This is a genomic window from Clostridium sp. ZBS15 (assembly GCF_023845705.1).
In the GTDB taxonomy this organism is placed as follows: Bacteria; Bacillota; Clostridia; order Clostridiales; family Clostridiaceae; genus Clostridium; species Clostridium aquiflavi.
In genome coordinates, this window is the sequence record NZ_JAMQHY010000010.1 from 1 (window position 1) to 49,521 (window position 49,521).

The 49,521-nt window shown below is 27.8% G+C and carries 42 protein-coding genes and 1 pseudogene; 11 read left to right on the forward strand and 32 right to left on the reverse strand.

Features of this window, described 5'->3' with window-relative positions; translation table 11 throughout:
- Positions 1–222: 222 nt before the first annotated feature.
- Positions 223–1,950 carry an N-acetylmuramoyl-L-alanine amidase family protein gene (locus NG904_RS04910; protein WP_252230248.1) on the forward strand — a complete coding sequence of 576 codons (1,728 nt, stop codon included), beginning with the start codon at positions 223–225 and terminating at the stop codon, positions 1,948–1,950.
- A gap of 75 nt (positions 1,951–2,025) precedes the next feature.
- Here NG904_RS04910 and NG904_RS04915 read toward each other — a convergent pair whose 3' ends face one another.
- The 4 genes from NG904_RS04915 to NG904_RS04930 form a co-directional block, all read right to left on the reverse strand.
- Entirely contained in the window at positions 2,026–2,190 is a 165-nt protein-coding gene (locus NG904_RS04915; RefSeq protein ID WP_205449997.1) for a YvrJ family protein, read from the reverse strand.
- 28 nt (positions 2,191–2,218) lie between these two features.
- Positions 2,219–2,782 carry a sigma-70 family RNA polymerase sigma factor gene (locus NG904_RS04920; protein WP_252211753.1) on the reverse strand — a complete coding sequence of 188 codons (564 nt, stop codon included), beginning with the start codon at positions 2,780–2,782 and terminating at the stop codon, positions 2,219–2,221.
- 206 nt (positions 2,783–2,988) lie between these two features.
- A complete protein-coding gene (locus NG904_RS04925; protein WP_252230251.1) occupies positions 2,989–3,207 on the reverse strand; it encodes a DUF2922 domain-containing protein in 219 nt (72 codons plus the stop codon).
- Between the two features lie 130 nt (positions 3,208–3,337).
- Positions 3,338–3,562 carry a DUF1659 domain-containing protein gene (locus NG904_RS04930; RefSeq protein ID WP_205449994.1) on the reverse strand — a complete coding sequence of 75 codons (225 nt, stop codon included), beginning with the start codon at positions 3,560–3,562 and terminating at the stop codon, positions 3,338–3,340.
- A gap of 366 nt (positions 3,563–3,928) precedes the next feature.
- Here NG904_RS04930 and NG904_RS04935 point away from each other — a divergent pair, with 366 nt between their 5' ends.
- From NG904_RS04935 to NG904_RS04955, 5 genes and pseudogenes are all read left to right on the forward strand, one after another.
- Positions 3,929–6,166, forward strand: coding sequence for a cadherin-like beta sandwich domain-containing protein (locus NG904_RS04935; RefSeq protein ID WP_502801453.1), 2,238 nt, complete (start codon positions 3,929–3,931; stop codon positions 6,164–6,166).
- 700 nt (positions 6,167–6,866) lie between these two features.
- Positions 6,867–8,612 (forward strand): N-acetylmuramoyl-L-alanine amidase family protein, encoded by a 1,746-nt coding sequence (locus NG904_RS04940; protein WP_252230255.1) that lies wholly within the window; start codon positions 6,867–6,869, stop codon positions 8,610–8,612.
- Between the two features lie 447 nt (positions 8,613–9,059).
- A complete protein-coding gene (locus NG904_RS04945) occupies positions 9,060–9,377 on the forward strand; it encodes a hypothetical protein (protein ID WP_252230257.1) in 318 nt (105 codons plus the stop codon).
- A 269-nt stretch (positions 9,378–9,646) separates the two neighbouring features.
- Positions 9,647–10,189 (forward strand): annotated as a pseudogene (locus NG904_RS04950) (MCP four helix bundle domain-containing protein); the annotation flags it as partial.
- Complete coding sequence (locus NG904_RS04955; RefSeq protein ID WP_353846049.1) at positions 10,163–11,359, forward strand: methyl-accepting chemotaxis protein; 1,197 nt, start codon at positions 10,163–10,165, stop codon at positions 11,357–11,359. The pseudogene NG904_RS04950 and the gene NG904_RS04955, both read left to right, overlap by 27 nt.
- Positions 11,360–11,510: 151 nt before the next feature.
- On the opposite strand, the gene NG904_RS04960 is transcribed toward NG904_RS04955, so the two are convergent.
- From NG904_RS04960 to NG904_RS04970, 3 genes are all read right to left on the reverse strand, one after another.
- A complete protein-coding gene (locus NG904_RS04960) occupies positions 11,511–11,729 on the reverse strand; it encodes a carbon monoxide dehydrogenase (protein WP_252226522.1) in 219 nt (72 codons plus the stop codon).
- Positions 11,730–11,951: 222 nt separating this feature from the next.
- Positions 11,952–12,986: a M42 family metallopeptidase gene (locus tag NG904_RS04965; RefSeq protein ID WP_252230259.1), complete on the reverse strand. Its 1,035-nt coding sequence runs from the start codon at positions 12,984–12,986 to the stop codon at positions 11,952–11,954.
- Between the two features lie 38 nt (positions 12,987–13,024).
- Positions 13,025–14,500 (reverse strand): leucine-rich repeat domain-containing protein, encoded by a 1,476-nt coding sequence (locus NG904_RS04970; RefSeq protein ID WP_252212793.1) that lies wholly within the window; start codon positions 14,498–14,500, stop codon positions 13,025–13,027.
- A gap of 339 nt (positions 14,501–14,839) precedes the next feature.
- On the opposite strand from NG904_RS04970, the gene NG904_RS04975 reads away from it, so the two are divergent.
- Positions 14,840–15,490 (forward strand): hypothetical protein, encoded by a 651-nt coding sequence (locus NG904_RS04975; protein WP_252230261.1) that lies wholly within the window; start codon positions 14,840–14,842, stop codon positions 15,488–15,490.
- An 89-nt stretch (positions 15,491–15,579) separates the two neighbouring features.
- Here the strand turns inward: NG904_RS04975 and NG904_RS04980 are convergent, their stop codons facing one another.
- From NG904_RS04980 to leuA, 6 genes are all read right to left on the reverse strand, one after another.
- Complete coding sequence (locus tag NG904_RS04980; protein WP_252212795.1) at positions 15,580–16,737, reverse strand: iron-containing alcohol dehydrogenase; 1,158 nt, start codon at positions 16,735–16,737, stop codon at positions 15,580–15,582.
- A gap of 239 nt (positions 16,738–16,976) precedes the next feature.
- Complete coding sequence (dhaB2, locus tag NG904_RS04985; RefSeq protein WP_252230419.1) at positions 16,977–17,891, reverse strand: glycerol dehydratase activator DhaB2; 915 nt, start codon at positions 17,889–17,891, stop codon at positions 16,977–16,979.
- Between the two features lie 30 nt (positions 17,892–17,921).
- Entirely contained in the window at positions 17,922–20,285 is a 2,364-nt protein-coding gene (gene dhaB1, locus NG904_RS04990; RefSeq protein ID WP_252226349.1) for a glycyl radical glycerol dehydratase DhaB1, read from the reverse strand.
- A gap of 372 nt (positions 20,286–20,657) precedes the next feature.
- Positions 20,658–21,713: a response regulator transcription factor gene (locus NG904_RS04995; protein WP_252230263.1), complete on the reverse strand. Its 1,056-nt coding sequence runs from the start codon at positions 21,711–21,713 to the stop codon at positions 20,658–20,660.
- A 10-nt stretch (positions 21,714–21,723) separates the two neighbouring features.
- On the reverse strand, positions 21,724–22,941 hold the full coding sequence (locus NG904_RS05000) for a PocR ligand-binding domain-containing protein (RefSeq protein WP_252212798.1): 1,218 nt from the start codon (positions 22,939–22,941) through the stop codon (positions 21,724–21,726).
- Between the two features lie 271 nt (positions 22,942–23,212).
- Positions 23,213–24,886, reverse strand: a complete 1,674-nt coding sequence (leuA, locus tag NG904_RS05005) for a 2-isopropylmalate synthase (protein ID WP_252226344.1) — start codon at positions 24,884–24,886, stop codon at positions 23,213–23,215.
- Between the two features lie 354 nt (positions 24,887–25,240).
- Here leuA and NG904_RS05010 point away from each other — a divergent pair, with 354 nt between their 5' ends.
- Complete coding sequence (locus NG904_RS05010) at positions 25,241–25,864, forward strand: MntP/YtaF family protein (protein WP_252230265.1); 624 nt, start codon at positions 25,241–25,243, stop codon at positions 25,862–25,864.
- A gap of 126 nt (positions 25,865–25,990) precedes the next feature.
- Here NG904_RS05010 and NG904_RS05015 read toward each other — a convergent pair whose 3' ends face one another.
- The 3 genes from NG904_RS05015 to NG904_RS05025 all read right to left on the reverse strand — a co-directional run bounded on the left by NG904_RS05015 (position 25,991) and on the right by NG904_RS05025 (position 27,853).
- Positions 25,991–26,131, reverse strand: a complete 141-nt coding sequence (locus tag NG904_RS05015) for a hypothetical protein (protein ID WP_252212802.1) — start codon at positions 26,129–26,131, stop codon at positions 25,991–25,993.
- 125 nt (positions 26,132–26,256) lie between these two features.
- Positions 26,257–26,835, reverse strand: coding sequence for a hypothetical protein (locus NG904_RS05020; protein WP_252230267.1), 579 nt, complete (start codon positions 26,833–26,835; stop codon positions 26,257–26,259).
- A gap of 175 nt (positions 26,836–27,010) precedes the next feature.
- Entirely contained in the window at positions 27,011–27,853 is an 843-nt protein-coding gene (locus NG904_RS05025; RefSeq protein ID WP_252230269.1) for a hypothetical protein, read from the reverse strand.
- A gap of 563 nt (positions 27,854–28,416) precedes the next feature.
- Here NG904_RS05025 and NG904_RS05030 point away from each other — a divergent pair.
- Entirely contained in the window at positions 28,417–29,709 is a 1,293-nt protein-coding gene (locus NG904_RS05030; protein WP_252230271.1) for an NCS2 family permease, read from the forward strand.
- A gap of 244 nt (positions 29,710–29,953) precedes the next feature.
- Here the strand turns inward: NG904_RS05030 and NG904_RS05035 are convergent, their stop codons facing one another.
- The 6 genes from NG904_RS05035 to NG904_RS05060 form a co-directional block, all read right to left on the reverse strand.
- Entirely contained in the window at positions 29,954–30,568 is a 615-nt protein-coding gene (locus tag NG904_RS05035) for an NUDIX hydrolase (protein ID WP_252230273.1), read from the reverse strand.
- A gap of 86 nt (positions 30,569–30,654) precedes the next feature.
- Positions 30,655–30,891 carry a hypothetical protein gene (locus NG904_RS05040; RefSeq protein WP_252212817.1) on the reverse strand — a complete coding sequence of 79 codons (237 nt, stop codon included), beginning with the start codon at positions 30,889–30,891 and terminating at the stop codon, positions 30,655–30,657.
- Positions 30,892–31,052: 161 nt separating this feature from the next.
- Positions 31,053–31,952, reverse strand: coding sequence for a phosphogluconate dehydrogenase (NAD(+)-dependent, decarboxylating) (gnd, locus tag NG904_RS05045; protein WP_252212818.1), 900 nt, complete (start codon positions 31,950–31,952; stop codon positions 31,053–31,055).
- A 51-nt stretch (positions 31,953–32,003) separates the two neighbouring features.
- Positions 32,004–33,320 carry a gluconate transporter gene (gene gntT, locus NG904_RS05050; RefSeq protein ID WP_252230275.1) on the reverse strand — a complete coding sequence of 439 codons (1,317 nt, stop codon included), beginning with the start codon at positions 33,318–33,320 and terminating at the stop codon, positions 32,004–32,006.
- Positions 33,321–33,344: 24 nt separating this feature from the next.
- Positions 33,345–34,868 carry a gluconokinase gene (gene gntK / locus NG904_RS05055; RefSeq protein ID WP_252230277.1) on the reverse strand — a complete coding sequence of 508 codons (1,524 nt, stop codon included), beginning with the start codon at positions 34,866–34,868 and terminating at the stop codon, positions 33,345–33,347.
- A 369-nt stretch (positions 34,869–35,237) separates the two neighbouring features.
- The gene (locus NG904_RS05060; RefSeq protein ID WP_252212821.1) at positions 35,238–36,095 is read right to left on the reverse strand and encodes a MurR/RpiR family transcriptional regulator; all 858 of its coding nucleotides are present in this window, start codon (positions 36,093–36,095) and stop codon (positions 35,238–35,240) included.
- A 322-nt stretch (positions 36,096–36,417) separates the two neighbouring features.
- On the opposite strand from NG904_RS05060, the gene NG904_RS05065 reads away from it, so the two are divergent.
- Positions 36,418–36,597: a hypothetical protein gene (locus NG904_RS05065; protein ID WP_252212822.1), complete on the forward strand. Its 180-nt coding sequence runs from the start codon at positions 36,418–36,420 to the stop codon at positions 36,595–36,597.
- 348 nt (positions 36,598–36,945) lie between these two features.
- On the opposite strand, the gene NG904_RS05070 is transcribed toward NG904_RS05065, so the two are convergent.
- The 8 genes from NG904_RS05070 to NG904_RS05105 form a co-directional block, all read right to left on the reverse strand.
- Complete coding sequence (locus NG904_RS05070) at positions 36,946–38,538, reverse strand: solute:sodium symporter family transporter (RefSeq protein ID WP_252212823.1); 1,593 nt, start codon at positions 38,536–38,538, stop codon at positions 36,946–36,948.
- 117 nt (positions 38,539–38,655) lie between these two features.
- The gene (iolE, locus tag NG904_RS05075; RefSeq protein WP_252230278.1) at positions 38,656–39,552 is read right to left on the reverse strand and encodes a myo-inosose-2 dehydratase; all 897 of its coding nucleotides are present in this window, start codon (positions 39,550–39,552) and stop codon (positions 38,656–38,658) included.
- A gap of 95 nt (positions 39,553–39,647) precedes the next feature.
- On the reverse strand, positions 39,648–40,661 hold the full coding sequence (iolG, locus tag NG904_RS05080) for an inositol 2-dehydrogenase (RefSeq protein ID WP_252230280.1): 1,014 nt from the start codon (positions 40,659–40,661) through the stop codon (positions 39,648–39,650).
- 16 nt (positions 40,662–40,677) lie between these two features.
- Entirely contained in the window at positions 40,678–42,609 is a 1,932-nt protein-coding gene (gene iolD, locus NG904_RS05085; protein WP_252230281.1) for a 3D-(3,5/4)-trihydroxycyclohexane-1,2-dione acylhydrolase (decyclizing), read from the reverse strand.
- Positions 42,610–42,627: 18 nt separating this feature from the next.
- The gene (locus tag NG904_RS05090) at positions 42,628–43,416 is read right to left on the reverse strand and encodes a 5-deoxy-glucuronate isomerase (RefSeq protein WP_252230283.1); all 789 of its coding nucleotides are present in this window, start codon (positions 43,414–43,416) and stop codon (positions 42,628–42,630) included.
- A gap of 15 nt (positions 43,417–43,431) precedes the next feature.
- A complete protein-coding gene (gene iolC, locus NG904_RS05095) occupies positions 43,432–44,451 on the reverse strand; it encodes a 5-dehydro-2-deoxygluconokinase (protein WP_252230285.1) in 1,020 nt (339 codons plus the stop codon).
- Positions 44,452–44,528: 77 nt separating this feature from the next.
- Positions 44,529–45,374 (reverse strand): class II fructose-bisphosphate aldolase, encoded by an 846-nt coding sequence (locus NG904_RS05100; protein WP_252230287.1) that lies wholly within the window; start codon positions 45,372–45,374, stop codon positions 44,529–44,531.
- Between the two features lie 5 nt (positions 45,375–45,379).
- Positions 45,380–46,534, reverse strand: coding sequence for an iron-containing alcohol dehydrogenase (locus NG904_RS05105; RefSeq protein WP_252230289.1), 1,155 nt, complete (start codon positions 46,532–46,534; stop codon positions 45,380–45,382).
- 231 nt (positions 46,535–46,765) lie between these two features.
- On the opposite strand from NG904_RS05105, the gene NG904_RS05110 reads away from it, so the two are divergent.
- Positions 46,766–47,527: a DeoR/GlpR family DNA-binding transcription regulator gene (locus NG904_RS05110; protein WP_252212830.1), complete on the forward strand. Its 762-nt coding sequence runs from the start codon at positions 46,766–46,768 to the stop codon at positions 47,525–47,527.
- Between the two features lie 141 nt (positions 47,528–47,668).
- Here NG904_RS05110 and ribH read toward each other — a convergent pair whose 3' ends face one another.
- Together ribH and NG904_RS05120 are read right to left on the reverse strand one after the other, a co-directional pair.
- A complete protein-coding gene (ribH, locus tag NG904_RS05115; RefSeq protein ID WP_252230291.1) occupies positions 47,669–48,130 on the reverse strand; it encodes a 6,7-dimethyl-8-ribityllumazine synthase in 462 nt (153 codons plus the stop codon).
- Between the two features lie 91 nt (positions 48,131–48,221).
- Positions 48,222–49,415, reverse strand: a complete 1,194-nt coding sequence (locus NG904_RS05120; RefSeq protein WP_252212832.1) for a bifunctional 3,4-dihydroxy-2-butanone-4-phosphate synthase/GTP cyclohydrolase II — start codon at positions 49,413–49,415, stop codon at positions 48,222–48,224.
- Positions 49,416–49,521: the final 106 nt, after the last annotated feature.

Sequence of the window (49,521 nt, forward strand, 5' to 3'; positions counted from 1 at the left end):
GAAATGTTACATTTACTGCTTGTCCTAATTTTATATTGGGAAAAAGCTAAAATGGGACTATACTCATTTTTAGTATTCCTTAATTTAATTGCTCAGTTCGCTTCATGTATGCATATATCAACGCATTCTTAAAAAACATAACAAAAAATTAAGGTTATAGGTAATGCATTTTATATCATAAAATGGTAAAATAATAGTATGTATGTAATAGGAGGAAGAATTATGAATAAAAAATTAAAAAGAATTATTGCAATAGCACTTACAATTAGTGCATTTTCAACAATACAACCAACAAAATATACTAATTTATTTATTACAAAAGCATATGCCTCAAGTAGTCATATAAATGATATGAAATTAAATAAAACTGGCACATCAAATATAATTAAATTATATAGAGATGATGAATATGATTCAGTTACAACATTTAGAGGAAGCAGAAGCGAGTATTATGCAAAGACTTCATTAAAAAGTGTTAATGTAAGTTGTGACACAGATTCTAACTATAAAACTTATATTTTTATTGATAATAATAAAAGATCAACTCCATTTAAAAAAGAAGAAGAAATAGAACTTTCAAAGGGTAAAAATATATTATATGTTAGAACTTATAAAGATGGAAAGTTTGATAAGAATAATGTAAAGAATGATGTTGAAGATGAATATGAAATTCATGTAGAAAGAACTTCTTCTGGATCGGAAGATAGCAATATATATTTATCTAGTATTTCTTTAGATTATGGAAAAATATCTTTTTCTAAGAATAAGACAAGCTATGATGTTGATGTAAATTCATCAGTAGATGAATTTGAAATTAAAGCTAAACCTAGAGAAGATGATTATACTGTAAGAATAGATGGAACTAAAGTAAGCGATAGTGATGATTATTCTGAAAAGGTAAAATTAAAAAAAGGTAAGAATGTAATTGAAATTGAAGTTACAGATGAAGATGATAATGAAAAAATATATACATTAAATGTATATAGAGGTGGAAGAGATTCTTCTTCAAGTTCTTCTTCAGGTACATCTGGAAAAGAAGATAATAAGCAAAATGCCATTTATTTAGAAGATTTAGTTTTAAATGATGGAGATATAGATTTAGATTTTAATAAAAAGGTTACTTCATATGATATAAAAGTTAAATCTTCAGTTGATTCAGTAAAATTTGAAGCTACTCCTGAAGAAGAGGGATATACTGTAACTGTAAATGATAAAAAGGTTAATTCTAAGCATCAAAAAACCGTAGATTTAAATTTAAATAAGAAAAATGTAGTGAAAATTAAGGTTGAAAATGATGATGATGAATATAGAACATATACTTTAAATATAACTAGAGGAACAGTTTCTACATCGAATGATAGTACAACTACTCCGGGAAATGGTAATTCTGGAAGTACTACAGTAACACCAGGTAGTGGAAATTCAAATCCTGGGACAGTAACACCAGGAAATGGAAATAACAATAACAATAACAATAGCAATTCTAACTCATCAAATAATGCAGGTAGTGTTGTTAAAGGTAAATGGGTTAAGAAGACAGATGGAAATTGGCAATATCACGATGCTAATGGTGCTGTTTTAAAGAATCAATGGTTTAAAGATGCAAGTAATAAGTGGTATTTCTTAACAGCTGATGGAAATATGAAGACAAGTTGGCTAGAAGATAAGGGAAAATGGTACTACCTAAATTATGATGGTTCAATGGCAACTGGTTGGGTTAAGTTGAATGGATTCTGGTACTATTTAAACGGAGATGGATCTATGACTGTTGGTTGGTATAGAATAGGAGATAACTGGTACTATTCAAATGCTGATGGTTCTATGAGAACAGGTTGGTTACAAGAAGGAGATAAAAAATATTATTTAAATTCAGATGGATCAATGCAAAAAGGGACAAAGACTATAAATGGTGTAAACTATAATTTTAGTGGTAGTGGAGAAGTAGTTTAACTCACCCCTGGGGTGTAAAAAATGGAAAAAGTCATTATTATAAAGAAAAGCATAGGATGCATCCTATGCTTTTCTTTATCCTTGGGGTAATCCAAGTTTTGTTGATACTATGGTATTTAATTTATTTATAGATAGATTAAGTTCATGTATTTGTTTTTCTAGTCTTATTAATAAGTAACTGCTAACTGCCACAGGGAAGCCTACATTGCCAATTAAGTTGACTAATTCATTGATATTCATATCCTTTACATCTCCTTAAATTTTTAAATTAATTTAAATATTCACTTAATTTTTTTAGAGTTTTTTTCTTTTTACGATGTAATGTTGTATATGGTATTTTAGTAATCTTAGAGTATTTTACTAAAGGATTATTCTTTATTATTATAAAGTCTATTAGTTGTCGTTCATCATCATCTAATTTACTTAAAGCTAGTTTTAATCTCTTTTTTTCATCATTTTTATATAAAACTTCATCAGGAGTTGGTTCTTTTGATATCAATACATATTCTAAATTATCATTTAATATTAAAGCATCTGAGCCTTCAGCAGCATCTCTAGTTTTAGTTTTTCTTAATATTTGTTTTATTTCATTTTGTATTGAATTTGTAGCATATGCAACAAATTTATGTTCAGATAGTGAGTAATAATCAATGCAGCTAAAAAGTTTAGCATAACACTCATTTTTTATATCTAAAAAATCATAACCATGTGTAAAAGTTTTTGCAGCAATATTTAATATCATTGGTTTAAATTCTTTTGCAAGTTCTTCTTTAGCTTTTTTGTCACCTAGTTTCGATAAATAAACTAATCTCTCAATAGCGTTAAAGTTCATATTTACCCATCCCCTTTTAAAAATAATTAATATTTATATTGAAAAATGCAATAAAATTGTAATATAAGTAATAAATTGTATGTTCATAAAATATATATGCTTTAACTCATGAAAAAACCAAAAAAATTTTAATTTTTTAATTTACCCCTGGGGTCCAGAAAATGGAAAAAGCCATGTCGCTAGGACATGACTTTTTTAAAATTATTTTATTTAACTGTATACTTTTTAATTTCTTTTTGAGTTAATTGAGCATTTTCAATTTTAACGAAAGATCCTTTACTTGTTAAAAAGAAGTTTTTATCAATTATTAACTGCATTAAAGCTTTTACATTCTCATCAGTTAAATCATTTTTAACACCACTTATATTTATATTTGTTTTAGAACCAGTAGAATTAATAAAAGTCATTGATAATATATATTCCATTGTAATTCCTCCTAAAGATTATTAATTTTAATATTTTCTACAATAAATTACATAAATATTTAAAAAGTATAATATTGCAATTTATTGAATTTTGATGTGTGGTAATAAAGTAAGTTTTTTAGTTTAAATTTTATTCATTCATTAATTTTGATGAATCAGTTATGATATAGTTTCGACAATCAGCATCGAGTACTTTTTCTATTGCACTAGCAACTTCAAAGTAATCGTCAGCACCTATTGATGGATTAACATTTGAAAATGTTTTTTTTGTATAGATTGGATCACCTAATTTATCAACCCCCTTTTGCACCTCGATACCTAATGAACAACCTGTTACTAATTTTGTTATAGCCATAAAAGCATTCCTCCTTGTATTTTTTGTTTTGCCATATTTTAAAGGATAAGCTCACACTGGAAATTTTTGTCCAGAAGCTTTATACAAAAATATAAATTTGATTTTAAAACATAGCATTTGATTCGCTTTACACAAAAGATATATGTTAATAAGAATAAAATAACCGATTATTTGTAAAAAAAAATTAATTATTAAGCGAAAATTGGATTTTTGTGTTTAAAAAAATGGCTATAATTGTTATAATTGCTTATGTAAAGTTTATGTAGGCTTAAACGATAATTAATGTAGGATAAAAGCTTAATTTACTAACAAAAAGGGAGGAGGAAATTGCTAAAGTTAATATTCATTTAGCAATAAAAATAAATGATGAAAATTAATTTTAAAAGAGTTATTTCACAATTTTTAATATTGACGGTTATGATAACAGGAATTCAACTGGGGAATATTAAATCTGCAAGTGCGGTGGAATTGAATTTAGGATTTGTTGTAGAAGCGGGTGGAGCTAATTTAGATATTAATAAAAGTTCTTCAAATGCTTATTATACGGATGAAATTGATATGTCAGTATCGACTATTAATATAAAATCAAGTGATACGTCATATTACAAACTCGAAGGGGTAACATCTAATTCAAGTGGTGTAAAAATTGCAAGTTCAACAAGCAATGGGGTTACAAGTTATAAAATAGCTATGACTAAATATAATGATTTTAATGCTACTATTAAAGTAAAAGATTTAGGAACTCAAGAGGTTAAATCTTATAATGTTACTTTTAAATTTAAAGAAGAAAATGCGGATACATTTAAATTTAACAAGATAATGATAGCTGCATCTGGTAGTGGTGGAGCAATGACTCTTGACTTAGACTATAATTCTGATGGCGATGATTACTATATCTCAGGATTAGGAGATGATATAGATACAGCTAAAGTTAGTATTGTAGATGAAAATGGAAAGGCCATAACCTCAGGTGTTAAAATTACTATGGATGGTAAGACAGGCACCTTTAAATTACTAGGTGGAGAAAATGAAATACTTATTAGTAGAACAGTTAATGGACGTACGAAGATATTTAAACTTGTAATTGCTAAAAAAGGCAGTGCTAAATTAAAGTCTTTAACAGGTGTAACATTATCACCTACATTTAATCCGGAAACTACGGATTATACTGCTACTGTTCCAACAGCAACAGATAAGGTTGTATTAAAACCAACAGCAGCAGATAATTCATCTACTATAAGAATAAATGGTGTTCTTGTAAATAGTGGAACTAATAGTCAACCTATATCATTAAAAGAAGGAAAGAATGATATAACTATTAGAGTAACTACAAAAGATGGCGAAGTTGGAGTTTATAGTTTAGAGGTTACTAGAACTGAAGCGCCAAGAAGTTCTTATTTAAAATCTTTAAAAATAAATTCAGCATCACTTTCACCATCATTTAATAAACAAACTTTTGATTATACAGCTACTGTTGAAAATAAAGTAACTGCTGTAACTGTTACTCCAACAGCTGAATATGCTACATCAACTATTAAGGTTAATGGCAAAACTGTTGTAAGTGGAGGAACTACAGGTTATATTAGTTTAGATGAAGGTTCTAACGAAATAGAAATAAAAGTTACTGATGCTAAAGGTGATACTAGTACTTATAATATAGTTATCACAAGAAGATATGGAAAAGATAATGTAAAACTTTCAAATCTTAAGAGTACTGAAGGAACTTTATCACCTAAATTTGATCCAGAAACTTATCTTTATACTGTTAAAGTAGAGAGGGCAGTATCAAAAACTAAAATTGTATTTAAAGCTCAAAATGATAAAGCAACTATAAAGATAAATGGCAAAGAGTATGCAAGTGCACAAGAATCTGATTACATTGATTTAAAAATAGGGGCAAATCTTATTAATATTGAAGTTGTAGCAGAAGATAAGAAAACTACTACTTTATATAGAGTAAGTGTAATTAGAGATAGAATTGAAGCTATTAATGAATGGGTATTATCAGGTGATGATTGGACATTTTATGATGCTTTAGGTAATCAAGTAAAAAATAAATGGGTAAAATATGATAATCAATGGTACTTTGTAAATATCAATGGATATATGGAAAAGAACGGATGGATTAACGAAAGTGGACAATGGTATTATCTAAATGCGGATGGAACAATGAAAACCAATTGGTTTAAAGATAATGGGTATTGGTACTATCTTCAAGGCGATGGTGCTATGAAGAATTCTGGCTGGGGATATTATGATAAAGAATGGTACATGTTTGGACCTAATGGGATGCTTGAAACTGGTTGGAAACTGTATAAAGGTAATTGGTATTTCTTATTAGACAACGGTACAATGAGAAGAGGCTGGGAGTATTATGATTTAAATTGGTACTATTTAAATGATGATGGAACAATGAAAAAAGGCTGGCTATATGACGGGAAGAATTATTACTATTTAAATAATAGTGGTGTTATGAAGACAGGCTGGCAAAGAATAAATAGTAAGGATTATTATTTTGATTCTTCAGGAAAGATGAAGACTGGATATATATTCTTAGATGGTAAATGGTATAACTTAGGACAAGATGGTTCATTAATTTATTAATTTAGCTATTCTTGGACTAGCTAGTGACAGTCACCAATTGGGGTTGGTGACTGTCACTTTTGTTAATTGGTGACTGTCACCGAAAAAACGCTATGAGTTTTATTCGTAGCGTTTTTTTTATTCTTTAGAAAATTATATCACATGGAAATATGCGGATAACTTATGGGGATATTGTATTTTAGGGGCATGATGAGTATATCTAAAGAATAAAAAATAATCATATAAGCATTGTAAAGAGAAATTTAGCCAAGCTGATGACTGTCACTTTACTCAGAAATAACCAAGCTGGTGACTGTCACCATATTACATTGGTGACAGGCACTTTCAACATTTATGTAATAATATGAAATAAAAGAATAAAATTGAAAAAAGACAAGCTTTTAATCTCATTAAAATGAATATGTACAAAATTTTGAGAATAAAAATGGATTTTGTAATATCCAATAGTTTTAAATTCTTTTATAGGAAATATAATCTAGTAATAAAATTCATAAAAACTATTTCCAATAAAGTCGAAAGGTGTTAAAATAAAACTATGGCATATGAGATATAAAAAACCACTTATTAAGGAATTATATTATATAATGATTACTAATAATATGAATTGTTTTTTTATATGGTAAAGCCATACTTACAAAAGATAAAGCTTTTATTAAAGTTAAGTATTACAAAGGATAAAAGAACAAGGAGAGAAAAAAGTATGATAAAAAGAATGAACAAATTAACAGCTCTTTTAGTTGCTGCAACTGCTGTTGCTTCAATAGTTCCAACAGGGGTTAGCGCTGCTGACTACCAAAGAATAGAATCAAAAGATGGTACAATCTATAATGCAGTAGCATTTAAAGATGGAAAGTTCTTCGTTGATGGTAACGTTAAAGATGGAGATACTGATGCTGCTTACTACTTAAATGATGGAAAGTACTCAGAATTAGAAAACCTTGATACTGGAGTAGATGTTGATGGAGTATACGCTAACAAATATCTTTCAGTTGAAGGTGGAGATTACTACATCGATTTAGAAACTGGTAAAGTTATAGATGAAGATTTAAAAGAAAATACTTTAGATGATTTAGCAGTAAGCTTAAGAAAACAAATTAAAGATAAAGCTGATGATAGATACACAACTGAACATAGTGAATTAAAGAATGCTTCAGATTTCACTTTACTTGAAGGTGCTAAATTTACTGATGCTTGGTATGGCGTTAAATATGATGGAAACAATGTTTATACAGACGTTAAAGGAAACTATATAGATGCTGACTACAACTTAGGAAAAATTAAAGTTGAAGTTACAACTGGATCAAGCGCAAAATCAGTTACTTTAAACAACACTGAAGATACTGAAAAATCAATTACAGATGGACAAAAAGTATCTGCGAAAATTACTGATTCAAAAGTAATTGGACAAGACTCTGATAATATCTACAGAACAGCAACTATAACAGTAGAAGCTGGAACTGATACAATAAAATCAATAAATAATGTTACAGTAACACCAGTAGATGGTAAAGTACAATTTAAAGTTATCCAAAAAATATCAAAAGCACAAGCTTCTGATACTATAGATGGAGCTAAATATGCTAAAACAGTAGCTAACTATGCTATAACAGATAAAGATGGTGTAGATGCAACTGCTCAATTAGCTGATATGTCATTCAACGTTGTTGATGGAAAATTAGTAGCTTACAAAACAACTACAACTGCTAATAAAGTAAAAGTTGAAGCTAAAACAGTTAAATTCTCTACTGAAAGAGGATATACTTATACTGAAATCGAAGATGTAGATGCAGAAGAAGGAACAGCTTTTGATATCGACGTTGACGGTAACATGTGGTTATTAGAAAGTGGATTTGTTTATAAATTTGATAATGAAGAAGATTGGGACAAAGTTTACAAAGTAGACGGATCAATGAGTGAAATGTCAGTTTATAACAAAGACAACATGGTTGTTTGGAATGAAAAAGATGAAGTTTACTCAGTAGTTGGAAACAAAGATTCAGGAGAAGTTGAAAAGCCAGAAGTAACTACTGGATGGGTTAAAAACTCAGATGGAACTTGGACATTTGTTAAAGAAGATGGAACTAAGGCAACTGGTTGGTTAAATAACAACGGAACTTGGTACTTCTTAAATGCAGCTGGAATCATGCAAACTGGTTGGATCAACGATAATGGAACTTGGTACTACACTAATGCTTCAGGAGCTATGTTAACTGGATGGCAAAACGTTAATGGTACTTGGTACTTTATGCAAGGATCAGGAGCAATGAAAACTGGTTGGTTAAATGACAACGGAACTTGGTATTACTTACAAGCTTCAGGAGCAATGAAAACAGGTTGGTTAAATGATAACGGAACTTGGTACTTCTTAAATGCTTCAGGAAAAATGCTTTCTAATACAACTGTAGATGGATACAAATTAGGAGCTAACGGAGCTTGGATAAGATAATTATTAGATGATTATCTTAAATGAAAAAGGATGGGGTTATCTCATCCTTTTTTTATTCTTTAGGAGATTATAAAAATCTTAAGTCTGTGGATAATTTCTAGAATAGCATGTTTTAAAGATATGATAAGTATCTCTAAAGAATAAAAAATAATCATATGCCGCACCATTATTCCTTCACTGCGTTTGGAAAGGGTGCATGGCTAAAAAAATCTAAGGTAAAATGAGATATTTTGAATGGACAATGGACGATTGACAATTTAGGATGAAATCACGTTGTGATTTCTAAAATATATATTTTTAAGAACGCCTGTGGCTTTCAACCATAATTGTCCATTTTCAACTGTCAATTGAAACGTGGCGTAGCCACTTTTGTTCATATAGGAAATTATATATGTTTAAAACATAATTAAATAGATAAGTATTTTAGAGTAACAGGGGGATGTACTGATGGAATTAGACTATAGTGGTTGGAAGAATTTAAAAGGAAAATGGTATTTTTTTAATGAAGGTTTTATGAAAATAGGCTGGGTTCAAGATGGACATGCATGGTATTATCTAAATGATGATGGAGAGATGCAAACTGGTTGGATTAAAGATGGTGAAAGCGAATACTTTACAAATTCAAGAGGTATAATGCAAATTGGATGGATTGATGATTGTGGAATTTTATATTATGCAAATAAAAACGGTTTAATACAAAAAGGAAAAGTTATTATTGAAAAGAAAGTATATACTTTTTCTGAAGATGGAAGACTTATTTCATAAAAATATATTAAAAAAAAAGCCTTAGTGGCTTTTTTTTGTTACTTAATAAATAATAAGGATAATTAAGGGGAATGTTTTGGAATTATATAGACAGTATAGTATAATAAAAAAATAATTTATTAATTTGGTAAAAATAATTACTGAATTAATGTATTAATATTTATATAAAGAATTTAAGGTTCCTTACGAAATAGATAGTGATTAAATAATTAAAGTTTTTTACATAATATAGCAATTGATAAAATACAAAATTAGAGAGGAAGAGTGAAATGGACTTTTATAAAAATTTAAAAGTAAAAACTAAATTAATAGGATCATTTTTGTTTATGGCAATGATTGTAATATTAATTGGTTTAGTTGGAAGAGAAGCATTAATAAATACAAATAATAATGTAAAGGAAATGTATAATGTTGATTTACAAGCAATGCAAAAAATCTTATCGATAAAGGCAAACTTAGAAACAATAAATGGAAAAATATTGCTTGAAATGCATGAAGATCATAAAAATATGTTTGAAAATGCTAAAACAGAAATAAATGAAAAAGTTGAAGAAAATACTATATACATAAAAGAATATGAAGAATGAAATATTTCAGACAAAGAAAGACAAGCATTTAATAAATTTAAACAAGGTTTAGAGAAGTATAGGATAGAAAGAGAAAGTTTAGTTAGTTATATTTATGAGGGTAACTTTGAAGGTGCTGAAAAAAAATATTTAGACATACAACCTATACAACAAGAAATGACTAAAAGTCTTAATGAACTTGTAGAGATAAATCAGAATATCGCTAAAACAGCTAATGAGAATAATAAAGATACTTTTATTAAAGCCAAATTATTCATTGATGTTACAACTATAATATCAATTTTAATTGCAATTACACTTGCATTAAGCTCATCACTTAGTATATCTAAGTTATTAGACAAAATGATAAATTTTGCAGAAAAGTTAGCTCTATATGATTTTTCAACATCACTTGACATTGGAACAACTAATGAATTTGGAAAAGCTGCTAATGCTTTAAATAAAGTGCAAGAAAATATAAGAGAATTAGTGAAAAATATAATGGATGATTCTCAAGATATAAGTTCAGCTAGTGAAGAACTTTCAGCGACAGTCGAAGAGTTATCAGCAAATGCAATGCATATAAATGAAGCTGTAAATGAGATTGCAAATGGAATGCATGAAACCAGTGCAACATCACAAGAAGTGACTTCAGCTGTAGAAGAAGTAGATTTAAGTATTACTCAGCTTTCTTCTAAAGCAGTACAAGGAAGTAATAATGCTAATGAATTTAAGGAAAAAGCTTTAGTAGTTCAAAATAATAGTAAAATAGCTATTGAAAATACTGAAAAGTTATACAGTGAACAAGAAAAGAAAATGATGAAAGCTATTGAAGATGGTAAAGTAGTTGATAATATAAGAGATATGGCAGATACAATATCTAATATAGCAAGTCAAACTAATTTGCTTGCATTAAATGCAGCAATAGAAGCAGCTAGAGCTGGAGAAGCTGGAAAAGGTTTTGCAGTTGTTGCAGAAGAAGTTAGAAAGCTTGCAGAACAATCATCATTAGCAGTGACTGGGATACAAGATACAATTATTGAAGTTAATAAAGCATTTAAAATAAGTATTAATACTGGTACAGATATACTTAAATTCATTCATGATGATATACAAGAACAATTTGATGCATATGGTGAAGCAGGACATCAATATTATAATGATTCTGATTTTGTAAGTAAAATGTCAGAAGAAATTTCATCTATGTCACAAAATGTAGCTTCTACAATAGGGGATGTGAGCAGGGCAATTCAAAACATGGATACAATAGCTCAAAATTCAAATGAAAGAGTGGACTTAATTAAAGAAAGTGTTAATGAGAACACAAGAGCTACAAATGAGATAGCATTGGCTGCACAAGGTCAAGCAGAATTAGCTCAAAGACTTACTGAAATGGTACAAAAGTTTAAAATTTAGGCTCTGTTTTAGCAGAGTGCTGATATATGCATAAGCAAAGTCCAATTACAATGCCACTTTCCCTATTGCATATATAGACACAGATTTAAGACATATTCAAAAGTTAAATATAAAAACAATTAGAACCCTATTTCTAGAGTTCTAATTGTTTTTATATTGAAAATTTATTTTTTGTATTACAAAATGGACATTTAACAATTGCTTCATAATTAGTTATTGTTCCGTTACTTCCTATAGTTTCACCTATGGCTATTACCTCTTGCGCTTGCATACCCTCTCTTTTTATTGTAGCTGTCCTCTCACCATAAATTATGCAATTCCATTTTACAATATTATGGCATGCATTGCATTTGTTTTCTTTATTGACCACCTTCAAATTTACCACTCCTCTCATATAATTTTATTATATAAGACATGGTAAAATTCCTTCTATCTTTTACATGACTTATAAATATTATAATAATAATATCCATTGCGGTGTAATTGTTTACTTTTGCTAATTTTCACTTAAATTTGTTAACATGTTTTTAAAGTAAAAAAGCTGTTTCAAATTTTTTATTTAATTTGAAACAGCTTTACACTTTAAATATAATTATTGCTTAGTTAAATATAAATATAATAATTTTATTGTGTTTTCAAGTGCATTATAATGAGTTCTTTCCATTCCATGTGATGCATGAACGCCAGGTCCTATAAGGGCTCCTCTTATATCATTTCCACCTCTAAGTGCAGCTCCGACATCTGATCCATACATTGGATAAATATCTACTGCATAATTTATGTCGTTTTCCTTAGCTAAATTAACTAGATTTGTTGTCATATTATAATCGTAGGGGCCGCCAGAATCCTTTGCACATATTGAAACATCATATTCTGTGCAATTCAAATCATCACCTATACATCCCATATCTACAGCTATCATTTCTGTTATATCCTTGGGAATATATGATGAACCATGTCCAACTTCCTCATAAACTGAAATAAATATCTTAGTTGTAAATTTAGGAGTTATCTTTTCTCTATTGAATAGTTCAAGTAATCCCATTAAACAAGATACACTACCTTTATCATCTATAAATCTTGACTTTATAAATCCACTTTCTGTTATTGTTGTTTTAGGATCAATAAATACAAAATCACCTGCACAAATTCCTAACTTTTCAACATCTTCTTTAGATTTTACTACCTCATCTATTCTTATTTCCATATTTTTAGGTTCACGTGTTTTGCTTGAGCTATCTTCAAAAACATGAGCTGCAGGACTTGTGCTTAAAAATGTACCGTTATAAAGCTTTCCTTCTCTAGTTCTTATGATGCAATATTCTCCATCTAACGTTGGAACTATTGGACCTCCAAGCAAAGTAAATTTTAATTTTCCATCACTTGTTATTGATCTAACCATTGCGCCCAAAGTATCTACATGAGCTGATAATCCTATTACTTCATTATTAGATTCACCTTTTACAGTTATTATTCCACAACCTTTTCTTGTTGTTTCAAATTCATATCCAAAACCTTTAGCAATTTCTTCAATCTTTTTCATTATGTCAAAACAAAATCCAGTTGGACTATTAAATTCTAATATTTCTTTTGCTGTTTTTAAAATATATTCTTTATTAATATTCATAAAATTCTCTCCTTTTCTACCAAAATAAAACTAAAATTTTAGTATGGATAATAATAGAAATATATTGCTCTATCAGTAGAGTATGTTGAATCATCATTATATACATTTCTTATATGGAATATTTCATTATCAAATTTATCTCTTTGATTATCTACTATATAAGCATATTGATTATCTCTCCATCCCATAAATAAATACACATGAGTATGACCATTAGTATATAAAATATCCCCTGGTTTTAATTGTGTGAAATCACTTGATGCTATAAATCCTTTTTCTTTTAATAATCCTTCTAATTCGTAAGTATTACAAGTTTGCTCTGGTAACCAAACACCACTTCTTCTTAAAACTTCTGATAAGAAATATACGCAATTATTGCTTGTCTCTCCTCCATGAAGTTCTACAGCTTTATTATGAACGCTTAATTGATTACTAGGATTTGTCATATACTTAAATGCATTAAGTTGAACATTAGAATGAGAATAATTACTAGATGTATTTACAGTTTCTCCATTAGGCTGAACATATGTATTATCATCAATCCATGTATTTTTAATTAGTGCTCCATTAGAATAAAATCTATATTTTTTACCATCTATAGTAATTTCTTTTCCAGATACCATAATACCATTTTGATCTAAATAATACCTATTATTGCCTTCATCTAACCAACCGCTAAGCATTATCCCGCTACTATCAAAATAATAATATTGATTATCTATTTTTGTCCAAGCAGTAGCCATTTCTCCGTTAGAATTTAAATAATATTTTTTTGAATTCACTTCTATAAATCCTGTTAACATTTCACCATTTTCATTAAAGTAATACTTCTTGCCATTAATTACTTTCCATGTGTTTTTTATTAACTCTCCAGAAGTGTCATAATAAAACCACTTCTCTGATTCTTTTTGCCAACCAATTTTTAATGTACCATCTTCATTAAAGTTATATGTTTTACCATTAACTTTTATAGTTTCTTTAACTCTATCACCGTGTCTGTCTAAGTATGTCCACTTTCCCTTTAAAAAATGCAATCCTTCTTTTAATCTTACTTCATTGCTTTCAACATCAACATATTGATATTCACCTTTAATTATCTTTTCTTCAAATTTTTCTGGTAATTCTCTAAACTTATTGTCACCTAAATCTATATATGTTAATTTAGTTAATTCTGTTATATTATCAGGAATTTTAGTCAATTTACAATAGTTTAAATTTAAATACTCTAAGTTTTTCATTAAACCTATTGTTTCTGGTAATTCCCCTTCTAATCTTTTGTAATGCAAATCCAATTTCTTAATCTTTAAAAAATCTTCTTTTGTAAGTTCATTAAATTTCTTATTAAGCTCATCTGCCACTTCCATATTAAGCCAATTTCTTTCAGGCTCAAATTTCTCTTCTTCAGAAATTTCTATTTTAGTATTTGCATTGTTATCATATGCAAATGCTTGTACACTTCCACTACATATCGTCATTAATACTGCAGTTCCTATTACAATTAATTTCTTTTTCATTTACGTTTCCCCCTTAATCATCCTTGTAAATTGTACCATTTAATAATACAACAAACAAACTCTAAAAAGGGACTATATTATTAAAAATTGTAAAAATTAATAGAAATTTAATTATTATTCTATATTTTTATTTTTTCTTCTAAATAAGGTAAACTATTTATTATGATATTATAAATTATAGTGATTACAAACTTGTTATTACTATAATTTATATTTTAATTTCTTGTTTACATCTAAAAACGATTTTCTGTTAAAGTTTACTTTTTAAATTTCTATTTAAATTTACAAATACTACTTTAAAACATATAATTAAAATATTTACTAAGGGAGGTTAAACTTATGGCAAAAACAAAAAAGACTAGTATATTTTTAAGTATAATACTAGTAATTCTTTTAACTTTAAGTGCTACTTATTACATTGGCTTTTACCCTAAAACTGAAGTCATAGATATTAATACTTCATCTAATTTTAATGATTTAAATCTGCTAGATAAACTATCAAGGAATGATTTAAATTTATCTTCTAAGGAAATATCCCTTGAGACTTCTTTAACACTTTCTGAAGAAGACTTAAGTTCTATGTTTATTGGTTTAATTAAAAAAAGTAATAATAAACTCTCAAATTTAATAACTGGATTAAAAGTAAATATAAATGAAAACAATCTTAATCTTATCTTTCATTTAAAATACAATGGAATTCCTTTAGAGGGCCATTTAGTATTTACTGCTTCTGCTGAAAATGGCAAATGTATTCTTCATTATGATAGTGGTAATGTTGGTTTCATTAACATTAATAAAGATTTGATTTTTTCTAAATTAAAATCAAATGAATTTGTAGAATTTGATAAAAATACTGGTGACATTACTCTTTCTATAAGCAGTATTAATAATATCAAGGTTAAAGATATAAAAATACAAGATAATAACATAATCATTACAATAAAGGGACTCCTTACTTTAGATGATTTAAAGAAGTTGAAATTAAATTAATCAAAAAAGAAGTTGATTTTTTAGTAATCAACTTCTTTTTCTAAACTTTTCTCAAAAATTTTTACTCTAAATATAAATATTCTATTTAATTAGTAAGCTGATTTGAATATATTTATTATATCTTGTTGATTTCCTTTTCTTGGATTACTGAATGCATTTCCGTCTTGTAATGCTAATTCTGCCATGTATTCGAAATCTTCTTCTTTAATTCCTTTTTCTTTTAAGCTTGTTGGTATTCCAATATCTTTTGAAAGTCTAAACATAGCATCTATAGCTTTTTCTGCTGCTTCCATTACTGAAAGACCTGAAATATTTTCTCCCATAAATTCTGCTATATCAGCAAACTTCTTAGGATTTGATATCATGTTATAACGTTCAACGTGAGGTAATAGCATAGCATTAGCAACACCATGTGGCATATCATATAATCCACCTAATTGATGAGCCATAGCATGTACATATCCTAAATTAGCATTGTTAAACGCCATTCCTGCAAGTAATGATCCATAAGCCATATTTTCTCTTGCTTCAAGGTTTTCACCTAAAGCTACTGCTTGTCTTAAGTTTTGTGATATTAACTTAATAGCTTGTATTGCAGATGCATCAGTTACTGGATTTGCATCTTTTGATACATAAGCTTCGATAGCATGAGTTAATGCATCCATTCCTGTAGCTGCTGTTAATCCTGCTGGTTTTTTAACCATAAGCATTGGATCATTTATAGAAACTAAAGGTAAATTTCTCCAACTAACTATAACAAATTTTATTTTCTTCTTTGTATTAGTTAAAACACAATGACGAGTTACTTCACTAGCAGTTCCTGCTGTAGTATTTACTGCTACAATTGGAGGTAATGGATTAGAAAGTGTTTCTATTCCAGCATAGTCATAAAGATCTCCTTCATGTGTTGCTGCAATACCTATTCCTTTACCACAATCATGAGCACTTCCGCCACCTACTGTTACAATCATATCACAATTTTCTTTTTGGAATATTTCTAATCCAGCTAAAACATTAACATCTTTTGGATTAGGTTCAACACCATCATAATAAACAGCTTCTATTCCTGCTTCTGTTAAATATTTAACTGTTAATTCAACAGCGCCGCCTTCCATATCTCTTAAAAATCTATCTGTAACTATTAAAGCTTTCTTTCCGCCTAATATTTTACATCTTTCACCTACTACTGATACTGAGTTTGCTCCCATAAAGTTTACACTTGGTACTAAGTAATCATACATTCTCATTATGTTTCACTCTCCATTAATATATTCTTTTATTAATCAAAATTAATTTTATTAACTTTTATTTAACATTAATTTTTCTTCATTTTAATACTATCAAAATATCCTTTTAATATTAATAAATTTTATTGTTGTATGTTAGTAATCTGTTGTTTAATTATAACCTTCTATTTTTCTATATAGTAATATATTGTTTTTTTAATAGAATTCTTTTGTTTACATTAAAATTTCTTATGTAAAAATTACTGAGCTCCTATTGTACAACATATACCCATGCTTTCAATTAGAGACTTTAACTTTTCCATTTTTTCGTCACTAGGAGTTTTTAGTTCGCTAAGAAGATATTCTTTTCCTATAGCTTCATACTTACTTTCTCCATAGTTATGATATGGAAGAAGATCTATTCTCTTTAATTTTTTTAATGTTTTTGAAAATTCCGCTATTTCCTTAATACTTTCTAAGTCTGCATTAAATCCTTCAATAACTGGAACTCTAATTATTATTTCCTTGGCTATTTCATCACTTAATTTAATATTATTTAAAATAATCTCATTATCTACACCTGTGAATTTTTTATGTATTTCACTATTCATGCTCTTTATATCAATCATAGCTAAATCTATATATGGGATAACTTTTTTAACTGCTTCGCTATTTACATACATTGCAGTTTCAATAGCTGTATGCCATCCATATGATTTACATTTTTTTAATAACTCTACTGCAAAATCTGGTTGAAGTAATACTTCTCCTCCAGATAATGTTATTCCGCCATTTGATCTTCTATAATGAACACTATCTTTTTTTAATTCATTAATAATCTCTTCAGTACTACATTCTTTTCCTTCAAGAATAAGTGCTCCATTTAAGCAATTATCAACGCACTTTTCACATTGTGTGCATTTATCTTCATTTACTCTATACGATGAATCCATATCAATAGCTAAACTTTCACATTGTGATTCACATCTTCCACATTTAGTACATAAATTTTTATTAAACATTATTTGAGGAGCAATATCTTGTGATTCTGGATTGCTGCACCATAAGCATGACATTGGACACCCTTTAAAAAACACTATTGTTCTTATTCCTGGTCCATCATGTAATGAAAATTTCTGTATATTGAATATAACTCCTTTTATGTCTGTACTCATCACTTTCATATCCTCCTCTAAAAATTTTTTTTACATAACATGTTCTGTTCTTGCAATAATATCATTTTGTATAGACTCATCTAAAGATATAAATTGTGCACTATATCCTGCAACTCTAACAATTAAATCTTGATAGTTTTCTGGATTTTTTTGTGCTGCAAGTAATATATCTTTATCTATTACATTAAATTGAACGTGGAATCCTTTTTGATCAAAGTAACTTCTTATCAATGCTGTTAAATTCATTAATCCATTATCACCTTTTAATGCTGATGGATGGAATTTTTGATTAAATAATGTTCCATTTGATGCTATAAAATGATCTAATTTAGCAACTGAATTACAAGCTGCAGTAGGTCCTGAAGTATCGCATCCTCTTGATGGAGAAACTCCATCTGCTAATGGCTGTCCACAGCTTCTACCATCTGGAGTAGCCCCTGTTAAACTTCCAAAGAATACATTTATAGATGATGGATATAATCCTGGTTGGAATTTACCACCTCTTGGATTTGTATATTTATTAACTTCTCTGCTATATACTAATGCGCCTTCTCTAGCTAAATCATCAACTTCATCAATATCATTTCCAAATTTAGGAGCTTTCTTAAGTAATGCTTGTATATGTTCTGAATCCTTAAAGTTTTCAGCTAAAACTTTCTTTAATTCTGAAGGAGTTATTTTGTTTTCATCGAAAACAAGTTTTTTAACTGCAACTAGTGCATCTCCAATATTAGCTACTCCAACACCTTGTGGTCCACTAAAGTTATATTCTGCTCCTCCATCTTGAAGACTCTTTCCTCTTCCAATGCAATCATCAACCATTGAAGATAAGAAAGGTAATGGTGCTCTCTCTGCATGTGCAATATCTATACAGTTATCTGCAGTACACATATGTCTTACAAAGTATTCCATTTGATTTTGGTAAGCAGTCATGAATTCTTCGAAAGAAGTCATTTCTTCAAAACTTTGAGTTTTAGGTCCTATTTGTTTACCATGGTCCATTCCTGAATTTATAGTTAATTCTACTATTCTAGCAAGATTAAAGAATGCTGAATCATGCCATCCTTCTGTCTTTCCTGGCTTTTGTGGTTCAACACAACCAATAATTCCATAATCTCTTGCATCTTCTAATGTAAGCCCTCTAGCAACTAATGATGGAATAATAACTTCATCATTGTAGTATGCAGGAAGTCCTAATCCTTCTCTAGTTAATTCTGCTGCTCTAAGCATGAATTCGTCTGGAGTTTTGTTCCATATTCTTACTGATAAAGATGGTTGAGGTAATTTAACATGTACTGATGCTTCTAGACACATATAAGATATTTCATTTGTTGCATCTTTTCCTTCTGGAGTTTGTCCTCCTGCAATTAAGTTTTGATACATTGGATATCCACCAAAGTGCTTAGTTGAAATTTCATCTCTTACTTTGTTAATATCATTTAATTTTATCCATATACAATCTATTAATTCTTGAGCAAATTCTTTTGTTATATTTTTATCATTTGCATAATATGGATACATGTATTGGTCAAATCTAGCTGGTGAAATAGAATGTCCATTAGATTCTGTGTTTATTATTGCATGAACAAACCAAAATGATTGACACGCTTCGTAGAAAGATGTTGCTGGCTCTGCTGGAACCTTTGTACAAATTTCTGCGATTTTTTCAAGTTCAGATTTTCTTCTTGCATCATTTGTATTTTTTGCAAGTTCTTTAGCTTCTTCAGCATATCTATTTGCATATGTTATTGCTGATTCACAAGAAACAATAACACTATTTAAGAACTTCTCTGTCTTTATAAAGTTTGGATCTATACTTCTGCTTTTTTCTAATTGATCCTTTGCTTCTTTTATAATTCCATTGAATCCAATTTTTAATACTTTATCATAACTTACAGCAATATGACCTACTCCATTATAGTAATAATTTCCTACTGTAAAAATATCTGCATTTACTGCATTTATTGTTTCTTCTGACATATATGAAGTTGCTAATTCACTTGTTGTCTTTCCATCCCAATATTCAAATACAGATTGTAATTTTTCTTTACTTTCTTCTGAAATTTGGAACGCATCCCCATTTCTTTTATCAATTCTATCTAATTCATCTTTTAACCACTTATTTGAAAATTCAGGGAATACTTGAGAAGATCTTGGCTCTTTAGTTAAACTACCTACTATAAGTTCCTCTTCTCTAATTGTCACAGGAATATTTTTTAATATATTATTTAAAGCTAATGCCCTTCTTAATACTGCGGGTTCACCTTCTGTTGCCTTAAAAGATTCTGTTATTAATATCGCTCTTTCACACTCAACACATGGTTTCGCATTTAATATTTGAGCTTTTAAAATATTTATTCTTTCTGTTTGAGTACTAAATCCCTTACTTATCATTTTAAATTCCTCCAATCAAATTCTCTTTTTCTTGATTTAATCTTATCATTTGATTGATAAATTTTTAACAAATTTTATTGCTTACTATTTGTACTTTTTTGTTATTTCTATCTTTCTTTTTTCTTAAACAGTATTTTTTTGTCTTATAATAACGTTTTTATGCATTATTACGTTTTTTAAACTCTTAATTTTTAAATTTACACTAATTTTCTATTATTACATAGTGATAAATTACACACACATTGACTAAATATTTCTATTATTATTTACTATCTATACTATAATCACTAAAAATAATATCTCTTCAAGTCCTCTCTTTTAAAGCATGACAAAAATATAAAGATATCTAAGGATGNNCATCCTTAGATATCTTTATAAATTATTTTTATTATTATTTCTATATGCTGAAGGGGTTATGCCAACTACCCGTTTAAAAACTTTAGAAAAATATCCCGATTCATCATGACCTAAAGTTACAGCTATATTTATTATAGACATATCTGTATTTTCTAGTAATTCCTTAGATTTTTCTATTTTATATAAGTTTATATAATCAATAAACTTCATACCTATATCTTTTTTAAATAGTTTACTAAAATAAAATATACTCAAGTTACAAGAATTAGCCGCACTTTCTAGAGTTATTTTTTCAGTATAATTTTCACTTATATAAGTTAATACTGGATTTAAAACTTTACTTATATCCTTGTTTCCAATTAACTTTTCTCTAATTATATCATCAGAATTATCTTTACATATAAACTCCAAACATTCATTCATAACAGCATTTATTTTCGTTATATTATGAATCTCTTCTATCTTATCGTTATATAAATTAATATTTGAATTCACTTTATTCTTATTCCTAATCTTAATGAAGATATTAATCATTTTATTCAATAAAATTCTACACTTATCTTTATATAGCTTAATATCACCATTACTTAAAAGTTTATATCCATACAATAAATTATCAAGTAACTCCACAGTATCTTTTTCTTCATTAGAAATTATTTTATCTAAAAGTAGCAACTCTTTTCCTATTAATTTATTCTCATTTGTTTTTAAATTCATAATATGTTTATTTAATACTTTAGCTAATTTTTCTGAACTTATTGGTTTTAATATGTAATCATCAATATCAGAATTTATTTTTTTATTATTTAAATTATAATACTCCATTAGCAATATTATAATTTTTTCTTTATCTCTTTCTTTTATAAATTTTGAAGCTTCAATACCATTTATTCCTGGCATATCATTATCTATAATTATTACATCTGGTTTAAGTTCTTTATCAAGTTCTATTGCTTTTTTACCATTATTTGCAGTTCCTACGATGTTTATTTTAATATTAATTTTATTTATTAATTTTTTAAGTGCTTCTAATTCTATACACTCATCATCTACTAAAATAACATTACACATATATAACTACCTACCTTTCATCAATTGGTAAGCTTATTGTAACTTTAGTTCCTATCCCTAAATCACTCTCTATATCTATACAATAATCATACTTATAGAAATTTTTTATTCGTTGTTTTGCAACTGATATTCCACTTAATGAATAACTTGTGTTTTTTTCTCCTAAATTTATAACTTTTAATTTTTCTTTTGATATCCCTACTCCATCATCTACTATTGAAATTATTATAGATTCCTCTTCTTCCAATACAGATATATTTATACTTCCTCCATTTTCTTTATGCTTTATCCCGTGTGTTACAACGTTTTCAACAAAAGGATAAATGCTCATAAATGGAAGTTTGAAATCCTCTTCAATACTTAAATTAATATCAAAATTTAATCTATTACCAAATCTAATCTTCTGTAAATTTAAGTACTCTAAACAATATTCTAATTCTTCTTTTAATGTAACTATTTTATTTGATTTATAAAAAGTATTTCTTATAAATTCAGTAAATTTATATGTAAGATTACTTGTCTTTTCTGCATCTTCTATTAATGATAATGAATATATATTATTCATTATATCAAATACAAAATTAGGATTTATTTGAGATGTTAATGATTTTAATCTAAACTTCTCTAACTCATTTTGTAATTTTAATTGATTAATTTCTGATTTTACAATCTTGTTATTGCTTTCATTTAATTTTTTTGTAGTTAATTTATGTATTCCTTCTTCAACTAAATAATTTGATAAATGCAACATCATTTGAGAAATGTGTTTAATCTTCTCTAATGAAATAGTTGTAAGATTATTATATGCACATATAAGTTCCTCACTTTCTCCCAAATCAAAATTAACATTTGCAACAGCTTCTAAGTCTTTTTCTTCCTCTTTATTTATCAAGACTTGTCCTGCCATTATAGCTCCTAAATACTGACCTTTAACTATAATAGGTACTGCAAAGTCTACTATTCCTTTATGACAAATATATATGTATGGCTTTCCTGTCCTTGTAGCTTCAATTCCACCTCTTGAATCACATCTTTCACATAGTTCTACTTGCTTTTTATCTTTACGTATAATATTGCAAAATTCCGAACAGCAACTATGTGTTGTAATAGGTTTACCTTTATAATCAGTAGTTATAATAGCAATTCCTGTAGCTTTTGCAATGTCATCCTGAATATTTTGGAAAGCTTCAACATTTATAATATCTTTAAGATCGATAATGCTATTCATTTTTCACCACCATAATTATTATTTATTTTAAATAACACATCCTAAAATATGTATATTTAAATAATAACATGAAATTATAAAAAAATATAGTAAATCATTTTATAATTCGACTTAATATCTCAATATGCGTTTTAAAGTTCTAATTCAGATTTCTTAATCATTTACATTTATATTCAATATTAAATTTTATCATAAATAAACCTGAAAGATTCCATTTGATATTCTTTCAGGTTTATTAAAAGTTATTTTATTATAAAATAATATTCTACTATTATTTTTTTGAATATAGTCTATTTATAGCACTAAATATTGCTTTAATTGAAGCTCTTGTGATATTGCTATCTACACCAACGCCAAAAGTCTTTTTATCTATATCGATTCTTTCCATATAAACATATGACGCAGCTTTTGCTTCAGATCCTGTACTTAAAGCATGTTCTGTATAATCTATAATCTTTGTATCTATTAAATTACTTGAAACCAATGCTTTTTTTAATGAATCTATAGGTCCATTTCCTAAGCCTTCAAGTTCTAAATTCGTACCTTTATGTTTTAATAAAACCTTAACTTTAGTATCAGCTTTAGAATCTCCATTATTTATATCTGTGATTGTATAATTAATCAATTTAAATGGTTCATCAATATCTAAGTATTCTTTTTCAAATTGCTTCATTATTTCATCTGGAGAAATTTCTCCTATCTTTTCAGACAACTTCTGTATAACACATGCAAATTCTTTATGCATTGTCTTTGGAAGTTTAAATCCAAAACAATGGTCCATAATAAATGCAACTCCACCTTTACCAGATTGACTATTTATTCTAACTAATGCTTCGTATTCTCTTCCTAAGTCACCTGGATCAATTGGTAAATACGGTACTTCCCATATGCCATTGTTTCTTTCTTGATACTTTTTCATCCCCTTATTTATAGCATCTTGATGTGAACCTGAGAATGCTGTAAATACTAGTTTTCCTGCATATGGATGTCTTACATGTATTGGTATTTTTACACATCTTTCATAGATATCAATTATATCATTAACATTCTCTAAATTTAAGTTAGGGTTTATCCCATGAGAAAACATATTATATGCAATATTTAAAATATCAACATTTCCTGTTCTTTCACCATTTCCAAATAAAGTTCCTTCCACTCTATCAGCTCCTGCTAAAAGTGCTAATTCTGCATCTGCAACGCCTGTACCCCTATCATTATGAGGGTGTACGCTTAAGATTATTCTATCTCTATCTTTAAAATTTCTGCACATCCACTCTATTTGATCTGCATATATATTAGGAGTGTCCATTTGCACAGTGGATGGAAGATTTATAATTATCTTATTATCCTCACTTGCTTCCCATACATCAGCAACAGCATCACATATTTCTAATGCATAATCAACTTCAGTTCCTGTAAAACTTTCTGGTGAATACTCTAAAAATATCTCTCCATCAAAGTCTTTTTTATATTCTTTTACTAATTTGGTTCCTTCTATAGCTATTTGTTTAATTTCCTCTTTACTCATATTAAATACTACATCTCTTTGAAGTACTGATGTAGAATTATATATGTGAACAACAGCCTTTTTCAAACCTTTTATTGCTTCAAAAGTTTTTCTTATTAAATGTGGCCTAGCTTGTGTTAAAACTTGTAATATCACATCATCTGGAACATGTTTTTCATCAACTAATCTTCGTAAAAAGTCATATTCTATTTGCGATGCTGATGGAAATCCAACTTCTATCTCTTTAAATCCTAATTTTACAAGAAGTTTAAACATCTCTATTTTTTCATCTACTGTCATTGGATTTATAAGAGCTTGGTTGCCATCTCTTAAATCAACACTACACCAAATAGGTGCCTTTTCAATTAGGTTATTTGGCCATTGTCTTTCTTTTAATTTAACTGTTTCAAATCTTCTATATTTTTTATAATTTAACATTAAATCATCTCCCCAAATAAAATAAGTTTTTAAGATTACTACTTATCGCTACTTTCTAATGAGAAACAGTCCCTCAACAACACCATATAACTTCACAATAAAAATAATTTTTTTGTCTACTTTCTTAACCCCATCTAAAACACCTCTTTATATTATTAAAACTTAAAGTTATATTACCACTTTTTTAACTATTTGTAAAATATTTATTGTATTTCCTATGTATATCGTTAATTATTTTATTCATTTTTTATAAAATTATCAACAACCTCTTTAGTTATACTATTAGTGTTACTTTTTGTCATTTTTAAAACTTTTGAATATATTATTATTAAATCAATCTTTTTGAGGTAATCTATGAATATTTTTTCTCCTTTATTATTATCACTTTCATCACATTTAGATACTTTTAGAGTTTCAAGTTTTTGTAGCTTAAAAAAAATATCTATACAAAAAGCACAAATTTTAATTATTTCAATTATTACAACATTTGCAACATTTATTTCTATGGGTATTGGAGAATTAATTAGTAAACTTTTATTAAAAGAAATAGTAATTCCATTTGGATGCATACTTTTAATATTTATAGGGACTTACTTTTTTGTTGAACATATAAGACTAAAAAAGAAAAGTCGTAATGAAGATACATCTTACTATGTAGAAGACAACTCAAGATTTGGTTTGCTATTGAAAGAGGGAAACATGTCACCATTTGCTAATTCTAGCCATATAAGTTTTAAAGATACCTTATCATTATCTATTTTTCTTTCAAAAACAAATATATTATTAGGCTTAATTGCAGGACTTCTTAATATAAGCATAACTTTGAGTATATTTTTTAGTTTCATAATAAGTATATTAATGATTTTGATTGGAAATTTTATAACAAAATTTTCTTTTTTAAGTTGGTTAACTAAAAATTTTTATGTATTTTCAGGTATCCTTTTAATCTTTTGGGGACTTTGTGAATATTTATTATAATAAATTATAAACTTCATTTGCATAATTAAATAATTTTGCTTTAAATTCATAATAAATAAAAACTGAAGTAATGCAAATTCAATGATTACTTCAGTTTTTCTAGTTTTATTATTTAACATTTAAAAATCAGAAAAATTTATTATTAGTATTATTAGTTTCTATTTTAGTTCGATCAAGATATTCTTTATTCTCTTGATATGATTTAACTTTTGACTGAGATAGATTTCCTGTTTGTTGTATTAACTTGTCTTTTTTACTCTTAGACATAAACTCCACTTCCTTTCTTTAATATTTTTACTCAAAGAAAAGAAGTTATCCTTTGTATTTTATTACTTATATTGCAGTTTTTTAGATTTCTACCTATAACTAATGAATAAAGTCATCTATAATTATTAATTAATCTCTTCAATTCCATATTTATTATAAAATTCTATTATCTCCTCTAATAAAGTGTCCCAATTTTTATTGCTAAATAATTTTTGCTTTACTTTATTTTCTATTTTATTATCTTCAGTTTTAATTTTTATATCTTCATTCCAAGTAATTAAATTTTTAATAATTGATTTTTCAAATTCTGATAAAAACCCTTTTTCTAAAATAGCTCTCTTTATGTCTTCACTTTTTGTGTTTGATAATTCTTCCAATAATGTAAGTTCATATTTAGTTTGTTTAGTTATTAATTTATTAGTTAAATCATTACTAGATATGATCTTTTTAAATACTTTATCCTCCATAAGAATTTTATCAATAATATATTTCCTTATAGATAGTTTTTCTGATTTTTCTATAAGATTATATGTAAAAGTATTATAGTAATTAAGTAAATTATTAATATCAAATTCGTTCTTATTTAAATAACTTATTAACTCCTTATAAGAACTAATTACATCATCATTAAGTAAATCTTTAAAAATACATAATGAATTCAATATTAAATTAATTTTTTTTATTTTTTCTAATTCAAAATTCACTATTCAAACCCTTCTTTTCCAATAATTATAATTTTATAATCTATTAGAAATTATATCACTTTTTAATAATATTAATCATAATTTTCATTATTTATTTAATATTATGTTTTTTGAATATCTAAAATTTCTTTTGTATTATATAAATTAAATAGTTAAATTTCTTATTAAGTATCATTTATATCATTGAAATTATAAGTATTGATAAAGTTAAAATTCCTAGAACTATAGATGTATATTTATATACTCTATTTTCAAATTCTTTATTTCTTTTTGTAATTATTTTTCCGCTTGTTTTTATATCTTTAGAAAGTTTGAATCCTAAAATTATTTCACTAAATATAAATGCAAAAAAAGGATATAATGTAATTAATAATTGGAAAATTATTTGTGTTGCATAAAGATTAATAAATCCTAAGTATAATATTGAAATTAATATACCTATAAAATATGTAACTGATAAACTTTTTATTTTTTCATATACTCTTTCCCAACTTTGATCACTATATGTAGCTGTTTTCCTAAAGTTATATAATTTTTTATCATTATACACATGACTTAAATTTTTTTCATCTAATATACATTTTAAATCTTGCATAAAATGCTCTATATTTTCTAATACAACAGTTAATCTAATATTTTTTTCTTTACTTTTAATTTTTGTCCATCCTCCAAAATACCTTATAGATGGAAATTGTATAGCTTGTATTTCTTCATATCTAATAAAAGTTGTTCCTTTAATATTTTTATATATTATTCCTGAATCAGTAAGTTCTACACTAACCTTTTTAAATTTCCTAAACATTACAAAATAAAGTAATAAATATTCTAATCCTATTATAGTCAATATAGCTAATGCTATAATTGCAAAAATTCCAGCAAAAATTAACATATCTTCATTTATTGATTTAAGACATGATATTATGCCAGTTTCTATTAATATTGATAAAACAAACCCCATCATTAATAATAAATATTTACCTGGATTTCTTAAATGTTTTCTGTAGATATATTCATTCATATCATCATCCCCTATTTAATTAATTTTTCTTTTTTGTATATTTATTATAAAAAAACTATTTTACCCCATTTATTATCGAATAGTAAATCTATATCTTTACTTTTTAAATTTGCTAAAATATAACTATCTTGAATACCTTAAGTAATTTTTATATTAAATGCACATAATAGTTATAAAATATTATTTTAGATAAACAAATTTATAACCTCTTAATATCTTCAACATATATATTATATAATATTTAATAATTTAATTTATTAAAAACGTTTATTATCATTAATTTAATATAATATAAATTAAAATATTAAAAGTTTTATGTTTTTCCGAAAATTATACATTTTTCTAAAAATTTCACTATTATTTTCATAATTTCTTATTTTATGCAACACAGAAATAATAAATTATGAAATTATATGAAAATTTATATATTAAAATAACTTTTTAGTTTGCCAAAAAAATATTTTCAATATACATTTATATTGAATTTTTTATTATGGATGATATAATAGACTTGCACTTTTTGTGCGGGTGGGCGAGGGAGATTTTGAAAGTTGGTCGAAAGGATGAATAAATTTTTTAAATTAACTGAACACAATTCTACAATAAGGAGGGAAACTATAGCCGCACTTACATCATTTTTTGCTGCTGTATACATTATTATAGTAAACGCTAGCATACTAAGTGATTCGGGCATACCTATTGAACCATTAATTATCGCAACGGTTCTATCTTCGTTACTAGGTTGTCTTATAGTGGGGTTTGTTAGTAATGCTCCTCTAATCATTATGCCCGGTATGGGAATCAATGCACTATTTACTTACACTGTTGTAAAAACTTTAGGGCTTACGTTTTATCAAGCACTAGCATCAGTAATAGTATCAGGAATTTTATTAACAATAGTTGCACTTACTCCACTTGCTAAAAATATAACTGAAGCTATTCCAAATAATTTAAAAGAAGCCATTACAGTTGGTATTGGACTTTTTATTACACTTATTGGATTATCAAAATCAGGTCTTATAGTATCTGATTCTTCTAATTTATTAAAGCTTGGAGATATAACTAGTCCTGAAGTTATAGCATTCATAATAATTATGATTATTACATTAATATTGTTTATTAGAAATGTACCTGGTGCATTCTTGATTTCAATTATCGTAGGTACAATTATTTCTATATTTATGGGAATTGTAGATATAAGTAATCTTACGTTTTCACTTCCTAATTTCGGAGCTTATAAAGATATATTCTTTAATCCTGACTTTAGTGCTATACTAACTCCAAACTTTTGGATTTCTACATTTTCATTAACATTAGTTTTAATATTTGAAAATATAGGATTATTGCATGGTCAATTAAATGGAATGTTAAAGACTCCAGAAAAATCTGAAAAAGCTTTAACATCAATAGGATTTTCTGTTATTGCATATGGCTTTTTAGGAACTTGTCCTCCTGTTTCTACTGTTGAAGGAGCAGCGGGCATTGCAGCGGGTGGAAGAACTGGATTAACATCAATAATAACTGGATTATTATTTTTACTTTCATTGTTCTTTATACCATTTATATCAATAATTCCAAATGCAGCATTAGCTCCAATTCTTATTATCATAGGAAGTTTAATGTTCCAAAATCTAAAACAATTAAATTTTGATGATTTAACAGAGTTAATACCAGCATTTATAGTGGTAATTTTAATTCCATTAACTTATAGTATTGTAGATGGCATAGCCTTTGGATTTATTTTATATCCTATATGTAAATTATTTAGTAATAAGAAGAAATATTTATCAGTAACTATGTGTATCACATCTGCTATCTTCCTTATTTACTTCTTAATCCAAGGTTTTATTCATTAATATATAAAACAAAAATGCAGAAGTTTTTTCACTTCTGCATTTTTTTATGGTTATTTTTTAGTATAAATATTAATATACGCATAAAAAAATTGGACTAAATAATTTAACTTAGGAATACTCATTAACTATTCTCAAAATCCAATTAAAATGCCATTTTGCCTATTGCATATATCAACACTCTACTAAAATAAAACATTCTTAAAATTTTCATCCTATAATAAATACTATGTAACCTTACATTACTTTAATGTCCTTCTATAAACATTTTTTCTCCTAATTCTGCAAAACTTTGTAGAATTAAAAAACACTTCACATCTATATTATTTTTACTTTTTATAATCTCTTTTGCCTCTTCTTGAGATACAAGCATTGTTTCTATATCTTCATCTTCTTCTAGATACTCTTTTGAAAAGTCACCATCACATGTACAATAAACAAATGCTAATGCTTCATCAGTCATTCCTGGTGATATATATAGCTTATTATTTCCTTTTTCAGTTATATTTAAAAGTCTTAATCCTGTTTCTTCTTTTAATTCTCTTTTAACAGTACTTTTTATATCTTCATTGTTATCTACAAGACCTGCTACAAGTTCATAAACATAATCATTTATTGGCACTCTATATTGCTTTATTATAACTAACTTTTTTTCTTCTCTATGAAAAGCTGCTATAACTACCCCATCTATCTTGTCTTCTGTGCCATTAAAATAACGATTTTTTAATGTTTCTTCGCTTTTTCTAGATGCAACAATCCAGTCCTTTATATTTCCTAATTTATTTTGATACTGAATTTTATACATATTTAAAAATTTTGATGATGACATCTTCTCTAAATCTACTACTTTATTTTTTTTCATTTTATCTACCTCATATAATTCTTTTTTCATAAAAGTTTAAACTTTTAATAATATAATTATACTACTATATTTATATAAATATAATACTAGTCCCATTCTATTACTAATATCTTTAATTCATCTTCTTTAAGAGATATTTTATATCCATCTTCCATTAGCCATGTAGCTATTTCTTTTACCATCTTATTTTTCATTTCATCATTTTCATTTATAGCAAATACTGCTGACACCTTGTTTATTCCTGCTTGCTTTCCTTGATCTATTTTCTCTAATATTATTTTTTTATTTTCTAAAAACTTTTTATCATAATATTCTAAATCCATATCATTCTCTCCTAATTAAATTTATACCTATATAATTTTATGATGATATTTTGTAAATATTACTAATCTAAAAAATATAACAGTAATAATTTTTCTTAATTAAAAAAGAGATTCCACATAATTATTAAAAAAATCATTATGTGAAATCTCTTAATATATTTTTATTTATTCTTTTTTACTTCATGTCCACCAAATTCATTTCTTAAGGCTGCAACAACCTTACCTGTAAATGTATCTTCTTCAAGTGAACGATATCTCATCATTAATGATAATGCAATCACAGGTGCAGGTACTTGTAAATCTAATGCAGTTTCTACTGTCCACTTTCCCTCTCCTGAAGAATTCATTATTCCCTTTATACTACTTAGGTCTTTATCTTTACTAAAAGCTGATTGTGCTAATTCCATAAGCCATCCTCTTATTACTGAACCATTATTCCATAATTTAGCTACCTTTTCATAATCTACATCAAATTCACTTTTAGAAAGAATTTCAAATCCTTCTGCTATTGATTGCATCATTCCATATTCTATTCCATTGTGAACCATTTTAGTAAAATGTCCACTTCCAGGTTTTCCAACATGTAAATATCCATCTTGAATAGATAAGTCTTTAAATAACTCTTCGCAATATTTAAACACATCTTCTTCTGCTCCAATCATTGTACATGCACCATTAAGAGCACCACTAGTTCCTCCACTAGTTCCACAATCAATAAAGTCAATTCCCTTTTCTTTTAAAAACTTATATCTTCTTAGGGTATCTTTATAGTTTGAATTACCTCCATCAATTATTATATCATTAGGATTTATATATTTTATTATTTCTTCTATTGTACTATCAACTGCTTTTCCTGATGGAATCATTAACCATATGATTTTTCTTTCTGGAAGCTGTTTAACTAAATCTTCAATACTATTAACACCTTTTGCTCCCTCTTTTGAAATATTATTAACACTTTCATCACTTAAGTCATATGCCACTACTGAATGATTATGGTTTAGCAAATTTAATGCTATATTAAATCCCATCTTTCCAAGTCCAATTATTCCTACGTTCATAACTATCGCTCCTCTTATATTTAATTTACTATATTTTTTAATAATAACATTTTAAATAATAACATTTAAAATTAAAACTCCTACAAGTCCACATACTGAAATTATTGTCTCCATTACAGACCAAGACTTTAATGTTTCAGTAATTGATAAATTGAAATATTCTTTAAATATCCAAAATCCAGGGTCATTAACATGAGAAAATATTAAACTACCTGCTCCTGTTGCAATTACCATTAACTCTGGACTAACTCCAGTTGCACTTATAAGTGGTGCTACTATTCCAGCTGCTGTCATAGCTGCCACTGTAGCTGATCCTAATGCAACTCTTAGTATTGCGGCGATTAACCAAGCTAGTAAAAGTGGTGATATACTACTACCTTGCATTATACTTGCAATATATTTATCCACTCCACTATCAACAAGAACTTGCTTTAAAGCACCACCACCGCCAATGATTAATATTATCATTGCTACTGTATTAATTGATTCACTTACGGTTTGCATAACCTCTGGCATTTTTTTGCCTCTGTTTAATCCAAAAGTGAATATAGCTACAATAACTGAAATTAATAATGCAATTACTGGATCTCCAAAAAATCCTGTTATTTTAACTATTTGTGAATCACCAGAAAGAGTCATTTTACTTATAGCTTGTACTGCCATTAAAATAACTGGAATTAATGCTGTAAATACACTTATTCCAAAACTTGGCATTTCCTTTTCTGTAAATATCTTTGGATTATATAATCCTTTAGGGATAGGATGCTCCATTCCTTTTAAAAACTTTGTAAATACTGGTCCAGAAAGTATTACTGTTGGAATTCCAAGTATTGCACCATACAATAAAGTTTTACCTATATCAGCATTATAAACTCCTGCTATAGCTGTTGGTCCTGGATGCGGTGGTAAAAATTCATGAGTTACTGATAGTGCTGCAGCCATAGGTACACCTATATATAAAAGTGGTATTTCAGCTTCAGCTGCTATTGTAAATACAAGTGGTATAAGTAAAACAAAACCTATCTCATAAAATAATGCAAATCCTACAACAAACCCTGTAATAACTACTGCCCATTGTATTTTTTCTTTACCAAATTTCTTTATTAATGTTATAGCTATTCTTTGTGCTCCTCCACTATCAGCCATAAGTTTACCTAGCATAGCTCCAAATCCAATTATAAGAGCTAAACTTCCTAAAGTTCCTCCAACACCTGATTTTATAGAGCTTACTACATTAACTATTGGCATTCCTTCCATTATACCAACTGTAAGTGAAACTAAAATTAGTGATATAAAACCATTTAATTTAAATCCAATCATCAATAATAGTAATAATGCAACTCCTATAGCAACTATTAATAATGGCATATAAATCCCTCCATTTCAAAACTTTTAATCTTGTAAATTATTTATTTCTAGAAATTCATCTTTTAACTTCTCATATAATTTTCTGTAAATTTTGAAATTTTCTATGTAAACTTTATGATTTTCTATATTAGGTTCAAATACTTTTGATGTCGGAATCAAACTTTCGATTTGCTCAATATTCTTAATCATATTTAAAGCTTTCATAGCAATTATAGCTGCACCTAAGCAAGAACTCTCATAACTTTCTGCAATAACAACTTTTTTATTAAATATATCAGCTAATATTTGTACCCATAACTCTGATCTTACAAATCCACCAGTTGCATATATTGTATTTATCGGTCCAGTTGTTTCTTCTAGAGCTTTTCCAACATCATATATTCCATACATTACTCCTTCAAGCACTGCTCTTAAAAAATGTTCTCTTTTGTGCTTAATATTAACACCAAAAAATACTCCCTTGGAATTTGCATCCCAATGTGGTGCTCTTTCTCCTAGCAAATATGGTAAAAATATAAGTCCTTCTGCTCCTGCTTTAACTTTTGAAGCTTCTAAATTTAAAATATCATATGGATCTATATTTAATGATTTTGCAGCCTCAGTTTCTACTGATGAAAAATTATCCCTAAACCATCTATAAATTATTCCTCCATTATTCACTGCACCACCTAAAACATAATGTTCCTCTGTTAAAATATAACTAAATATTCTTCTAGATATATCATTTTTAGGCTTCTTAGATATTACTCTTATCGCTCCACTGGTACCTATAGTTACAGCAGCATCTCCATTCTTTATTGCATTAGCACCTAGATTGGCAAGGCATCCATCACTTCCTCCAACTATAAAATTAGTTTCTGTTGGTATTTTCATATAGTCTGCATAAATATCACTTAATCCATTAACTACATGAGTTGTTTGTACAGGTTTTGAAAATTTTTCTTCTGAAACTCCTATATATTCTAATGCTTTTTTATTCCACTTAAGATCATAAATATCAAATATACCTGTTGCTGAAGCTATAGAATAATCCACTATATATTGGTTGAATAATTTAAAGAATATATATTCTTTAATTGATATAAATTTTTCTGCATTATTGAATACATCTTTAGCATTATCTCTTAACCAACATAATTTACATAGTGGTGACATTGGATGTATTGGTGTACCTGTTCTCATGTAAATTTCTTGTCCTATGTCACTATTTTTTAATTCGTCAGAATACTTATTACTTCTTGTATCAGCCCATATTATGCAGTTAGTTAAAGCATTTCCTGCCTTATCTATTGCTATTACGCTATGCATAGCACTACTAAATGATATTCCTAACAATTTATTATTTTTGATATCGTTTTCTTGAACTACATGCTTAATCCCATTTAACACTGCTCTGAAAATTTCTTCCGGATTTTGCTCACTCCAAGATGGATATGGATTATATAAAGGATATTCTATATTACATTTTGTTAAAACATTCCCCTCCATATCAAATGCTATTGATTTAGTACTAGTTGTGCCAATATCAACTCCTATTAAGTACTTCATACCTCTTCCCCTCTTCTCAAATTATAATACATTTTAAGAAATTTTTTTTCGTATATTTGTTTTTTTCTTATTTTTTCGTTATTTATAAAGAAAATTTTCTTTAATGAAATTATAGCACCTATTATCTAGTAATACAATAAAAAATATAGATTTTTTGAAATTTTTTTTTATTTTGACATATTCGTATCTAAAAATTTATTTTTGCGAAACTTTTTTTCATTAATATATTAAAATTAAAGCTATCTCAAAAGATATCTTTATTAATTTGAGATAGCCATTTATTTATTATTTATTATTTATTATTTGTTATTTATTATTTATTATTTATTTAAAATAGCCTTTTGCTTTGTAATATAGTAATAAAGTTAACTAAAATCTTTTACTAGCTATACCATTTCTTATGCGTTCTAAATTGTCTAATGTCTTATCCTTTCTTTTAATTGCTACTCCTACATAAAGCCAGTCAACTATCATTAATGAAGTAAGTCTAGATTCCATGGCTTCACTTCTAAACATAGATTCATTTCCATATGCTATTAAGTGTAAATCTGCAACTTTAGCAAGAGGTGACTTTTCATTTCCAGTAATGGCTATAATTTTAATACCTCTTTTTTTCGCTAAATTAATATTTTCAACTAGTTCTTTATTACTTCCTGAGTTTGAAAAAGCTATAATAGCATCACCACTATTTGCTATAGAAGAAAACATAACTTGCCAATGTGAATCACTTGAAGTAGCACAATCTATTCCTGTTCTAATAAATTTATGATAAGCATCATTTGCAATAGTCCAAGATCCTCCCATTCCAAAAAACATTATCTTTTTAGCATTCAATATTATATCAATTGCTTTATCTAAATCTTCAGTTTTGTTTATTTTTAACGTACTTTCAATACTATTTATATTAGAACTCATTATTTTTCTCATGATGATATATGTATCATCATTTTCTTTTATTTCTTCATAAATATTGTCTATTGGTTCTATTACAGAACCAGCTAGATTAATTTTTAAATCTTGATATCCCTTATAACCAAGCTTACTACATAATCTAAATACAGTTGCTTCACTAGCTTTGCTTACTTCCGCTAATTCTGTTATTGAAAAATGAATTATATTTTTAGGATTTTCTAATACATACTGTGCAACTTTTTTTTCTGCGCCTTTTAATTCACTATAAATATTAGTTATTCTTTCTAAGCATCCCCTGTTTTTCTCATAAGACATAATATCTCTCCAATCAAATGTATATGGTCAAATTATATGATAATTTTTATCCAGAAAATAGACTCTGTTAATACTCCTACTTCTACAAGTAGGAGTATTAACTATATATCTTTACATAACGATTTTTTAATTTAAGATTAACCACAACCTAATCTAAGGCTGAGAACTCTGTTTATATATTTCAATTATAGCATATGAAATTTACTAATGGCAAAATTTATTATTTACATATTTTTATATGTTTAAATTATATATCTTATAATACTATAATTTAAATACTTGGTAATACTAAAACTATTATAGGAAAGGAGTAATTTTTAATATGGATAATATAAAAAAACTTGTTGATTTATTACATACGCAAGCACAATCTTGTAGTAAATGTGCTCAAAAGTCCAAAGAACCAAATGATGGCTCATTTATTCAATATGATAAAAAAGATAGTTTTAGTTCTGATGGAACTGTTAGATATGGTGAAGAGCAAGATGTTGATGATTTATAGCGCACATTTAATTTAAAGTGTAGATATGAGAGTTGGAAGTTTTGAATTTAAAATTCTACCTATAATTTTTTCCTGACTTTCTACTTTATTATTTACTTATTTATTCTTACCCAAATATATTTTTTAGTTTTAAGTTTTATTTAATGTTTTTAAATTTTATATTTCTTAATTTCAAATAAAGAGGCATGAAAATAAATAACAAGTCTAAAGTTGCAATGGATATTTTTCATCAGTCAAGAAGATTAATTGTCCTCATAGCGTGTCTATTAGGTTAATTTAACGACGCAGCATGATGGAAAATAACTAGCAAATGGACTTGTTATTTTTTGATTGTGCCTAATTAATATTTTACCACTGACCTATTCCTAGTGGTGAGAAAATTAAGTATATTAAACACATTGTTCCTACCATAATTCCAGTAGCTAATTTAGCATGTTTCCACGGTGTTAAACTAACTACTGCTTTATTTTCTTGTACAAAATCGGTTTCTCTAGGATTTAATTTTCCTATTATAAGCATAACGATTACACATGTTGGGAATAAAACTCCCAATACGTAAAGAAAATGAACATCTTTTATTAAAAATTTTGATAATGTATATAAAGCTATATGAACAAAAAATGCAATTTTAGGTGCAATCTTAGGAACTCTTTTAGAATAAAATCCTACAACTACAGCTGCTAAAATCGGTACATTATAAAAACCAAAACATTCTTGTAAAAATCCATATAATCCCGTAGGTGCATATAATATAAATGGTGCAACACATGTAGCTATTATTGCAATTATTATATTAAATTTTCTACCAATATGAACTAATTCTTTATCACTAGCTTTTGGTTTCATAAGTGGTTTATAAAGATCTAATGTAAATAAAGTAGCCGAACTATTTAACGCTCCATTAAATGAACTCATAATAGCTCCAAATAAAACTGCAGCGAAAAATCCTAATAATGGTTTTGGTAATACATCTATTAATAATGTAGGATATGCCATATCTGCATTTTCTAATCTTGTTCCATACTTAGCAAATGCAATTACACCTGGTAATACTAAAAAGAAAGGTCCTATTAATTTTAAAAATCCTGCATATATAGCGCCTTTTTGTGCTTCTTCTAAATTTTTAGCACCTAAAGCCCTTTGAACAATTGATTGGTTTGTACAGAAATAGAATAAATTATTAAATAATAATCCAGTCATTAAAACTGGCCATGGAACTAGTGGAGATAGGGAATTTGCTGGATTTATTGCATTTAATTTTTGAGGATTGGCTAGTAAAACATTAAATCCATCTACAAAATTCCCATGTCCAACTGATATTATTCCAAGTACAGGTACCATTAATCCACCCACAAGCAGACCTATTCCATTAATGGTATCTGATACAGCACATAGTTTTAATCCACCATATACTGCATATATACAACCTATTACTGATATCATAAATCCAGTTATTGCTATTGCTTGAAAAGTTGTTATTCCTAAAATATCTGATATTCCAAATATTTTATTTATAACTATAGCACCTGAATACAATACTGTAGGAATGTATGTTACTATATATCCTAAAAGAAGCAACAACGATACTATTCTTTTTGTTGTTGAATCATATCTTTCCTCTAAAAAATCTGGTATTGTTGTAATTCCACTTTTAAAGTACTTAGGTAAAAATATTAAAGCTAAAATTCCTAATGATACACAAGCCGTAGCTTCCCATGCCATTGGTCCCATATTAGTCATATAACTTTGTCCATTTAGCCCTATTATTTGTTCTGTTGATAAATTGGTAAGCATTATTGAACTGGCTATTACAACACCTGATAATCCTCTGCCAGCTAAAAAATATCCATCTGCTGATTCAGTGTTAGAACCTCTAGTCTTATAAAATGATATTACACCTACTAAAACTACAAAAAATATAAAGGTAATTAACGTAAACATTTTCAATCCTCCTTCTATTTTAAGATAAAAGGATTCCATATTATATATATTTATAAAATACTAATTATTATAAAATATAACATGGAATCCTAAAGATAAAATGATAAATTAAATGCTTTAAATACTAGCTTTTTCTTTTATATACTGTCTTCCTTTAATTGCGTATTCAAGAGGATTTGCAATAGATGGATCTTGTTCTGCTTCTATCATTAACCATCCTTCATAATTATTTTCTGCTAATATCTTAAATATTGGTTCAAAATCTATTGAGCCATCTCCAGGAACTGTAAATGCTCCAGCTCTTACACCTTTTAAGAAACTTAATTTTTCATTTTTAACCTTACTCACAATTTCAGGTCTTATATCTTTTAAATGAACATGTTTTATTCTGTGAACATACTTTTTTAGTATTTCAACTGGATTTTCACCTGAGTACACTAAATGACCTGTATCAAATAATAAATATACTAAATTTTCATCAGTAACACTCATTAACTTATCAATTTCTTCTGTTGTTTGCACTCCAGTTCCCATATGATGATGATAAACAATCTTCATTCCTTTATCAGCTGCTAATTGTCCCAATTTATTAAGTCCATGGGCTAATAGCTTCCATTCTTCTTCATTAAAATGATGCTTTCCATCAAATATAGATGTTTCCATTTGTCCTTGAATGCTATGACCTTGTTCTGAAACTACTATAACTTTAGAACCCATTGCATGTAAAAAATCTCTATGATCTATAAATTCTTTTTCAGTTTCTTCATAAGGTTTAGTAGTTAAAAATGAGCTAAACCAAGCACTTGCAATTTGAAGATTTCTCATTTCTAAAGCCTTTTTTAAAACCTTTACATCTTTAGGATATTTATTTCCGATTTCAGTACCCTTAAATCCTGCAAGAGCCATTTCACTCACAGCTTGTTCAAATGTATTTTCTTTCCCTAAGTCTGGCATATCATCATTAGTCCAACCAATTGGACATATTCCTATTTTAACTTTGTCCCTATTAAACATATTAATTCCCCCTAAAATTTCACGAAATATTAAACTATTCTTTCATAAATTATATACAGAATTTTTAAGCATTAAATATATATTTTCTTTTAATATTAATATTGAATTTCTAATATCTTAACAGGTCTATTTTCTTTTAAAGATTTTGTTGCTGCCTTACCTATTAGTACTGCTTTTAATCCATCATCAGCATTTACACAAACTTCTTTATCATTTACAATTGCATCAATAAATTCAGTTATTTCTTCTGCATAAGCTTGTATATATCTTTCTAAGAAGAAGAATAGTGGTTTTTCTCCATTTACTCCATCCTTTGTTGATACAACTGCACTTGAAGTACAGTCATTAGCTACAGCTACTTGTCCAAGTGATCCAAATACTTCTGCTCTTTGGTCATATCCATAAGCTGATTGTCTTGAATTATCAATTACAGCCATTGCGCCATTTTCCATTTTTAATGTAACTATTGCAGTATCTATATCTCCTGCTTCTCCAATAGCTTTATCTACTAATACATTTCCTGCTGCATAAACTTCTTCAACCTCATTTCCTAAAAGATATCTTGCCATATCAAAATCATGAATAGCCATATCAAGGAATAGTCCACCTGAAACTTTAACGTAATCTATTGATGGTGGTTCTGGATCTCTTGAAGTTATTTTAAGAATGTGTGGTTCTCCAATTTTACCTTCTACAACGGCTTCTCTAACTACTTTAAAATTATGGTCATATCTTCTATTGAATCCAACTTGATATTTAACATTTGATTTCTTAAGTTCATCTATAACTTCTTTAATTCTACTTAGTTCATGATCAATTGGCTTTTCACAGAATACATGCTTGCCAGCTCTTATAGCTTCTATAGAAATTGGTGAATGAGTATCTGTTGATGAACATATAAGTACCGCATCTATTTCTGGATCTTCAAGAATTTTCTTGTAGTCATTATAAACATTATTTATTCCCATTTCTTTAGCCCATTTTTTAGTATCATCATTTAAAAATACATCTGCTATTGCCTTTACTTCTGCATTTTTAACGTACTTAGAAATACTTTCTCCATGAACTTTACCTATTCTTCCTGCTCCAATGATTCCAACTTTTAACATAAAAAACATCTCCCTTTTAATATTTTCTTGCACTTTTTAATACTTTTTTATTATTTTCAAAAGCTTTATTAACAGATTCTTTTTTTGATACTTCAGCTAATCCTACATGCCACCATGATTCATATCCATCAGTCATAGTTTTAGGTAATACTTTAATATCAATTAAAGTAGAAACCTTTTGTTTTTTTGCATCTATTAATGCATTCTTTAATTCTTCTAAGTTTTTAGCTGTGTATGTTTTTAAACCATATCCTTCAGCTGCTTTTGCAAAATCTATTGGTATTAATTTACCATTAAGTTTATTTGTTTCATCATTTCTATATCTAAATTCAGTTGCTAAATTTCCTATTCCATTAGACATTTGTAGATTATTTATACAACCAAATCCACAGTTATCAAATAATAATACATTTACTTTTTTATTCTCTTGAATTGAAGTTATAAGTTCTGAATGTAACATTAAATAACTTCCATCACCTAAAATTGAATAAACTTCTTTTTCTGGATCTGCTAACTTTGCACCAAATCCTGCCGCTATTTCATATCCCATGCATGAATATCCATATTCCATATGATAAGAATTTAAAGATTCTGTTTCCCACATTCTTTGAAGATCTCCTGGTAAACTTCCTGATGCTCCAACAATAATTGCATCATCATCAATACATTCTCTAATTAACCCTAATGCAGATGTTTGAGTTATTGTTGTATCAGTTAATTTTTTAAATTCTTCTAAGCTTTCTTTATTTCTAAATTTTATAATTGGCTCAAAATTCTCTTCATATTTTATATTAGTTAGTCTTTTCATTTCTTCTTTCCATACCATTTTTGCATTTTTTATCTCGTATTTATATGAAGAAATATAATTTTCTTTTTCAAGTAATTTATGAAGATATTCTAAACATTCTTTAGCATCTCCAACCATATTACATGAGTCCAATTTACTAGCATGAAATTTTGATAAGTTAATTGTTACAAATTCTACATCTGGATTTTTAAACAATGATTTTGATGCAGTTGTAAAATCTGAAAATCTTGTACCAACTCCAATTACTAAATCAGCATCTTTAGCTATGATATTTGCAGCTAAATTTCCTGTAACTCCAATACCACCTAAATTCATAGGATCGCTTGATTTTATTGAGCTTTTTCCAGCTTGTGTTTCACCTATAGGTATATTAAATCTATTAGCAAATTTAGATAAGGCATCTCCAGCTTCTGAATACCTTACTCCTCCGCCACAAATTATTATAGGTTTCTTTTTATTTTTCATTATATTTAAACATTCATAAAATTCCTCTTCTACAGCTAAAGGTCTAGTAATTTTGTGAACACGTTTTTTAAAGAAGTATTCTGGAAACTCAAAACTTTCTCCTTGAACATCCTGTGGAAGTGCTATACATACTGCGCCTGTTTCAGCTGGATCAGTTAATACCCTCATTGCATTGATCATTGCAGACATTAATTGTTCAGGTCTATTTACTCTATCCCAATACTTGCATACAGGCTTAAATACATCATTTGTAGTGATTCCAAGGTTATAAGACTGCTCAATTTGTTGAAGTACTGGATCTGGTTGTCTAGTTGCAAATGAATCACCTGGAAATAAAAGTAATGGTATATTATTTACTGTTGCTGTTGCTGCTGCTGTGACCATATTTGCAGCTCCTGGTCCTATTGATGAAGAACAAGCTATGATCTTTCTTCTATTATTTTGCTTAGCAAATGCTGTTGCTGCATGTGCCATGCCTTGCTCATTTCTTCCTTGATAAACTCTTAAACCTCTTGGATTCTCATCAAGTGCTTGTCCTAAACCAACCACTATTCCATGACCAAAGATAGTAAATATTCCATGAACAAACTTTTCTTCTTTTCCATCAAAAGAAACATATTGATTATCTAAAAATTTTACTAATGCTTGTGCTGTTGTCATTTTTGTACTCTTCATAAATTCACCTTCTCTTTGTTATTTATCAGGCCATATTTTAACATCTTTATCCCAAAGCCATTTGTGTTCTTCTACATCTATCCTGTCAGTCCATGGATTATTTTCAAGATGCCTAATCATCCAACAATAATACATTGCATATCCTGGTGCTGATGTTTGTGGATGAACATCTCCACCTGTTATTGTTGAAAAACTATTATTAGAGATCTTATATGCATTATCTCCATTTAAACAAAATCCAAAGCCTTGTTCTTTGTTAAATTTATAAAAATATACTTCTGGTTGTGGATGATAATGTGGTGGATAACTTGACCACTTTCCTGGAAATGTTATAACTTCTCCAATTACCATATTAGAATATGGTGCATTGTTATAATCAAATACGGTTCTTACAATTCTTCTTGCAGTTCCATTCCAAGTTCCTTCACCAAAAATATCACTTCTACACTTCTCAGGTGAATATAGTTTTGCTTCAAAATCATTTTGATTATCTGTGCTTTGTATTATTAACTCACTTTCTTCTAAACATTCAACTGTTATTTTTACATTCCTAGGGACATGTAAACACCATGGATCTTCATCAAAAACAGATTTTCTCTCTATTATTTCAAAATCTTTATTCCAAGCTATTTTAACTTTTCCTGTTAGAAGAAGTACTGCTATTTCTTTATCAGCATTGTTGTACTCCTTTATTTCATCTTTTCTTAATTTTTCAACTACAATATCCATTAGCATTTCTTTATTTTTACCGTTAATTTCACATAATATATTTTCACCATATTGCAAATCATGTAATTCATGAACCATTTCATTATCACTCCTTTAACCTCTTGCTATCATTTCTCCATACTGTTCTTTCTTTTCTTTTATAAATTCATTTATCTCTTTTACAGTTGGCATATCTTCAGAACAACTATGACTTGCTACTAACATAGCAGCTGAAGCACTTCCAAATTCCAGAGCATCCATAATATCCCATTCTTCTAATATTCCATATATAAATGCTGAAGCGTATGCATCTCCACCACCAAATGATTTTAACAATTTTACTGGAAATGGCTTAATTTTATATGATTTTCCGTCATTAGTATAAGCTGTAGAACCCTCTTTTCCATGTTTAATTACAACTATTTTATTACCAAAATCTAACCATCTTTTAGCACTTTCTTCATCTGTACTTTTTTCCTTAACAATTAGGCTTTCCATCAAATCAAATTCTTCTCTTGATCCCATAATAATGTCACTTTGCTTTCCAACTATTGAATAATAAATAGCTATTTCATCTTTATTTTTCCAGTTATATTCTCTATAATCCACATCAAAAATTACAACTGTGTCATTCTTTTTAGCAAGCTCTAATGCTTTTAATGCAGCTTCTCTAGATGGACTTTTAGCAAGTGCTGTTCCCGATATTACTATTGCTTTTGTATTTTTTATATATTCCTCATCTATCTCATTAACATCTAACTCTAAATCAGCTATTCCATTTCTATACATCAAAATACTGCTTTCTGTTGGACTTGCTATTTCTGTAAATGTAAGCCCTAAAGACTCTCCATGTTCTGCATACTTCATTTGTGAAGTATCTATTCCTTCATTATTAAAGTAATCAACTACAAATTTTCCAAATTGATCCTTTGAAACTTTACCTATAAATCCAACTTTTTTGCCAAGTCTTGAAAGCCCAACTGCTATATTAGCTGGTGATCCCCCTAAATATTTTTTAAAAGTCTTGCTTTCTGAAAGTGGTCTGTTTATATCTGTTGGATTAAAATCAATTGCTACTCTTCCAATAGGAACTATCTCAAATTTTCTATCTTTTTGAAATTTAATATACCCCATCTTTTAAAACCTCCTTATGTTATATTTCTATAACGCTTAGTGTAATCGTTATCTATCCCTAGCTAAAATTACATTTTTTATGCTTTATTCTCACTACCAAAAATTTTTATATGTTTCTTTACATTCTCATATGCCCCTTGTATTTCAGTCTCATGCAAAGTAAAGTAATCATAGTCTTTTGAATTACTATTTAGATTTTTTACACAATCTCTTACTTTATTAAAAGTTGCAGTTGCTATATTTATTTTTCTTATTCCCATAGTTGAACATTTTTTAAAGTCATCTTCTGATATTCCTGATCCACCATGTAATACTAATGGTATTTTTAAGTTATCATGTAGTTTTGTTAAAATATCAAATCTTAATTTAGGTTCACCTTTATAAACTCCATGAGAATTTCCTATTGCTACTGCAAGAGCATCTATTTCAGTCTCATTTATAAATTGCCTAGCCTCGTCTAAATCAGTAACTTTTATATTTATATCTTCACTACCGTCTTCACTACCGCCAACATGGCCAATTTCACCTTCAACAGCAGCTCCATAATCTCTAGCCAATTTTTCTACTAAGCTCGTTATCTTTATATTTTCTAAAAAATCTAGAGATGATCCATCTATCATTACTGAAGTAAACCCTAAGCTTAATGCTTTTTTTATATTATCTATTGTTAAGCCATGGTCAAAGTGAATAGCTACAGGTACTTTAGCTTTTTCTGCTGCTTTTATCATTGATGGCCCTATTATATCTAATGGTGAATATTTTAATCTCACTTCTGCTATTTGTAATATAATTGGAGAATTTAATTCTTCTGCTGCTTTTATAGCACCAATTATCATTTCCATATTAGCTACACTAAAACTTCCAACTGCATAATTTTCATTGTCTGCTTTTAGTAATAGTTCATTCATACTTACTAATGGCATCTTCATCACCTCCAAAGGGATTTATAAACTTCGACAATATCATCATGTTTAACTGTTTTTAAAGTATTTTGAGGACTTCCACTTTCTAGTGCATCCTTAGCCATTTTATCTAAATTATTGAAAAACTTTTCTTTATCTATTCCATACTCTTTTAAAGTAGGTATAAATAAGATTTTACAAAGCTTATCCACTTCTTCTACAAATTTTCTAGCTGCTATTTCATTCTCTTCCTCTTCATTAGATCTTCTAATGGCTCTAGCAAGATCTGCAAATTTAATATAAGCCCCATCTAATGCAAAGTTAAAACATTCCTTTAATAACATAGCATTTGATATTCCATGAGGTACATGGAATAATGCTCCTATTGGTCTACTCATACCATGTACTATTGTTACTGATGAGTTATTAAAAGCGATTCCTGCTTCTAATGCTGCAATTGCCATTTGAGTTCTAGCTTCTTCATTCTTTCCGTCATTAAATGCTATTGGCAAATATTTAAATATCTTCTTTATTGCTGATAGTGCAAATGTGTCAGAAAGTGGTTGAGACTTTTTAGATGTATAAGCTTCTATAGCATGTGTTAATGCATCTAATCCTGTTGCAGCTGTTATTTTAGGTGGTGCTGTCATAGTAAATCTTGAATCTATAATTGCTAATGTTGGCATTAATGAACTTCCCTTTATTAACATCTTTACATCAGTTTTAGTATCAGAAATTATAGTAAACTTTGTTGCCTCAGATCCTGTTCCAGCAGTTGTTGGTATTGCAACTATTGGTGGTAATTTGTTTTCTATTTGTTTTCCCATATAATCAGATATTTTGCCTTCATTATTTACCATCATTGCTATTGCTTTAGCTGAATCTATTGAACTTCCCCCTCCAACAGCTACTAAGTAATCACAATTTTCTTTTTTATATAAATCTACACCTCTGTCTATCATCACATCTGTTGGTTCACCATTTATTTCGTCATATATAAAATAATTAATTTTTTCTTTATCTAAAATATCAATTACAGCTTGTACATTACCTAACTTAACCATAATGTTATCTGTAACTATTAAAACTTTTCCACCAAATAATTTTAAATCTTCTACACTATCTTCTAATGAATTTTTCCCTGTTAAAATTTTATTTGGAATTATGAATTCATTTGACATTTTACCGTCTCCTTTCAGGTATCTTATGATTAACTTCTTGTTATCTTATGGTTATATTATAAGTACCTGTTTTCTGATTGTCAATATTTTCCTTGTATATTTTTTACTTTTTTTAAATTTTAAGGATATTTATGGTATAATGATGATAATGTCTTTTACTTTATAATTTCATAGTTTATAATTAATATTAGATTCCATATTTTTGAAATAAAATAAAAAGGGGGTATTTAGATGCGTTTAAAAAGACTTGATTTATTAGAAGAATTTATTTATAAACATAGAACCGTATCAATAGATAAACTTTGCGAAGAATTTAAGATGTCAAAAAATACAATTCGTAGAGATATAGATGCCTTAGTTGATAAAGGCGTAATAAAAAAAGTATATGGGGGCGTTACAGTAAATACTCAAAGTAATGAGCTGCTTCCATTTGAAGAAAGAACAATAAAAAATAATAGTGCTAAAATAGATATTGCTAAAAAAGCTGCTGAATTTATTGAAGATGGGGATTCTATATTCATAGATTCTGGTACTACCACATTAAATATAATTGATTATTTAAATGATAAAGATAATATAACGTTATTTACCAATAGTATTAATGTTATTTTAAAAGCAATTCCTCATGATAATATTGATATAATATGTTTATCTGGTAGGTTTAATAGAACTACTTTTTCTTTTACTGGGCTAACTTCTAGTGATGTCTTATCAACTTATAATATAAATAAATCTTTTATGGCTTGTACTGGAATTTCATTAGAAAATGGCCTTACTCACACCTCACCTAATGAATTTAAAATAAAGAAAGTAGCTGTTTCTAAAAGTCATAAAACATTTTTACTTGCAGATAGTTCAAAATTTAATATAGTCTCTTTAATGACCTTTTGTGATGTAAAAGATCTAGATTATCTAATTACAGATAAGTGTCCTTCAGCCAAATATATTGATTATTTTAATAATTATAATGTTGAACTTATAGTTCCTAATTAAATTAAAGAATATTATTAGATATGGTTAATAAAAAATAACAAAAAATCACCTCGTTAAATATATTAAGCTTTTTATTTTTAGCTTGTATATATTTAACGAGGTTGAATTATTCTATTCTGTATATATTAATTTGTCATCTCATTATAGTTTTTTTATTAAATTAGCCATTTCAATTGCACCAACTGCACATTCATAGCCTTTATTTCCTGCTTTAGTTCCGGCTCTTTCTATGGCTTGTTCTATATTATTTGTTGTAAGCACTCCAAACATTACTGGTTTTCCAGTTTCTAATGATACATTTGCAATTCCTTTAGAAACTTCTGAACAAACATAATCGTAATGTGATGTTGATCCTTTTATTACTGCACCTAAACATATAACTGCATCGTATTTAGGACTTTTTGCCATTTTCTTTGCTATTAATGGCATTTCAAATGCTCCTGGTACCCAAGCTACGTCTATATCTTCTACATTTACTCCATGTCTCTTAAGTCCATCTATAGCTCCATCCAAAAGCTTACTACCTATAAATTCATTGAATCTTCCTACTATTATTCCAACTTTTAATCCTTCTGCAACTAATTGTCCTTCAAAAATATTCATTATTAATTCCTCCTAATTTTTTACTTTTTTAATTACTTCGCCCACTTTGCTTATGCATATATCAACGCTCTGCTAAAACATAGCCTAATAATTATATATTTAATAAATGATTCATTTTTTCTTTTTTAATCTTTAAATAAAATTCATCATTTTTGTTTAATGGCATTTCTATAGAAATTCTTTTTACTACATCAATATCATTTTCTCTAAGTCCATCTATTTTTTCCGGATTATTTGTTATTAATTTAATTCTATTTATCCCTAAGTTTTTTAACATATCTGCACTAGATTTATATTCTCTTAAATCTGGTGCAAATCCTAAAGCTAAGTTAGCTTCAACTGTATCTAATCCTTCATCTTGAAGTGAATATGCTTTTAATTTGTTTAAAAGACCAATACCTCTTCCTTCTTGTTTCATATACAGTAAAATACCTCTTCCTTCTTGTGCGATCATTTTCATAGCTGCATCATATTGTTCTCCACAATCACATTTTTTTGATCCTAAACTATCCCCGGTTAAGCATTCTGAATGAACTCTAACAAGTACTGGTTCTTCTCCTGAAATATCTCCCTTTATTAAAGCTAAATGACATTTTTCACTATCATTTTCTTTAAATCCTATAACCTTAAAGTCTCCATATTTTGTTGGAAGTTTTGCTTCCACTTCTTTAGTAACACTTCTTTCATTTCTTAGTCTATATCTTATTAATTCTTCTATAGTTAATATTTTCAAATCATGTTCCTTAGCAAATTTTATTAAATCATCTCTTCTTGCCATACTTCCATCATCTTTTATTATTTCACATATTGCAGCAGCTCCTTTAAAGCCTGCAATTTTCGCTAAATCTACTGAAGCTTCTGTATGTCCTGTTCTTTCTAATACACCTTTTTTCTTTGCTATAAGAGGAAATACATGTCCAGGTCTTCTAAAGTCCTGTGGTCTTTCACTTTGTACTAACATTTTTATAGTGTCAGATCTTTCGAATGCTGAAATTCCAGTAGTTGTATCTATGTAGTCAACAGCTACTGTAAATGCTGTTTCATGATTGTCTGTATTTTTTTCAACCATAGGATTTAATCCTAATTTTAATGCTATTTCTTCTTCTACAGGTGCACACAACAGTCCTCTTGCATATTTAATCATAAAATTCACATTTTCAGGAGTTGCTTTCTCTGCTGGAATAACTAAATCACCTTCATTTTCTCTTCCCTCATCATCAACAATAATAATCATTTTTCCATTTCTTATATCTTTTACACATTCTTCAACAGTACTAAATTTCATTTTCTCTCACCTCATACATAATTTTATTTTAGGATTTGTTTTAAAGTTTTAAATATGTATTGATATCTGCAATAGGCAAAATGGCGTTGTAATTGGACTTTGAGAA

Coding starts and splice junctions, on each gene's coding strand:
- NG904_RS04910 (WP_252230248.1), top strand. CDS start 223: ATGAATAAAAAATTAAAAAGAATTATTGCAATAGCACTTACAATTAGT.
- NG904_RS04915 (WP_205449997.1), bottom strand. CDS start 2,190: ATGAATATCAATGAATTAGTCAACTTAATTGGCAATGTAGGCTTCCCT.
- NG904_RS04920 (WP_252211753.1), bottom strand. CDS start 2,782: ATGAACTTTAACGCTATTGAGAGATTAGTTTATTTATCGAAACTAGGT.
- NG904_RS04925 (WP_252230251.1), bottom strand. CDS start 3,207: ATGGAATATATATTATCAATGACTTTTATTAATTCTACTGGTTCTAAA.
- NG904_RS04930 (WP_205449994.1), bottom strand. CDS start 3,562: ATGGCTATAACAAAATTAGTAACAGGTTGTTCATTAGGTATCGAGGTG.
- NG904_RS04935 (WP_502801453.1), top strand. CDS start 3,929: ATGAAAATTAATTTTAAAAGAGTTATTTCACAATTTTTAATATTGACG.
- NG904_RS04940 (WP_252230255.1), top strand. CDS start 6,867: ATGATAAAAAGAATGAACAAATTAACAGCTCTTTTAGTTGCTGCAACT.
- NG904_RS04945 (WP_252230257.1), top strand. CDS start 9,060: ATGGAATTAGACTATAGTGGTTGGAAGAATTTAAAAGGAAAATGGTAT.
- NG904_RS04965 (WP_252230259.1), bottom strand. CDS start 12,986: ATGAATATTAATAAAGAATATATTTTAAAAACAGCAAAAGAAATATTA.
- NG904_RS04970 (WP_252212793.1), bottom strand. CDS start 14,500: ATGAAAAAGAAATTAATTGTAATAGGAACTGCAGTATTAATGACGATA.
- NG904_RS04975 (WP_252230261.1), top strand. CDS start 14,840: ATGGCAAAAACAAAAAAGACTAGTATATTTTTAAGTATAATACTAGTA.
- NG904_RS04980 (WP_252212795.1), bottom strand. CDS start 16,737: ATGAGAATGTATGATTACTTAGTACCAAGTGTAAACTTTATGGGAGCA.
- dhaB2 (WP_252230419.1), bottom strand. CDS start 17,891: ATGAGTACAGACATAAAAGGAGTTATATTCAATATACAGAAATTTTCA.
- dhaB1 (WP_252226349.1), bottom strand. CDS start 20,285: ATGATAAGTAAGGGATTTAGTACTCAAACAGAAAGAATAAATATTTTA.
- NG904_RS04995 (WP_252230263.1), bottom strand. CDS start 21,713: ATGTGTAATGTTATTTTAGTAGATGATGAGTGTATAGAATTAGAAGCA.
- NG904_RS05000 (WP_252212798.1), bottom strand. CDS start 22,941: ATGAATAGCATTATCGATCTTAAAGATATTATAAATGTTGAAGCTTTC.
- leuA (WP_252226344.1), bottom strand. CDS start 24,886: ATGTTAAATTATAAAAAATATAGAAGATTTGAAACAGTTAAATTAAAA.
- NG904_RS05010 (WP_252230265.1), top strand. CDS start 25,241: ATGAATATTTTTTCTCCTTTATTATTATCACTTTCATCACATTTAGAT.
- NG904_RS05015 (WP_252212802.1), bottom strand. CDS start 26,131: ATGTCTAAGAGTAAAAAAGACAAGTTAATACAACAAACAGGAAATCTA.
- NG904_RS05025 (WP_252230269.1), bottom strand. CDS start 27,853: ATGAATGAATATATCTACAGAAAACATTTAAGAAATCCAGGTAAATAT.
- NG904_RS05030 (WP_252230271.1), top strand. CDS start 28,417: ATGAATAAATTTTTTAAATTAACTGAACACAATTCTACAATAAGGAGG.
- NG904_RS05035 (WP_252230273.1), bottom strand. CDS start 30,568: ATGAAAAAAAATAAAGTAGTAGATTTAGAGAAGATGTCATCATCAAAA.
- NG904_RS05040 (WP_252212817.1), bottom strand. CDS start 30,891: ATGGATTTAGAATATTATGATAAAAAGTTTTTAGAAAATAAAAAAATA.
- gnd (WP_252212818.1), bottom strand. CDS start 31,952: ATGAACGTAGGAATAATTGGACTTGGAAAGATGGGATTTAATATAGCA.
- gntT (WP_252230275.1), bottom strand. CDS start 33,320: ATGCCATTATTAATAGTTGCTATAGGAGTTGCATTATTACTATTATTG.
- gntK (WP_252230277.1), bottom strand. CDS start 34,868: ATGAAGTACTTAATAGGAGTTGATATTGGCACAACTAGTACTAAATCA.
- NG904_RS05060 (WP_252212821.1), bottom strand. CDS start 36,095: ATGTCTTATGAGAAAAACAGGGGATGCTTAGAAAGAATAACTAATATT.
- NG904_RS05065 (WP_252212822.1), top strand. CDS start 36,418: ATGGATAATATAAAAAAACTTGTTGATTTATTACATACGCAAGCACAA.
- NG904_RS05070 (WP_252212823.1), bottom strand. CDS start 38,538: ATGTTTACGTTAATTACCTTTATATTTTTTGTAGTTTTAGTAGGTGTA.
- iolE (WP_252230278.1), bottom strand. CDS start 39,552: ATGTTTAATAGGGACAAAGTTAAAATAGGAATATGTCCAATTGGTTGG.
- iolG (WP_252230280.1), bottom strand. CDS start 40,661: ATGTTAAAAGTTGGAATCATTGGAGCAGGAAGAATAGGTAAAGTTCAT.
- iolD (WP_252230281.1), bottom strand. CDS start 42,609: ATGAAGAGTACAAAAATGACAACAGCACAAGCATTAGTAAAATTTTTA.
- NG904_RS05090 (WP_252230283.1), bottom strand. CDS start 43,416: ATGGTTCATGAATTACATGATTTGCAATATGGTGAAAATATATTATGT.
- iolC (WP_252230285.1), bottom strand. CDS start 44,451: ATGGGGTATATTAAATTTCAAAAAGATAGAAAATTTGAGATAGTTCCT.
- NG904_RS05100 (WP_252230287.1), bottom strand. CDS start 45,374: ATGCCATTAGTAAGTATGAATGAACTATTACTAAAAGCAGACAATGAA.
- NG904_RS05105 (WP_252230289.1), bottom strand. CDS start 46,534: ATGTCAAATGAATTCATAATTCCAAATAAAATTTTAACAGGGAAAAAT.
- NG904_RS05110 (WP_252212830.1), top strand. CDS start 46,766: ATGCGTTTAAAAAGACTTGATTTATTAGAAGAATTTATTTATAAACAT.
- ribH (WP_252230291.1), bottom strand. CDS start 48,130: ATGAATATTTTTGAAGGACAATTAGTTGCAGAAGGATTAAAAGTTGGA.
- NG904_RS05120 (WP_252212832.1), bottom strand. CDS start 49,415: ATGAAATTTAGTACTGTTGAAGAATGTGTAAAAGATATAAGAAATGGA.